Annotated in this window: 40 protein-coding genes and 1 pseudogene; 24 read left to right on the top strand and 17 right to left on the bottom strand. The window is 73.1% G+C overall.

The features are described 5' to 3' along the window. Positions 1 to 2,067 (bottom strand): annotated as a pseudogene (locus E1211_RS08405) (permease); the annotation flags it as partial. Between the two features lie 162 nt (positions 2,068 to 2,229). Then, the gene (locus E1211_RS08400) at positions 2,230 to 3,657 is read right to left on the bottom strand and encodes a UDP-glucose/GDP-mannose dehydrogenase family protein (RefSeq protein ID WP_132347134.1); all 1,428 of its coding nucleotides are present in this window, start codon (positions 3,655 to 3,657) and stop codon (positions 2,230 to 2,232) included. A 245-nt stretch (positions 3,658 to 3,902) separates the two neighbouring features. Here E1211_RS08400 and E1211_RS08395 point away from each other — a divergent pair, with 245 nt between their 5' ends. Next, positions 3,903 to 5,066: an acyl-CoA dehydrogenase family protein gene (locus tag E1211_RS08395; protein ID WP_132347132.1), complete on the top strand. Its 1,164-nt coding sequence runs from the start codon at positions 3,903 to 3,905 to the stop codon at positions 5,064 to 5,066. Positions 5,067 to 5,146: 80 nt separating this feature from the next. On the opposite strand, the gene E1211_RS08390 is transcribed toward E1211_RS08395, so the two are convergent. Next, positions 5,147 to 5,797, bottom strand: a complete 651-nt coding sequence (locus E1211_RS08390; RefSeq protein WP_132347130.1) for a hypothetical protein — start codon at positions 5,795 to 5,797, stop codon at positions 5,147 to 5,149. 23 nt (positions 5,798 to 5,820) lie between these two features. Between E1211_RS08390 and E1211_RS08385 the strand changes: the two genes are divergently transcribed. Next, positions 5,821 to 6,339: an acyl-CoA thioesterase gene (locus tag E1211_RS08385; protein WP_132347128.1), complete on the top strand. Its 519-nt coding sequence runs from the start codon at positions 5,821 to 5,823 to the stop codon at positions 6,337 to 6,339. Between the two features lie 241 nt (positions 6,340 to 6,580). Beyond that, a complete protein-coding gene (locus tag E1211_RS08380; RefSeq protein ID WP_132347125.1) occupies positions 6,581 to 8,566 on the top strand; it encodes an acetoacetate--CoA ligase in 1,986 nt (661 codons plus the stop codon). Between the two features lie 44 nt (positions 8,567 to 8,610). Here E1211_RS08380 and E1211_RS08375 read toward each other — a convergent pair whose 3' ends face one another. Beyond that, the gene (locus E1211_RS08375) at positions 8,611 to 9,300 is read right to left on the bottom strand and encodes a TIGR03089 family protein (protein ID WP_132347123.1); all 690 of its coding nucleotides are present in this window, start codon (positions 9,298 to 9,300) and stop codon (positions 8,611 to 8,613) included. Between the two features lie 151 nt (positions 9,301 to 9,451). On the opposite strand from E1211_RS08375, the gene E1211_RS08370 reads away from it, so the two are divergent. Then, positions 9,452 to 10,597: a glycosyltransferase family 1 protein gene (locus tag E1211_RS08370; protein ID WP_132347120.1), complete on the top strand. Its 1,146-nt coding sequence runs from the start codon at positions 9,452 to 9,454 to the stop codon at positions 10,595 to 10,597. 52 nt (positions 10,598 to 10,649) lie between these two features. After that, positions 10,650 to 11,738 carry a mannose-1-phosphate guanylyltransferase gene (locus E1211_RS08365; RefSeq protein WP_132347118.1) on the top strand — a complete coding sequence of 363 codons (1,089 nt, stop codon included), beginning with the start codon at positions 10,650 to 10,652 and terminating at the stop codon, positions 11,736 to 11,738. On the opposite strand, the gene E1211_RS08360 is transcribed toward E1211_RS08365, so the two are convergent. Further along, positions 11,707 to 12,345, bottom strand: a complete 639-nt coding sequence (locus E1211_RS08360) for an NUDIX hydrolase (protein WP_132347116.1) — start codon at positions 12,343 to 12,345, stop codon at positions 11,707 to 11,709. The two genes, E1211_RS08365 and E1211_RS08360, sit on opposite strands and share 32 nt — an antisense overlap. Before the next feature lie 326 nt (positions 12,346 to 12,671). Between E1211_RS08360 and E1211_RS08355 the strand changes: the two genes are divergently transcribed. Beyond that, complete coding sequence (locus E1211_RS08355) at positions 12,672 to 13,664, top strand: helix-turn-helix transcriptional regulator (RefSeq protein WP_132347114.1); 993 nt, start codon at positions 12,672 to 12,674, stop codon at positions 13,662 to 13,664. A 54-nt stretch (positions 13,665 to 13,718) separates the two neighbouring features. On the opposite strand, the gene E1211_RS08350 is transcribed toward E1211_RS08355, so the two are convergent. Together E1211_RS08350 and cofD are read right to left on the bottom strand one after the other, a co-directional pair. Next, the gene (locus E1211_RS08350) at positions 13,719 to 14,804 is read right to left on the bottom strand and encodes a coenzyme F420-0:L-glutamate ligase (protein WP_132347112.1); all 1,086 of its coding nucleotides are present in this window, start codon (positions 14,802 to 14,804) and stop codon (positions 13,719 to 13,721) included. Next, positions 14,801 to 15,748, bottom strand: coding sequence for a 2-phospho-L-lactate transferase (gene cofD, locus E1211_RS08345; protein ID WP_132347110.1), 948 nt, complete (start codon positions 15,746 to 15,748; stop codon positions 14,801 to 14,803). The genes E1211_RS08350 and cofD overlap by 4 nt, the downstream gene beginning before the upstream one ends. A 98-nt stretch (positions 15,749 to 15,846) precedes the next feature. On the opposite strand from cofD, the gene E1211_RS08340 reads away from it, so the two are divergent. From E1211_RS08340 to E1211_RS08330, 3 genes are all read left to right on the top strand, one after another. Further along, entirely contained in the window at positions 15,847 to 16,761 is a 915-nt protein-coding gene (locus E1211_RS08340) for a hypothetical protein (RefSeq protein ID WP_132347108.1), read from the top strand. A gap of 177 nt (positions 16,762 to 16,938) precedes the next feature. After that, on the top strand, positions 16,939 to 19,452 hold the full coding sequence (locus tag E1211_RS08335; protein ID WP_132347106.1) for a bifunctional FO biosynthesis protein CofGH: 2,514 nt from the start codon (positions 16,939 to 16,941) through the stop codon (positions 19,450 to 19,452). Between the two features lie 1,080 nt (positions 19,453 to 20,532). Then, positions 20,533 to 20,790, top strand: a complete 258-nt coding sequence (locus tag E1211_RS08330) for a WhiB family transcriptional regulator (RefSeq protein WP_007455784.1) — start codon at positions 20,533 to 20,535, stop codon at positions 20,788 to 20,790. A gap of 98 nt (positions 20,791 to 20,888) precedes the next feature. Here E1211_RS08330 and E1211_RS08325 read toward each other — a convergent pair whose 3' ends face one another. Next, entirely contained in the window at positions 20,889 to 21,338 is a 450-nt protein-coding gene (locus tag E1211_RS08325) for a metallopeptidase family protein (protein WP_076471216.1), read from the bottom strand. Between the two features lie 165 nt (positions 21,339 to 21,503). On the opposite strand from E1211_RS08325, the gene E1211_RS08320 reads away from it, so the two are divergent. Further along, the gene (locus tag E1211_RS08320; RefSeq protein WP_132347104.1) at positions 21,504 to 21,866 is read left to right on the top strand and encodes a DUF3499 domain-containing protein; all 363 of its coding nucleotides are present in this window, start codon (positions 21,504 to 21,506) and stop codon (positions 21,864 to 21,866) included. Positions 21,867 to 21,915: 49 nt separating this feature from the next. Here E1211_RS08320 and E1211_RS08315 read toward each other — a convergent pair whose 3' ends face one another. Next, positions 21,916 to 22,269, bottom strand: coding sequence for a nitroreductase/quinone reductase family protein (locus E1211_RS08315; protein WP_132347102.1), 354 nt, complete (start codon positions 22,267 to 22,269; stop codon positions 21,916 to 21,918). A 261-nt stretch (positions 22,270 to 22,530) separates the two neighbouring features. On the opposite strand from E1211_RS08315, the gene E1211_RS08310 reads away from it, so the two are divergent. Both E1211_RS08310 and E1211_RS08305 read left to right on the top strand, forming a co-directional pair. Further along, positions 22,531 to 25,014, top strand: coding sequence for a hypothetical protein (locus tag E1211_RS08310; protein ID WP_132347100.1), 2,484 nt, complete (start codon positions 22,531 to 22,533; stop codon positions 25,012 to 25,014). Continuing rightward, positions 25,011 to 25,715 carry a GNAT family N-acetyltransferase gene (locus tag E1211_RS08305; protein WP_132347098.1) on the top strand — a complete coding sequence of 235 codons (705 nt, stop codon included), beginning with the start codon at positions 25,011 to 25,013 and terminating at the stop codon, positions 25,713 to 25,715. The genes E1211_RS08310 and E1211_RS08305 overlap by 4 nt, the downstream gene beginning before the upstream one ends. A gap of 20 nt (positions 25,716 to 25,735) precedes the next feature. Here the strand turns inward: E1211_RS08305 and E1211_RS08300 are convergent, their stop codons facing one another. The 3 genes from E1211_RS08300 to E1211_RS08290 all read right to left on the bottom strand — a co-directional run bounded on the left by E1211_RS08300 (position 25,736) and on the right by E1211_RS08290 (position 29,028). Then, on the bottom strand, positions 25,736 to 26,101 hold the full coding sequence (locus E1211_RS08300) for a DUF779 domain-containing protein (RefSeq protein ID WP_132347142.1): 366 nt from the start codon (positions 26,099 to 26,101) through the stop codon (positions 25,736 to 25,738). Between the two features lie 98 nt (positions 26,102 to 26,199). Beyond that, positions 26,200 to 27,705 (bottom strand): aldehyde dehydrogenase, encoded by a 1,506-nt coding sequence (adh, locus tag E1211_RS08295; protein ID WP_132347096.1) that lies wholly within the window; start codon positions 27,703 to 27,705, stop codon positions 26,200 to 26,202. A 39-nt stretch (positions 27,706 to 27,744) separates the two neighbouring features. Further along, the gene (locus tag E1211_RS08290) at positions 27,745 to 29,028 is read right to left on the bottom strand and encodes a GAF domain-containing protein (RefSeq protein WP_132347094.1); all 1,284 of its coding nucleotides are present in this window, start codon (positions 29,026 to 29,028) and stop codon (positions 27,745 to 27,747) included. A 298-nt stretch (positions 29,029 to 29,326) separates the two neighbouring features. On the opposite strand from E1211_RS08290, the gene E1211_RS08285 reads away from it, so the two are divergent. The 6 genes from E1211_RS08285 (at position 29,327) to E1211_RS08260 (ending at position 35,937) form a co-directional block, all read left to right on the top strand. Further along, positions 29,327 to 29,992, top strand: a complete 666-nt coding sequence (locus E1211_RS08285; RefSeq protein ID WP_132347092.1) for a response regulator transcription factor — start codon at positions 29,327 to 29,329, stop codon at positions 29,990 to 29,992. Next, a complete protein-coding gene (locus E1211_RS08280) occupies positions 29,989 to 31,047 on the top strand; it encodes a HAMP domain-containing sensor histidine kinase (protein WP_132347090.1) in 1,059 nt (352 codons plus the stop codon). The genes E1211_RS08285 and E1211_RS08280 overlap by 4 nt, the downstream gene beginning before the upstream one ends. Before the next feature lie 141 nt (positions 31,048 to 31,188). After that, the gene (locus E1211_RS08275; protein ID WP_243709428.1) at positions 31,189 to 33,402 is read left to right on the top strand and encodes a pyridoxal-phosphate dependent enzyme; all 2,214 of its coding nucleotides are present in this window, start codon (positions 31,189 to 31,191) and stop codon (positions 33,400 to 33,402) included. After that, positions 33,399 to 34,532, top strand: a complete 1,134-nt coding sequence (locus tag E1211_RS08270) for a D-alanine--D-alanine ligase family protein (RefSeq protein ID WP_132347088.1) — start codon at positions 33,399 to 33,401, stop codon at positions 34,530 to 34,532. The genes E1211_RS08275 and E1211_RS08270 overlap by 4 nt, the downstream gene beginning before the upstream one ends. Continuing rightward, complete coding sequence (locus E1211_RS08265; protein ID WP_132347086.1) at positions 34,529 to 35,164, top strand: M15 family metallopeptidase; 636 nt, start codon at positions 34,529 to 34,531, stop codon at positions 35,162 to 35,164. Before E1211_RS08270 ends, E1211_RS08265 begins: the two co-directional genes overlap by 4 nt. A gap of 80 nt (positions 35,165 to 35,244) precedes the next feature. Continuing rightward, on the top strand, positions 35,245 to 35,937 hold the full coding sequence (locus E1211_RS08260; RefSeq protein ID WP_132347084.1) for a hypothetical protein: 693 nt from the start codon (positions 35,245 to 35,247) through the stop codon (positions 35,935 to 35,937). 137 nt (positions 35,938 to 36,074) lie between these two features. Here the strand turns inward: E1211_RS08260 and E1211_RS08255 are convergent, their stop codons facing one another. The 3 genes from E1211_RS08255 to E1211_RS08245 are packed head-to-tail and all read right to left on the bottom strand — an operon-like array spanning position 36,075 to position 38,394. Then, positions 36,075 to 37,064, bottom strand: a complete 990-nt coding sequence (locus E1211_RS08255; protein ID WP_132347082.1) for a transporter — start codon at positions 37,062 to 37,064, stop codon at positions 36,075 to 36,077. After that, complete coding sequence (locus tag E1211_RS08250; RefSeq protein WP_132347080.1) at positions 37,061 to 37,948, bottom strand: ABC transporter ATP-binding protein; 888 nt, start codon at positions 37,946 to 37,948, stop codon at positions 37,061 to 37,063. The genes E1211_RS08255 and E1211_RS08250 overlap by 4 nt, the downstream gene beginning before the upstream one ends. An 11-nt stretch (positions 37,949 to 37,959) precedes the next feature. Continuing rightward, entirely contained in the window at positions 37,960 to 38,394 is a 435-nt protein-coding gene (locus E1211_RS08245) for a GntR family transcriptional regulator (RefSeq protein WP_132347078.1), read from the bottom strand. Between the two features lie 117 nt (positions 38,395 to 38,511). Between E1211_RS08245 and E1211_RS08240 the strand changes: the two genes are divergently transcribed. Continuing rightward, entirely contained in the window at positions 38,512 to 39,939 is a 1,428-nt protein-coding gene (locus E1211_RS08240; protein WP_132347076.1) for an aldehyde dehydrogenase family protein, read from the top strand. 36 nt (positions 39,940 to 39,975) lie between these two features. Here E1211_RS08240 and E1211_RS08235 read toward each other — a convergent pair whose 3' ends face one another. Beyond that, a complete protein-coding gene (locus E1211_RS08235) occupies positions 39,976 to 41,208 on the bottom strand; it encodes an SUKH-3 domain-containing protein (protein WP_132347074.1) in 1,233 nt (410 codons plus the stop codon). A gap of 78 nt (positions 41,209 to 41,286) precedes the next feature. Here E1211_RS08235 and E1211_RS08230 point away from each other — a divergent pair, with 78 nt between their 5' ends. Then, complete coding sequence (locus tag E1211_RS08230; protein WP_132347072.1) at positions 41,287 to 41,700, top strand: YbaB/EbfC family nucleoid-associated protein; 414 nt, start codon at positions 41,287 to 41,289, stop codon at positions 41,698 to 41,700. Beyond that, positions 41,697 to 42,035 (top strand): hypothetical protein, encoded by a 339-nt coding sequence (locus E1211_RS08225; RefSeq protein ID WP_243709427.1) that lies wholly within the window; start codon positions 41,697 to 41,699, stop codon positions 42,033 to 42,035. Before E1211_RS08230 ends, E1211_RS08225 begins: the two co-directional genes overlap by 4 nt. Before the next feature lie 236 nt (positions 42,036 to 42,271). Here the strand turns inward: E1211_RS08225 and E1211_RS33315 are convergent, their stop codons facing one another. Next, positions 42,272 to 42,568 (bottom strand): hypothetical protein, encoded by a 297-nt coding sequence (locus E1211_RS33315; RefSeq protein ID WP_243709426.1) that lies wholly within the window; start codon positions 42,566 to 42,568, stop codon positions 42,272 to 42,274. Positions 42,569 to 44,052: 1,484 nt separating this feature from the next. Between E1211_RS33315 and E1211_RS33310 the strand changes: the two genes are divergently transcribed. Genes E1211_RS33310 through E1211_RS08210 form a run of 3 tightly spaced genes read left to right on the top strand, consistent with a single transcriptional unit; the run spans position 44,053 to position 47,547 of the window. Further along, entirely contained in the window at positions 44,053 to 46,479 is a 2,427-nt protein-coding gene (locus E1211_RS33310; protein WP_243709425.1) for a toxin glutamine deamidase domain-containing protein, read from the top strand. After that, entirely contained in the window at positions 46,476 to 46,916 is a 441-nt protein-coding gene (locus E1211_RS08215; protein ID WP_132347070.1) for a hypothetical protein, read from the top strand. Before E1211_RS33310 ends, E1211_RS08215 begins: the two co-directional genes overlap by 4 nt. A gap of 40 nt (positions 46,917 to 46,956) precedes the next feature. Then, the gene (locus E1211_RS08210; RefSeq protein ID WP_207915305.1) at positions 46,957 to 47,547 is read left to right on the top strand and encodes a DinB family protein; all 591 of its coding nucleotides are present in this window, start codon (positions 46,957 to 46,959) and stop codon (positions 47,545 to 47,547) included. The last annotated feature ends 149 nt before the right edge of the window (positions 47,548 to 47,696 follow it).

Raw genomic sequence — 47,696 nt, 5'->3', positions numbered from 1 at the left:
GGCCGGGGTGGTGGCGGCGACGAACGCGGCCACCGCGCCCGGCAGGGCGAACGCCGCGCCGCCCGCCGCCCAGGCGGAGACGATGTCGGCCGGTGCCGGGGCGATCCGGATCCGGGGCGCCACCGCGACCAGGACCCCCGCCAGGAAGAGCACCACCAGCACGGCCGCCGTCAGCGTCGGCCGGGCCAGGGCGGCGCCCGCCCCGAACAGGCCGACCACCGCCGCGCCGAGCCCGTGCGCCAGCGCGGCCCGTGGGGTGCGGGCGGAGAGGCCAGCCACGCCGATGCCGACCGCCGCCAGCACCATCGGCCAGGGCGCGACCGTCCAGCTCAGACCGAACGACGCCGGTACGGCCAGCGCCGTCAGCGCCGTGCCGGCCACCGCGAACTCACGGCGGATCTCCGGCGGCAGGGCCAGCACGGCGGCGACGGTGAGCAGGAAGGCGCTCGCGGCCAGCTGCCAGGCGGCCGGGCCGACCGCCGCGGCGAGCTCGGCGGGGTAGCGGTCGAGGTCGGCGGCCCACGCGGGGAGCGCGGCGCGCACCGGGGCGACCCCGGCGCGCAGCGCGTTCCCGGCCACCAGCAGCCCGCTCACCGTGAGCGCCACCGCCGAGGCGAGCTGGGGCCCGCGCCGGGCCGCCTCCGGCAGGGCCCGGACGGCCACGCCGGTGATCGCGATGACCGCCGCGATCAGCAGGAGTGCCCGACCCGGCAGGGCCACCGAGGCGACCCGACTCAGCGCGCCGATGACCGCGAGGGTGAGGATGCCCGCGCCGAGGTCGGGCAGGGGTGGGCGGCGCAGCGCGAGCGCACCGGCCAGCCCGGCGACCGCGGCGAGTAGCAACACCAGCCCGGCGCCGGTGGCCGCCGGCACGGTGCCCGCGCGGAGCAGGGCGGTCACCGCGTACGCCAGGGCGATCGCGACGGCGACCCCGTGCAGCACCCAGGTCAGCCCGCGTAGCCCGGGCACCGGACGGGGCCGGGTGTCGGTGTCCGTCGGGTCCGGCGTCGAGACGACCTCGCCTGCCTCCTCCGGCGCGCCCTCCGGCCGGGCCTCGGCGGGGCGCTGCCGGGGCGTGGGCGGTGGTGCCGGGGACGTGGGCGGCGGTTCCGGCAGGTCGCGCCGGACCGGGCGTTCCACGGCCACGCCGGAGCGGGCCAACCAGAGGTCGAGCAGCGCGACCACGGTCAGTACGAGGGCCCAACCGGCCGGCCCGGTGATCCGGTCGTACGCCAGCAACGGCACGACCGGCTGGGCGGCGAGCACGGTGGCGAACCGGGGCGCGCGCAGCCCCGTCCACGCGGCGTAGCCGACCGAGACGGCGGCGGTCACCAGGAAGATCAGCCCGGCGAAGACCGTGCCGGAGGCGCCGCCGTCGCCGATCCGGTCCACCGCCCAGAGGGCGTACCCGGCGAGCGGCACCAGCAGCAGCCCGACGGTGGCGATCGTCTCGGCGGTGGAGGTGAGCCCACGCCGGGCCAGCACCGGTGGCGCGAGCAGCAGCAGCACGGTGGCGACGAGCAGGATGCCGAGCCGTACGAGCGCGTCCATCGAGCTGGTGGCGACCGCGGCGAAGACCACGGCGGCCACGCCGAGCAGCAGTGCCCCGAGGCCGAGCGGGATGTTCTGCACCTCCCGCGAGGACGCCTCCGGCGGGTGCTCGGGATCGTCGACGTCGAGCCAGGTCACCGGGGGTGGGGGCGGTGGCGGCTCGGCGGAGCCGGGCGCGGCGCCCTGTCGGGGGACGCGGGTCGGCGCACCGGTGGCGGCGGTCGGCGGACGCCGGCCGGGACGGCGGCGCAGCACCCGGTGCGGCCGGGTCGCCTGCTTGGTCCGCTCCTCGCCGGCGTGGGCGAGGATGTCCCGCTGGAAGAGGGCGGCCTGCATCTTCGCGGCGATCTGCCGCTGCTCACGGGCGATGGCGGCCTCCCGCGCCTTCATCTCCGCGATGGAGCGTTCGATCTCCGCCAGGTGCTCGACCCACTGGGGTTGTTCGGCGCCGCAGTGCGGGCACCGGTCGGCCGGCTTGATCTCCCGACCGCACGCCGAGCACTGAAAGGTCGCCACGACACCCCTCCACCCGCACTGTGGACCCTCACTGTCGCAGCATGCCCAAAGCCGGCGCGATTTTCGACAGTTGTCGGCGGGTTCAGGACAAACGAGCCCGGCGGGGAAAGACAACGGCCGGCCGCGGAGCTGCTCCGCGGCCGGCCGTCGTGGTGATCCGGATCAGGGGCGACCCATGCCCCGGTACTCCCAGCCGGCCTGCGTCCACAGTGCCGGGTCGAGGCAGTTGCGCCCGTCGACGACCTTCCGACCGGCGACCAGCTCGCCCAGGGCGACCGGGTCGGCGTTGCGGAAGTCGGCCCACTCGGTGAGCACGCAGACCAGGTCCGCGCCGGTCACCGCGTCGGTCATGCTGGTCTCGTAGGTCAGCTCGGGCATCGCCCGGCGGGCGTTCTCCATGCCCTGTGGGTCGAAGACGTGCACCTCCGCGCCGGCCTTGCGCAGCAGCCCGGCGACGGCGAGCGCCGGAGCGTCGCGGACGTCGTCGGTGTTGGGCTTGAAGGTGGCGCCGAGCACGGCGATCCGGGTGCCGGAGAGGTCGGGGCCGGCGGGGCCGGTGCGGCGGCTGAGGAGCTCCGCGGCGAGCTGGAGCACGCGGGTACGGCGGCGGAGGTTGATCAGGTCGACCTCGTGCAGGAAGCGCAGCGCCTCACCCGCGCCCAACTCCTGGGCCCGGGCCTGGAAGGCCCGGATGTCCTTGGGCAGGCAGGCGCCACCGAAGCCGAGACCGGCCTGGAGGAACCGGTTGCCGATCCGCGGGTCGAAGCCGATCGCGCGGGCGAGCTGGGTGACGTCACCGCCGGCGACCTCGCAGACCTCGGCCATCGCGTTGATGAACGAGATCTTGGTGGCGAGGAAGGCGTTCGCGGCGACCTTGACCAGCTCGGCGGTGGCGAAGTCGGTCACCACCAGCGGCACCTCGCGGTCCTCGGTGGCGGCCAGGTCGAAGACGCCCTTGTGCGCGGCGTAGAGCATGCCGTTGGCCCACTCGCTCTTCACGCCGACGACGATCCGGTTCGGGCGGAGCACGTCGTCGACGGCGAAGCCCTCCTGGAGGAACTCCGGGCTCCACGCGACCTCGACGCCGAGGTCGGCCGGGGCGTGCTTGCCGACGAGCTGCTCCACCCACTCGGCGGTGCCGACCGGAACTGTCGACTTGCCGACGATCAGCGCCTTGCGGGTGAGGTGCTGGGCGAGGCCGGTCACCGACGCCTCGACGTACGACAGGTCGGCGCCCATGCCGTCGGCGCGCTGCGGAGTGCCGACGCAGATGAAGTGGACGTCACCGAAGTCGGCCGTCTCGGCGATGTCGGTGCTGAACCGCAGCCGGCCCGCCGCGAGGTTGCGCCGGAGCAGCTCGTCGAGGCCCGGCTCGTGGATCGGCACCCGGCCCGCGTTGAGCATCGCGATCTTGTCGGCGTCGACGTCGAAGCCGAGCACCTCGTAGCCCAGCTCCGCGTAGCAGATGGCGTAGGTCGCACCGAGGTAGCCGGTACCGAGGAAGGTCACCCGGGGCCGGGACGCGCCCGACGGCGGCGTCACCGCGGCGATGGGATGCACCGGCTGGCTGTTGGGGTACGGAATCGTCACGCCTGTCTTCTCCGCTCGCACTGGGCGGCGCTCCGTCGCGTCGCTACTGCTGCGGCGCCTGGCCGGGCACCGGAGGGAACTGCTCGTCTTTCAATGGTCGCCGGGCGGCGGCGTTACCCGTCGAGAACGAGCCTACGCCGCGGTAACTTGTACCTGAACCTTGGTCGCTATCCTTCAGTCTGCGCGGTCCGCGGTCAGGAGACGGTACAGACTGCGCATGATAGCGGTGAAGGGGAGGGGCCGGCATGGCCGCAGAGGAGTCGTTCGACGTCTACCGATTGCCCGAGGAACACGAGGCGATCCGGGAGGCGGTCCGGGAGGTCTGCGCGGCGAAGGTGGCGCCGAACGCCGCCGAGGCGGACGAGACCGGCGAGTTCCCCAAGGCGTCCTACGACGCGCTGCGTGCGGCGGACTTCCACGCCCCGCACATCCCGGTCGAGTACGGCGGCGCCGGCGCGGACGCGCTGGCCACGGCCATCGTCATCGAGGAGGTGGCCCGGGCCTGCGCCGCCTCCTCGCTGATCCCTGCGGTGAACAAGCTCGGCACCATGCCGCTGCTGCTGGCCGGTTCGGAGGAGCTCAAGCGCCGCTACCTGACCCCGGTCGCGAGCGGCGACGCGATGTTCTCGTACTGCCTCTCGGAGCCCGAGGCGGGCAGCGACGCGGCGTCGATGACCACCCGGGCGGTCCGTGACGGGGATCACTGGGTGCTCAACGGCGTGAAGCGGTGGATCACGAACGCCGGGGTCTCCGAGTACTACACCGTCTTCGCGGTCACCGACCCCTCGGCGCGGTCCAGGGGCATCTCCGCCTTCGTGGTGGAGAAGTCGGACCCGGGCGTGAGCTTCGGCGCGCCGGAGAAGAAGCTCGGCATCAAGGGCTCCCCGACGCGCGAGGTCTACCTGGACAACGTGCGGATTCCGGCGGACCGGATGATCGGTGCCGAGGGGACCGGTTTCGCCACCGCGATGCGCACCCTGGATCACACCCGGGTCACCATCGCCGCCCAGGCGCTCGGCATCGCGCAGGGCGCGCTCGACTACGCCAAGGGCTACGTGCAGGAGCGCAAGCAGTTCGGCAAGGCGGTAGCCGAGTTCCAGGGTGTCCAGTTCATGCTCGCCGACATGGGCATGAAGCTGGAGGCGGCCCGGCAGTTGACGTACGCGGCGGCGGGCAAGTCCGAGCGGGGCGACGCCGACCTCACGTACTTCGGGGCGGCGGCCAAGTGCTTCGCCTCGGACGCCGCCATGGAGATCACCACCGACGCGGTGCAGCTGCTCGGCGGCTACGGCTACACCAAGGACTACCCGGTCGAGCGGATGATGCGGGACGCCAAGATCACTCAGATCTACGAAGGCACCAACCAGGTGCAGCGCATCGTGATGGCCCGCCAGCTGCTGCGCGGCTGACCCGGCGCACGCCGTCGAACCGGCCCGCCGCCGAGCGGCGGGTCGGGGGCGGGCCGGGTCCGCCGGCCCGCCCACGCTCGTCAGCGGATGCCGGGGCTGTCCTCCGGCTTACGGGGCGGGGCCGACCACGGCGACTCCCCACCGGTGCGCCGGGGGAGCGGTTCGGTCGGCGTGGAGTCCGGGTAGGCCAGGGTGATCGGGGCGGCGGTGTCCCGCTCCGGCGAGGCGACCGGCGGCCAGTCGGTCAACGTGACGTCGTTGTCGGTGCTCTTCTCCGGCTCGGCGGGCGCCGGCGCGCTCGCCGGCGCCGGCCAGCGCCGCCACCGTTGCAGGCTGAACGTCGCCATGATCAGCATCATGCCGACCAGGAAGAGCGTGCCGTTCTCCACCGGTAGCCGCAGCGGCAGCGGGTCGCCCAGCACCTTCCACCCGTCCGGAATGAGGTCGCGTACCTCGAAGGGCGCGACGAACATCCCGACGTACGGCACGACCAGTAGCAGCCCGGCCACCAGCGGGCCGACCGGCGAGAAGCGCAGCGTGCCGAGCAGGCCCAGCACGATGCCGCCGGCGGCGAGGTAGACGGCCGGCTCGATCAGGTTGGCCGTGTTGAACTTTCCTATCTCCACCCAGCGGCCGATCGTGCCGCTCGACCCGTCCTGCCCGAGCGTGACCAGCACCCAGGTGACGGGCGCCACCACCAACCCTGCGAGGAAGCTCCAGAGATGTCGCATCCGCGCACCGTACCGTTTTCGTCATGACCGAGCACCCCTCCACCTCGCCGGCCGGCAAGCCGACGTCGTACTCCCGGGTCACGTTGAGCCGGATCATGACCGCTGTGGACGTCAACCTGTATGGGACCGTGCACGGCGGCGTGCTGATGAAGTTCGTGGACGACGTGGCCGGTGCCGCCGCCGCCCGGCACAGCGGCGGTACGGCGGTCACCGCCGCCATCGACGAGATCGTCTTCTCCGAGCCCGTGCGGGTCGGCGACCTGTTGCACGCGCACGCCCAGGTGAACTGGACCGGCCACAGCTCGATGGAGGTCGGTGTCCGGGTGGTGGCCGAGCGGTGGGACTCGGCCGAGGACGAGCCGATCCGGGTGGCCACCGCGTACCTGGTCTTCGTCAGTGTCGACGTGGGCGGTGCCCCGCGCCCGGTCCGGCCGGTGCTGCCGGAGACGGCCGAGGACGAGCGGCGTTTCCGGGAGGCGGAGATCCGGCGGGCCCATCGGCTGGCCCGCCGCCGTGCGATCCAGGCCCACCGCGCCGGCTGACCTGCCGGCCGGGGCTCCGCTCGACTTTCCCGCCGGTGCGCGGGGCCGCTGCCGCCGCTCGTCCGTCAGTGGTGGCGGCAGCGGCCGTCCTCCGCCGGCCACATCGGCGACCGGCCCGGCATGTGGATCGGCCACGCCCCTTCCGCGGCGGCGGGTGCGGACAATGGCGCTTCGACGTAGGGCAAGATGGCGCCACGGCCCACCGCACAGAGTCGTGTCCGGGCCAGGGGAGGGCAGAGCAGTGGGTGACGTGCTGTGGACGCCGCCGGCGGACGTACGTGAGCGGTCCCGGATCGGGGCGTACCTGCGCTGGCTGCGGGAGCACCGCGGCCTGGACTTCGCCGACTACGACGCGCTGTGGCGCTGGTCGGTCACCGATCTGGACGTGTTCTGGCGTTCGATCTGGGACCACTTCGAGGTGGTGGCGCACACCCCGCCGACCGCCACGCTGACCGGCCGGAGCATGCCCGGCACGCGGTGGTTCCCCGGGGCGACGCTGAACTACGCCGAGAACGTGCTGCGCATGCCCGGCCGCCTCGACGACGACCCGGTGGTGATCGCGCACGGCCAGACCCGCGCGCCGGTCACCCTGACCGCCGCCGAGCTGCGCGAGCAGGTCCGCCGGGTCGCCGCGGGGCTGCGCCGGCTCGGCGTCACCGCCGGCGACCGGGTGGCGGCGTACGCGCCGAACATCCCGGAGACGTACGTGCTCCTGCTCGCCACGGCCAGCCTCGGCGCGGTCTTCACGTCCTGCGCGCCCGAGTTCGGGACGCGGAGCGTCACCGACCGCTGGCAGCAGATCGAGCCGACGGTGCTGGTCGCCGTGGACGGCTACCGGTACGGCGGGAAGGCGGTGGACCGGCGGGCCGAGGTGGCCGCGATCCGGTCCGCCCTGCCGTCGCTGCGGCACACCGTCGGCATCGGCTACCTCGACCCGGCGGCCGTGCCCGAGGGGGCGATCCCCTGGACGGAGCTGGCCGCGCCGACCGACGAGCCGCTCACCTTCACCCCGGTCGCCTTCGACCACCCGCTCTACGTGCTCTACTCCTCCGGCACCACCGGCCTGCCCAAGCCGATCGTGCACGGGCACGGGGGCATCCTGCTGGAGCACCTGAAGATGCTCGCCCTGCACCACGACCTGGGCCCGGCCGACCGGTTCCTCTGGTTCACCACCACCGGCTGGATGATGTGGAACTTCCTGGTCTCTGGGCCGGCGGTGGGCGCGGCGATCGTGCTGTTCGACGGCAACCCGGGCCACCCGGATCTGGGCACGCTGTGGCGGCTGGCCGAGGAGACCGGCACCACCTACTTCGGCACCTCCGCGCCGTTCCTGCTGGCCAGCCGCAAGGCCGGCCTGGTCCCGAAGGAGATCGCCGACCTCTCCGCGCTGCGCGGGCTCGGCTCCACCGGCGCGCCGCTGCCCGCCGAGGGCTTCACCTGGGTGTACGAGACGGTCGGCGACCGCCTCCAGCTCCAGTCCCTCTCCGGCGGCACGGACGTCTGCACCGGCTTCGTGGGCGGGGTGCCGCTGCTGCCGGTGCACGCCGGCGAGATCACCTGCCGGGCGCTCGGGGCGAAGGTCGAGGCGCGGGCGGCGGACGGCAGCGCGGTCGTCGACGAGCTGGGCGAACTGGTGATCACCGAGCCGATGCCGAGCATGCCGGTGGGCTTCTGGAACGACGCGGACGGTTCCCGTTACCGGGAGGCGTACTTCGACGTCTATCCGGGGGTCTGGCGGCACGGCGACTGGATCACGATCAACTCCCGGGGCGGCTGCGTGATCACCGGGCGCTCCGACGCCACGCTCAACCGGGGCGGCGTACGGCTCGGCACCGCCGAGTTCTACTCCGTGGTGGAGGGGCTGGACGAGGTCGTCGACTCGGTGGTCGTGCACCTGGAGGACGACGAGGGCGGCGCCGGCGAGCTGCTGCTCTTCGTGGTGCTCGCCGACGGGCTGGAGCTCGACGACGAGCTGCGCACCAGGATCAGCCGGGAACTGCGTACCGCGTTGTCACCGCGGCACGTGCCCGACGAGATCCACCAGGTACGCGCCGTGCCGCGCACGCTCTCGGCGAAGAAGCTCGAGGTGCCGGTCAAGAAGATCCTCACCGGAACTCCGGTCGACCGTGCGGCGGCCACGGGCGCCCTCGCCAACCCGGAGTCGCTCACCGCCTTCGCGCAGCTCGCCCAGCGGCGCGCTCCGCAGGCGGACCGCACCCCCGCCTGAGTTCACCCCCGGCCCCGGCGCGCGGCGGGGGCGGGGACACCGCGTCAGGTGAGGGTTCGGGTGACCTTCTCCGCGACCAGACGGTCGGGGAGGCGGGCCGGGTCCAGGTTGCCGCAGAGGACGAGGCTGGCGCCGACGCTCAGGGGTGTGAGCAGCCACTCCACCGGCTCGGGGTGACGAGCCACGTCGACCAGCACCCGGTCGCCGCCGGCCAGGCCGAACTCCGTCGCGCGCTCCCGCGCCCGGGCGAGCAGACCCGAGTCGGCCGCACCGCCCGACGGGTACGGGGTGAAGTGGTCGCCGTGGCCGCGTACCTGCAGCACGTAGTCGGTGAAGCCGGCGGGCACCTCGCGCAGCGGCAGGGCGAACGGGTCGAGCGCGAGCGCGTACCGCTCACCCGCCGGCCAGGCGTTCGCCTCGGTCACCCGGCTCACGGCGGCGAAGAGCACGTCGACGGGGCCCGGCGCCTCGGCTACGGTCAGCCCGGCGGACCAGCAGCCGAGCAGCACCGCGGCGGTCTGCCAGTGCGGCGGAAGGAGCACCCCGGCGCTGTCGTCGGGCCCCACGGCCACCTCGTCGACCAGCAGGTTGGCCGTCTTGGCCACCCAGTTGGCCAGCGTCGCGCCGGAGAGTTCGGTGCGCTCGCCGGAGGCGTCGTCGTACCAGGTGAGCAACGGTCGGGTCGGGTCGGGTGCGATCGCGTCGGCGAAGACCCGGGCAATGTTCTCGGCCATCGGCGCGAACGATACGCCGCCGCGGTCCGTACCTGATGACGATGACAAGTACGCGTACCGTCGGGTCGCAGTCAGCGTCGGAGGTGGGCCGCGGCGTAGGCTTGCCACCGGAGTGTTGTTCCCCACAGACCCGCCAGCAAGGAGTCGCCCCGTGACCGCCGGTCGCCCGCCCCGCGTGCTCATCGACGCCACGAGTGTCCCCGCCGACCGTGGCGGCGTCGGTAGATACGTCGACGGCCTGCTCGGCGCGCTGGGCAAGGTCTGTGGGTCGGGTGTGGATCTGGCTGTCGTGAGCCTCCGCACCGACCTCGAGCGCTACTCGCGGATGCTGCCCGACGCCGAGATCGTGCCGGCTCCCGCGGCGGTCGCGCACCGGCCGGCCCGGCTCGCCTGGGAGCAGACCGGGCTGCCGATGCTGGCCCAGCAACTCGGCGTGCAGGTGCTGCACTCGCCCTTCTACACGTGTCCGCTGCGTGCGGGGTGTCCGGTGACGGTGACCGTGCACGACGCGACCTTCTTCACCGAGCCCGAGCACTACGACAAGTCGCGCCGCACCTTCTTCCGCAGCGCCATCAAGACGTCGCTGCGCCGGGCCGACCGGGTGATCGTGCCGAGCAAGGCCACCCGGGACGAGCTGATCCGCCTGTTGGACGCCGATCCGACCCGGATCGACGTGGCCTACCACGGGGTCGACCACGCCGCGTTCCACGCGCCGAGCGAGGAGGAGAAGGCCCGCGTACGGGCCCGGCTCGGGCTCGGCAGCAGCAGCTACATCGCGTTCCTCGGCGCCAAGGAGCCGCGCAAGAACGTGCCCAACCTGATCCGGGGCTGGGCGCGAGCGGTCGCCGAGCGTCCCAACCCGCCCGCGCTGGTGATCGCCGGTGGTCAGGGGCACGACGACGACATCGACCGGGCGGTCGCCGAGGTGCCCGCGCACCTGCGGCTGCTGCGCCCGGGCTACCTGCGCTACGCGGACCTGCCCGGTTTCCTCGGCGGGGCGTTGGTCGCCGCCTACCCGTCCTACGGGGAGGGGTTCGGGTTGCCGATCCTGGAGGCGATGGCGTGCGCCGCCCCGGTGCTCACCACGCCCCGGCTCTCGCTGCCCGAGGTGGGCGGTGACGCCGTGGCGTACACGAGCGAGAGCCCGGAGCAGGTGGCGGCGGATCTGGCCGCCCTGCTGGACGACGAACCGCGCCGGTTGACGCTGGCCAAGGCGGGCTTCGATCGGGCCAAGGAGTTCACCTGGGAGTCCAGCGCTGAGGTGCACATCGCGGCCTGGACGCGGGCCCGGTCCTGACGTCCGTCGAAACCGCCGGTTGGCGCGTGCACCGGTCGGGCATGATGTGCTGATGCTCTATGCCGTCATCCCGGCGGGAGGCAGTGGCACGAGGTTGTGGCCGCTGTCCCGCGCCGGGCATCCCAAGTTCCTGCACCCGCTCACCGGAACGTCCGCCTCCTTGCTGCAGGCGACGGTGGAGCGGCTGGCGCCACTGACGACACCCGAGCGGACGCTGGTGGTCACGGGAGCTGCGCACGTGACGGCGGTGGCGCGGCAGCTCGCGGGCCTGCCGGAGGAGAACATCCTCGTCGAGCCGTCGCCCCGGGACTCCTGCGCGGCCATCGCGCTCGCCGCGGCCGTGATCGCGTTGCGAGACCCGGAGGCGGTGATGGGCTCCTTCGCCGCCGACCATCTCATCGGCGACCCGCACCGCTGGGCGGAGACGGTGCGGGAGGCGATGCGCGGCGCCGAGCAGGGGCTGCTGATGACTGTCGGGATCACCCCGACCCGGGCGGAGACCGGCTACGGCTACCTGGAGTGCGGCGACCTGGTCGGCGACGGGCCGATGCGCATGGTCGCCGAATTCAAGGAGAAGCCCGCCAGCGAGGTGGCCGAGGCGTACTTCCGCTCCGGTCGGCACCTCTGGAACGCCAGCATGTTCGTCTGGCGGGTGGACGTCTTCCTCGCCGAACTGGCCCGGCAGCAGCCGGCCCTGCACGCCGGCGTCACCGCGATCTCGGCGGCGTGGGACACCGCCGAGCAGGACGAGGTGCTGGGCGCGGTCTGGCCGACGCTGCCGAAGATCTCCGTCGACTACGCGGTGATGGAGGGTGCCGCCACGGCCGGGCGGGTGGCGACGGTCCCCGGTGACTTCGGCTGGAACGACGTCGGCGACTTCCACACGCTGGGTGACGTGCTGCCGGCCGACCACACGGGCAACGTGGTGCTCGGCGCGGCCAAGCCGGGCGTCATGCTGCGGGACAGCACCGGCCTCGTGGTGGTGCCGCATTCGGGACGCCTGGTGGCCGCCGTCGGCGTGCACGACCTCATCGTGGTGGACACTCCCGACGCGGTGCTGGTCTGCCCGCGTGACCGGGCGCAGGACGTCAAGGCACTGGTCGACGAGCTCAAGGAGCGAGGCGAAGAGGACTACGTCTGAGCGAGGCGAGGGCGGGCCGGACGAGTTGGAGGGTCCCGTCGGCCAGCGGCTCGGGCAGCCGCTCCGGCGGGAACCAGCCGAGCGCCGTGGACTCGTCGCTGACGTGCTCCACCGCGCCGGCCGGGGCCACCACGGTGAACCGGACGTCGTAGTGCAGCGAGCCGCCCTGGCAGGAGACCGGGTGGAGGTCGACGTCGATCGGCACGGGGTCGATCCGGAGCCCGCCGATTCCGGACTCCTCGGTCGCTTCGCGCAGCGCGGCGCCGGCGAGCGTCCGGTCGCTGGTCTCGCAGTGCCCACCGAGCTGCACCCAGCGGTGGAACTTGCGGTGCAGGCAGAGCAGCACCCGGCTGCCGGTGGCGTCCAGCACCAGCGCGCTCGCGGTGACGTGCCCGGCGCGGTGCGCCCGACTCATCGCGACCGGCCCGGCCGTGAGCAGGGCCAGCGTACGGTCGCGCGCGGCAGCGGCGGCGGGGCTGGTGGGACGCCAGTCGGTCAGCAGCGTGGTCGCGTCGGCGTGCAACGCGGCGTAGCTGTCATCGGCGTGGACCGTGGTCGTCGCCGGGCTGCTCTGCGGGTCGTTCGGTGCGGGCGGGGCGTCGGGCATTCCGACACTCTACGAGTCGGTGGGGCATCGACCTGACAGGCGGCGGATCCCGTGACCATGTCGGGCGGGACGGCCGGGTGGCACCCCTGCGGTGCAAGGGCCGCAGACCCTCGTGGCGCCGCCCGGCCGTCGGTCCTCCCCGGCCCCGGTGCCCGGCCGTGCTGTGCAACGAACACGCCGGCACCGGCGGGCACTGGAAGCATGCCCAACTCGCCCGGCGTACGTCGAGGTTTTTCAGCTCACGCTTAAAGATGGAGATAAGTGCCGGGCGGTAGAGTGCAAACGGTCGCCCGGCACCCCTCCGGTCGGGCGAGCTGGAGCGCGCCATGTTGAAGATTCACTTTTCTGGCGAGGACGTCCTGCGGACCAGGGTCGCCCCGGCCGCCGACCCGGTCTGGGAGCTGGTCCTCAGCCTGCACCTCCTGCGGGGTCGCAGCCGGGACCCGCTGATGGCGACGTGGCGGCGGACGGTGGCGAGCGGGCTGCGCCAGGAGAGTGCCTTCGAGCAGTTGCGCCTGCTGTTCGCGTTGAACCCGCCGAGGGGATACTTCCCCGACTTCCTCACCCCGTACGCCAGCGTCGACGGCTTCGAGGCGGGGCTGGAGGCGGTGCGCAGCACACCCGTATCGCTGCTCCGTCGTGACCTGGCTGTGCTCGCCGGCGAGAATCCGCTGCCGCCGTCGGCGTCCGCGCTGGCCAGAGGCGAGCCGGAGGTGCTGCGGGCGCTGACCGACTCGATGGAGCGTTACCGGTCGGTGGCGATCAGCCCGTACTGGGGGCGGATCCAGGCGGCGGTGGAGGCCGACCGGACCCGACGGGCCCGGGCCCTGCTGGACGGCGGCGTGGAGGGGCTGTTCACGAGTCTGCGGCCGGGCATGCGCTGGGACTCGGGTGTGCTGGAGGTGCACGACTACCCGGACAGCCGTGAGTTGCATCTGGACGGTCGGGGACTGCTGCTCGTGCCGTCGTTCTTCTGCGCGCGTACCCCGGTGGCGTTGCTCGACCCGGCGTTGCCACCGGTCCTGGCCTATCCGGTGGACCGGCTGGGTGGGCTGGGGTCGTCCGGCGCCGAGGCGGGATTCGCGCCCGGCCGGGAGGCGCTGGCCGCGCTGCTCGGCCGGACGCGGGCCGCGGTGCTGGAGGCCAGCCACGACGGCTGCACCACCGGTGAGGTGGCCCGGCGACTGAACATCTCGCCGGCGGCGGCCAGCCAGCACACGGCGGTGCTGCGCAACGCCGGGCTGCTGGTCAGCCGCCGGGACCGCAACACGGTGCTGCACACCTTGACCCCGCTGGGCCGCGCGGTCCTCGACGCCTGACCCGGCCCCTACCGACGGATTCATCCGGGCCGGGGTGAGCCGGCCCGGGATCGGTCAGACGGCCAGGGTGGCGCTCGCGGTGCTCGCCGCCGGGGGCGGCAGCGGCAGGGAGGGGATGCCCTCGACGGCCAGGGCGATCCGCAGCCGGTGCAGGTCGGCGCCGAAACGGACCAGGTCCAGAGCGTTCACCGGGGTCGGCGGCGAGCCGAGGATGAGCCGGGTCGCGCGCGACGGCCATCCGGTGACGGTGGCCGCCAGCCCCGGCTGCGCCTCCTCGTCGACGAGGGTGAAGACCGTGCCGGGCGCGACGGCGTGCGCGACCGTGTCGATCGCCCGCCGGACGGCGTTCGGGTCGACCGGCGCCGCACCCAGGCCATCCGCGAGGGTGGCTCCGGCGGCGAGGCCGGCGGCCCTGGCCTCGGCGGTACCGAGGGAGAAGAGGTCCTGCGCGGCGTCGCGGACCAGCACCGTCGCGCCGTCGCCGTCGTCGTCCCGGGTGGCGCTGAGGTAGCCGCGGATCACGGCGACCGGCACCTGGTCGATCTTGCCCTTGATCAGCTCACCGGCGCCGGCCAGCTCGTCCACCACCGCCATCTCGGTCAGGGTGAGTTCGTTGCCGTACGGGTCGGTCTCGCCGCGGTGGTCGCGGATCGCGTCCATCCCCGCGACGCCGAGCGCCACGTCGGTGAGCCCGTTGCGCCACGGTCGACCCATGGTGTCGCTGACGATCACGGCGACGTCCCGGTCGTAGCGCTCGCGCAGCGCGGCGCGCAGGGCCCGCGCCGAGGCGTCGGGGTCCTTCGGCAGGAGGACGAGCCGGGTCTTGTCGACGTTCGAGGCGTCGATGCCGGCGGCGGCCATCACGAAACCGTGGTGGGTCTGCACGATCCGGGTGGGGCCCCGGCGGGCCACCACCCGGGCGGTCTCCGCGGCCAGCACCTCGTCACGGGCGGCCTGCCGCTCGGGGCCGTCGGCAGGGATGTCCACCAACCTGCCCTCCGCCTTGGAGACGATCTTGCTGGTGACCACCAGCACGTCGCCGTCGCGCAGCCAGGGCGCGGCGGTGGCGATCATTGCCGCCAGGTCGTCGCCCTCCGACACGTGGCCGATGCCCAGCACCGGCAGGATCTCCAGCTTCACCGCAGCTCCACCGCGGCGCGGACCATCGCCGCCGTCGCCGCCTCGTCGGTCATCCGCAGCGGTACCGCGCGGACGCTCACCTCCGGCACCAGGGTGCCCTCGTCCTCCTCCGCGACCAGCCAACCGTCCAGCAGGCCGCCGGTCGCCCGGCTGCCGTAGAGCCCGCCGACCCCGGCCGCGCTGCACTCGACCCCGAGCACGGCCAGGCACTTGTCGGCCATTCCGCGTACCGGTGCGCCGCCGATGATCGGCGAGACCCCCACCACCGGGGCCGGCCCCCCGGTGACGGCCTCCCGCAGTCCGGGTACGGCCAGGATCGGCGCGATGCTCACCACCGGGTTGCTCGGCGCGACCAGCACGACGTCGGCCGAGCCGAGGGCGTCCACCACGCCGGGCGCCGGTTTCGCCGACTCCGCGCCGACGAAGACGAACCGGTGGGTCGGCACGTCGGCCCGGTGGCGTACCCACCACTCCTGGAAGTGGATCGCCCGCTGGGCGCCGTCGAGGTCGACCACCGCGTGCGTCTCCAGCCGGTCGTCCGTCGCCGGCAGCAGGCGTACGCCCGGCTGCCAGCGGGTCGCGAGCGCCTCCGTCACGGCGGAGAGCGGGTAGCCGCCGCCGAGCATCGTGGTGCGCACCAGATGCGTGGCGATGTCCTTGTCGCCCAGGCCGAACCAGGTCGGCTCCGCCCCGTACGCGGCGAGCTCCGACTTGACCGTCCAGGTCTCGCCGACCCGCCCCCAGCCACGTTCCGGGTCCGCGCCGCCACCGAGGGTGTACATGACGCTGTCCAGGTCGGGGCAGATCTTCAGCCCGTGCATGTAGAGGTCGTCACCGACGTTGACCACCGCGGTCACCTCGGCGCCCACCTGGCGGGCGTACTCCCGTACGCCGACCAGGAACCGGGCGCCTCCGATGCCGCCCGCCAGAACCACGATGCGCATGCCGACCATCCTCCCGCACGCCACGCCTGCGGTCCTCCGGTGGCCCGGGAGACTAGGCTCACGTCCGGCAACTGTCCGCCTCGCCCCTGGGAGAGCTAGTGACCAGCCCCGCCGAGCCCGCGTCCGCCGACGCGACACGGGCCCGCCAGCTGACCAAGCCGCTACGTGAGCTGGCGGCGTTCGCGCTGCTCGGCGCGAACGCCGTGTTCCTGTTCGTCGGCCTGATCCGGCTGTTGACACCTACCGGCTACGGCAGCTTCGGCGACCGGGCGGGCAGCACCTTCTTCGCGTTCGTCGGCTTCGAGGCGACGGCGTTGCCGCTGCTGGCCGTGCTGCTCGCCACCCACATCCACCCGGTCCTGCCGAAGGCGAAGACGATCACCCAACTGGCGCTCGGCGAGTACGCCGTCGGTGCCCTGTTCGGCGCGCTGACCTTCCTGATCTGGATGGTGGGGCGGCTGGCCGAGGGTGAGGCGCTCGACGCCCTGCTGGGCCTGCTCAGCCGGCTGGCCTGGCTGGCGATCTTCGCGGTCGCCGTGTTCGTCGTCTACACGATCTGGCGGGCGTTCTACTACGTGCCGAAGCCCAAGCCGCAGCCCGGCGTCTACGGCGCGCCGCAGCCCGGCTGGCCTCAGCAGCCCGGCGGTTGGCCCGGCGCGGGCCAGCCCGGCGGCTACCCGGTGCCCGGTCAGCCCGGTGCGTACCCCGCGCCCGGCCAGGCGAGTGGCTACCCGTACGCCGGTCAGCCCGGCGCGTACGGCCAGCCGGCTCCGCCGTTCACGCCGGCGCCCCAGTCGGCTCCGCCGGCCAACGTCGCGCCGCAGTCCGCCCCACCGGCGAACCCGGTTCCGCCGTCGGTCCCGCCCTTCGGGCAGCCGCCGTCGTCCGAGCCGACGCAGGCGATCCCGCGCCAGCCCGCCGAACCCACCCAGGCCATCCCGCGCCCGGGTGACGGCGAGAGTGACCGGACCCAGGCGATCAACCCGGGCGACGAGCCGAACAACCCTCGCTGACCCGAGCAGGTCGTCGCGCCGGAGCGGTCTTCACCCGTTCCGCGCGAAAGAGTGGCCCCCGACGTCGGGGGCCACTCTTTCGTTTCCCTGAGCCGGGTCGGTGTGACGTGCGTCGGGGGAGGTGTGGTTGCCCACGAGGGCGGCGGGGCGGAGCGGATCACCGCTTAGGCTGGGCGGATGGTTGATCGCACCGACTCCGCGCCGACCGAGGCGAGTGTGCGCCGCGCCTTGCGCCGCGCCACCACCGGCCGGGCGCTGGACGTCGACGAGGCGACCGCGCTGCTCGGCGCGCGCGGCGAGGCCCTCGACGAACTGCTCGGCGTCGCCGCCGGGATCCGTGACGCCGGACTCCGTGACGCGGGCCGGCCCGGCGTCATCACCTTCTCCAAGAAGGTCTTCATCCCGCTCACCCGATTGTGTCGTGACCGCTGCCACTACTGCACCTTCGCCACCGTGCCGCACCGTCTCCCGGCGCCGTTCCTGGACCGCGACGAGGTGTTGGCGATCGCCCGGGAGGGTGCGGCGCAGGGCTGCAAGGAGGCGCTCTTCACCCTCGGTGACCGGCCGGAGGAGCGCTGGCCGGCGGCCCGGCGCTGGCTGGACGAGCGCGGCTACGACTCCACACTGGACTATGTGCGGGCCTGCGCGGTCGCGGTGCTGGAGGAGACCGGCCTGCTGCCGCACCTGAACCCCGGTGTGCTCTCCTGGTCCGATCTGCAACGGCTCAAGCCGGTCGCGCCCAGCATGGGCATGATGCTGGAGACCACGGCGACCCGGCTCTGGTCCGAGCCGGGCGGCCCGCACTTCGGCTCGCCGGACAAGGAACCCGCCGTACGGCTGCGGGTGCTCGACGACGCCGGTCGGGTCGGCGTCCCGTTCACCACCGGGATCCTCATCGGCATCGGCGAGACGCACGCCGAACGGGTCGACGCGCTCTTCGCGATCCGCCGCGCCCACCGCGAGTACGGCCACCTCCAGGAGGTGATCGTGCAGAACTTCCGCGCCAAGCCGGACACCGCGATGCGCGGTATGCCGGACGCGGAACTGCACGATCTGGCGGCCACGGTGGCGGTGGCCCGGCTGCTGCTCGGGCCGGGGATGCGGATCCAGGCGCCGCCGAACCTGATCGAGGGCGAGTACGACCTGCTGCTGCGGGCCGGTATCGACGACTGGGGTGGGGTCTCCCCGGTCACCCCCGACCACGTGAACCCGGAACGTCCCTGGCCGCAGCTGGACGAGCTGGCCCGACGTACGGCCGACGGCGGGTTCACCCTGCGCGAGCGGCTGACCGTCTACCCGGAGTACGTCCGGGCCGGCGATCCGTGGCTCGACCCGCGCCTGTTGGCGCACGTGAGCGCGTTGGCCGACGGGGAGACCGGGTTGGCCGTCGAGGACGCCCGCCCGGTGGGCCGGCCGTGGCAGGAGCCGGAGGAGGTCTTCGGCGGGCGGACCGACTTGCACATGACGATCGACACGGCGGGGCGTACCGACGATCGGCGGGGCGACTTCGACAGCGTCTACGGCGACTGGGCCGAGGTCGCCACGAAGGTGACAGCCGCGCCGGTGACGCCCGGTGCGGGCGACCACGACCTGCGGGCCGGCCTGCGGCTGGCCGCCGACGACCCGGCCGCCCTGCTGGAGCCCCGGCACACCGATGCCGCGCTCGCGCTCTTCGGCGCCGACGGCCCGGCCCTGGACGAGCTGTGCCGGATCGCGGACGACGCACGCCGCTCGGCGGTCGGCGACGACGTGACGTACGTGGTCAACCGCAACATCAATTTCACAAATGTCTGCTACGTGGGCTGCCGGTTCTGCGCCTTCGCCCAGCGGGAGCGGGACGCGGACGCGTACCGGCTCTCGGTGGACCAGGTCGCCGACCGGGCCGAGGAGGCGTGGGCGGCCGGCGCGACGGAGGTCTGCCTGCAGGGCGGTATCGACCCGAAGATGCCGGTGACCGGGTACGCGGACATCGTCCGGGCGATCAAGGCGCGGGTGCCGGAGATGCACGTGCACGCGTTCTCGCCCATGGAGATCGTCACCGCCGCCGCGAAGGCCGGCGTTCCGGTGCGGGAGTGGCTGACGCAGCTGCGCGAGGCCGGGCTGGACACCATCCCGGGCACGGCCGCCGAGATCCTCGACGACGAGGTGCGCTGGGTGCTCACCAAGGGCAAGCTGCCGGCCGCCGCCTGGGTCGAGGTGGTCAGCACCGCGCACGAGCTGGGCATCCGGTCCAGTTCGACGATGATGTACGGACACGTCGACCACCCCGGGCAGTGGCTCGCCCATTTCCGGGTGCTCGCCGGTGTGCAGGACCGTACGGGCGGCTTCACCGAGTTCGTGGCGCTGCCGTTCGTGCACACCAACGCCCCGATCTACCTGGCCGGCATCGCCCGTCCGGGGCCGACGTGGCGGGAGAACCGCGTGGTGCACGCGATGGCACGGTTGCTGCTGCACGGCCGGATCGACAACATCCAGTGCTCCTGGGTGAAGCTCGGCGACGCCGGCACGGTCGCCATGCTCCAGGGCGGCTGCAACGACCTGGGCGGCACCCTCATGGAGGAGACCATCTCCCGGATGGCCGGCTCGGCCAACGGGTCGGCGCGCACGGAGGAGCAGCTGCGGGCGATCGCGGTGGCGGCCGGACGTCCGCCGCGGCGACGGACCACCGCGTACGGAACCGTGCGGTCCTGAGTTCGGGCCTGTTGTCCGGCCCTCCCCGGGGCGCCGGTGGTGGCGAGCGCCGTCGCCGGCGCCCCCGAACGGACGGGCGACGGCTCGGAGGCTCGCTGCCCGTTTCCGAGCACGCCGGTGGGCAGCGACGAGCGCCGATCGACGGGCCGAGGCGTACGGCCTGACGAATCGCACAATCCGCGCCGCCGCCGGGGTTGCCGGGGTCGTAAAAGGAAGGCGGGAGAGCGGCGAGTGGAATTCGGTTCCCGATCATCGGGTGGCGGCTTTCCCCCGGCTCTCCGTCCGGTGTGGTCGGCCATCCGGCGGTCGATCATGATCGGGCAACCAGTTGTTCAAGATGCCGACCGCAAATCGCAGCCGGGAGGCGTCAGGAGCGGCGGCACCCCTGCGCTCCGGGTGGGCGGCGAGGAGAGGGCGGGTGCGCTCCGCCGGCCGGCCGGGCGGGCACCAGCCGCGCGGGCGCCGCAGCGGTGCGCGGCGCGCTCCGACAGGTCGGGCCCGAGCTGTGCGGCACGGCCACGTACCGTCTGATGGGAAGTGCGGGCAGTGGGCCGCCGTCGGTCTGGCGGAACCGAGTGATCGGGTCGACCAGCCCGTTCCCGGCACACCCGAACTCCGTCCACTCTCGTCGGCGACTCGCCTTCCACAATGTGGACGTCGAGAGGTCGGCGGTGGTCGCTCGACGGGCAGTCCGTCGCGAGTCGCGTTAACCTGTGCCCCACCAAGATCAGCAGTGCTGTCCGGGTGCGCCCGTGTGGCGTTTCGCGACCGCTCCGACGCGGCCGGTGCCGGTGCGCCACGGGGAAAATCTCCGGCAACTCGCCGGAGAGGGCGTTACTCGGCCGGGGTCTGAATCGATAGGGCAGGTTGCGAGGCCGGGTGGTCGGATGGCCGTCCGGGTCATGTCGGGAGGGCGACTCCATTATCAAGTTTGGCTTGACGGCGCACGTATTACACACGTGTAATTTGAATGGGGTTGTTCGCACGGAACGCATCAAAACCGGACCGGACGGACACGCACGCCTTTCGCGTGGGGGGTTGCAGCGGCGATGACGCCGGTGCGCGACAAGGAGGCATTTGATGGACGGCCAGCTTGAGGTGGCCGACCTGCTCGGAAACGCGCCGGAGTGGCAGGAGCGGGCGCTCTGCTCGCAGACCGACCCGGAGGCGTTCTTTCCCGAGAAGGGCGGCTCGACCCGTGAGGCGAAGCGGATCTGCTCGCGCTGCGAGGTCAAGACGGAATGCCTCGAATACGCTCTCGGCCACGACGAGCGGTTCGGGATCTGGGGTGGGCTCTCCGAGCGGGAGCGGCGCAAGTTGAAGCGGCGGGCCGCCTGATCGACGCGCAGCCCGGGCGGTGGGGGCCGCCCGGGTCCGGCGTGTGACGGCGTCCGGCGGGTTGAGTCGTGACCGGGTCCCGGTGGGGGTCGGACCGGTCAGGCCAGCTCGTCCGGGTCGACTCCGAGCAGGTTCGCCACCTGCTCGATGATCACGTCGTGGACCAGGTCGGCGAGGTCTTCGCGGTCCATCGCCCGGAACTCCAGCGGGCGACGGTAGAGCACGATCCGGGGCGGCACCTCCTGCCGGCCCGGCCGTCCGGGCAGCAGGCGGGCCAGCGGCACCTCGCCGTCTTCGAGCACGTCGGAGTCGTAGACGTTCAGCTCGGGCGGGACGTCCTCCACCGCGAACTCGACCCCGGCCAGCTCCTTCGCGAACCGCCGCTCCAGCGTCTCGACGGTGTCCAGGACCAGGTCGTCGAAGACCTCCGCCTTCGTCCGGGCCAGCGGCACGGTGGCCGGTACCAGCCGCCCGCGCAGACCGCGGCCGTGCCGGTCGCGATGTGCGCGCCGGCCGGAGCCGGGGCGGCGGTGTTCCGGGCTCGTCATGAGGCAAAGGGTAGCCCCCGGGCGACCCCGGCCTGCGGCAGCGCCACCGTTCGGGCGTGCCGGGACCGGAGCGGCGCGCCGGCGCCGCGAATTGTGATCACCGTGACGGGCGTGTCGCAACGCGAACCGGTGCGCCGGACCCGGTAATGGAGATACCCTGCCGCCGTGAGGTCACCACGGCGCTGCTCCCGAAACGGCTGCCCCCGGCAAGCGGTCGCCACATTGACCTATGTCTACAACGAGTCGACCGCGGTGGTGGGTCCCCTGGCGGCCTTCGCCGAGCCGCACACGTACGACCTCTGCGAGCCGCACGCCCGCAGCCTGACCGCTCCGCGGGGGTGGGACGTCGTCCGTCACGAGGGCGAGTTCGAGCCGCCGCCGCCCACCACCGACGACCTGGTCGCGCTGGCCGAGGCGGTCCGCGAGGCGGCTCGTCCGACTCCGCGTCCACCCGAGGACGATCAGGACAAGCAGCCACATTCCACCGGGCGCCGGGGTCACCTGCGGGTCATTCCGCCGAACCTCTGAGCGCCCGCCGGGCCCAGCGTCGCGCCGCCCTACCCGTTCGCCGGCCGGGTCAGCCGAGCGGCACCTGCACCGCGACGTCGTGCCTCGGGTAGTAGTTCTCCACCTCGTCCGCGCCGTACTTCTCGCGGAACAGCGACACCACGTGGTCGACCCGATCCGGGTCGTCGATGGTGGTCGCGGTCGAGTTCACCGCCGTACCGTTCGCGGCCACCCGGATCACCGGCGTCTGCCGGACGTTCTTGTACCAGTCGCTGTCGAGGCCGGAGACCGGCACCAGGAACATGCTCTGTTCCTCCTGCACGAACCAGACCGGGTGGGAGATCTGCCGCCCCGTCCGCCGGCCGGTCACGGTGATCTCGACTTCGCGCTCGCGGGCGAACGCGTCCATGGCCTCGGTGCTCATGCTGGCCTCCGTCGCTGAGCTGCTCCTGCCTGTCAGGCTAGGTATCCGGACGCCCGCCCGGAGCCGGTTTCCGGCAGACCGGCCGGTCGGCGTCGCGGCAGCGGCCCGCGGCCCGGCCGCCGTCGCGGCGCAGGCCGATTGTCGGGGCCGGGCCGGTGCGGTCGGGTGCCCGCGCCACCACGTCCCGACGGGGTCGAGATTTCTTGCGACTGCTTGGCATAGTGCCCTGAGCGACGCCGACTCGTAGCGGAGGGCTGCTCAGTGGATATCGCGACCGAGATCGATGCGGAGCACCTCGAAGCGCTCGGTGACGGCGACCTGAGGCCACTGCGTCGCTGGCTGTCCGGGCGGTTGTGCCGGCCCGGCGGTCTCGCGGTCGATGAGTTCGACCTGCTGGCCACGCTCTCCACCTGGGATTCGACAAGGGTGGAGCAGCCGCAGCTGCGATCGGCGATCGCGCAGGCGCTGGCGGTGGCCGCACCCCTGCCGGGAGCGGCACCGGCCCTGCTGCTCTACCTCGAGGCACTCTTCGAGGAGTACTGGGAAGAGGCCTGGGACATCGAACCGGCGCTGGAGCACATGCGGTTCGTGGGCGAGCGGTGGTCGCGGCTCACCGCACAGGGGCAGGTCGCCGACGCGGCGATGACCGGGCTGGTGCTCCAGATGATCGAGCTGCTGGCCGTCGAGATGGTCTGCTACGACGCCGGCTACGCCGGCTCCCTCGCCACCTGGTCGGAGCTGGCCGGACGGGTGGCCGACCGGGCCGAGCGGATGCTGGTCGACGCCGACTCCTGCCCGCGCTCCCCGTTGCTGGACTTCGTGACCGAGCAGGCCGGTGGCGACGTCCGCTACTACCGCGCGCTCTCCCTGGCGGCGCGGGCGGTCTTCGACCACTTCAGCGCGGGCGAGCCCGAGGTGGGGGGCGCGCTCCGGGCCCTGCGCGAAGCGGAGGAGAGCCTGCCGGACGGCATCGACCGGAGCGAGATGCGCGCCCACCGCTTCGCGCTGGAGGCGCTCGCCGCCTCGGTCGAGCGGCCCTGGCTCCGGGTCGAGCACGGTCAGGTGGTCTACCTGTACCCGTTCGGCCTATACGAGGACGTGGCCGGGGACGGGACGTCGGCCGGCACGCCACCGAGCGCGGTCAGCCTGCCCCAGGATCTGATCAACACGGCGCGCTGGGCCGCGTTGGACTGGACCATCGCGGGCTGTTCCGTCAGCGAGCACCCGCAGGCGTACGTCTCGGACGATCTCTCGCTGAGCGACATCTGGAAGGGCGACGACCCGCTCGACCGGCAGTTCCGCGGCATGACGATCACCCTGCCCGACCTGGAGGTCAGGGACGTCGACCGGCCCGACGCCGAGCCGGAGACCTTCACGGTCGAGCTGCGGCTGTCCGAGCTGGGCAATCACTTCCTGCGCATCGCGGGGCAGCTCTCCGGCGCCACCCCGCCGCAGGTGTACGCGGCGATGGTCCGGGTCGCCCCAGAGGCCGGGAACCTCGCCCAGCTCGGCACCCCGCTGCGGATGGTCGAGTCGGGTCCCTCGGCCCCGCAGTGGCAACGGCTGTCCGACTTCGCCAACCAGGTGACCTCCGACCTGGCCGGGCAGCTCGCCCGGACCACGGCCCGGCAGATCCGGTGCAGCGGCCGCCCGGGCATGTACCACGTGCTGCTCTCCGTCGACCGGGCGAGCCTCGTCTCCCCCTCGACCGGCGTGGCCGAACCCATCCGTACGGCCGCCGAGCTGCTCTCGGCGTTCGGCGCGCAACCGCTCTTCAACCCGGTACGGGACGGGATGAGCGCGGTGGCGGAGTGGCTGCGCTACCCGGTCGACCCGGCGCGGCTCCCCGTCGTGGACGTGCCCGGCTTCACCGGTGATCTGTTGATGCGCAGCTGCAACACGACGTTGATGATGACGCCGGGCACCCCGAGCTACATGATGCGCTCGCTCGCCGAGACGGCCGAGTTCGTGGCCTCCCTCGAAGGCATGTTCGCCGGTTGGCAGGACCAGCTCGGCGGCTACCACCAGGCCGTGCTCGAGCAGTTGGCGGAGATGACCGTACGGCTGGACCAGGGGCCTCCCGATCTGGACGCCGCCGAGATCTCCTCGGCCGCGCACCGGCGTCAGGTCGAGGAGCTGACCGATCTGCAGGGGCGGCTGGAGGCCCAGCAGCTCCGGATGCACGGCTTCGTGATGTCGAGCCGTACCGTCCTGATGTTCCTCACCGCGCCGTCGCTGGTCACCTCCCCGGCGATCCGGGTCACCATCGACCGGCTGCTGGTGGCCGCGCGCTTCGGGGAGCTGCGCGCCGAGTTCGAGGACATGGTCGACAAGGTCCTCGCCGACCGGGTGGGCGCGCTGGTGGAGGCGTCGATGCGTCGTCAGCAGGAGTGGGCGCTCGCGGCGGCCCGGGCCGCGCGGGAGCGCGAGGAGCGGGAGTTGCGGGAGCGGCTGTCCCGCGAGGAGGCGGCCGCGCGGCGGCGCGCCGAGCGCGAGCGGGTGAACCGCCGCCGGATCGACATCCTGCTGGGCGTGGCCGCCGCTGTCGGTCTCTCCGGGGTGATGCAGCTGATCCAGGCCGGTTACGACCTGCACGACCTCTGGGCGCTGTCGCTCGCCGTCGGGGTGCTGCTCCTCGCGGCGGCGTTCGGCTTCACGCTGCACTTCATGTCCCGCGACCGGCGGGGCCCGGCGGCGGGTTCAGCGGCCGGATCGGTGGACGACGCCGGTAGCGTGGCCGGATGAGGATTGTCCGGGTGACCGACGACGCCACCACCGACCTGCTCTACCGGCAGGTGTTGCTGCCCTCGTTCCCCGAGGACCAGTTGGTGACGGGGGAGAGCCTCCTCGCCGACCTGCACGACGGGGTCGGTGAGGTCTTCGTCGCCCGCGACGACGCCGGCGCGCTGCTCGGTGGGGCTGTCGGCTCCTGGTACGAGGGCCCCCGGGTGATGCTGCTGAGCTACCTCGCCGTGGCCGAAGAGGGCCGGGGCACCGGGGTGGGCAGCCTCCTGCTCGGTCACCTCGTCCCCGAATGGGCCGAGCGGTACGACCCCTGCCTGATCGTGGCCGAGGTGGAGCGTCCGGATCAGCACCCCGGCAACCGGGCGCACGGCGACTCCGAGGCGCGGCTGCGGTTCTACGCCCGGCTGGGGGCGCGGGCCCTGGACCTGCCGTACTTCCAGCCGGCGCTGGACCGGCAGAAGGCCCGGGTCCACGGCATGTTGTTGCTGCTGCTGCACGCGGCGCCCGAGTTCGCCGGTGAGCACCCGGAGAGCGTGGCGGCGGGTCCGCTGCGCGGCTTCCTCACCGAGTACCTGGTCGAGACGGAGGGTGAGGTCGCGCGGCAGGACCCGGCCACCAGCGCCCTCTGGCAGGGGCTGGACCGTGCCGGCGGCGTCGCCGTGCGGCCCGTCGAGCGGTACGCGCAGATCGCCGCCGGCTGACCGGGTCAACCCCGGACGTCCTACGCCCCGTTCCCGGCCAGGTGGGAGCGGATCAGGAAGCGCACCCCCTCGGGGGCCTCCAGGGAGAAGCCGCTGCCCCGGCCGGGCACCACGTCGACCGTGAGCCGGGTGTGTTTCCACAACTCCCACTGCGCCCGTGACATCCAGAACTCGACGGGCTCGGGAACGCCGTCGACGTCGAGCGACGCCAGCAGGACGTCCGAGCCGCCGGTGCGGAACTCGCCGGCCGGGTAGCACATCGGCGCGCTGCCGTCACAGCAGCCGCCGGACTGGTGGAACATCAGCGGCCCGTGCTGCTCCCGCAACGACCGGAGCAGCGCCGCTGCGGCCGGCGTCACGGAGACGGGTTCCGTCGGGTGGGGCAGGGCGATCGGCGACGCCGCCCGAGGGAGTGGAACGTGGCCGGGTGGCGCCGCGGCGCCCGGCGGACCGGGCACCGCGTCGGCCGACGGGTGGTCGCCCATCAGAAGAAGCCGAGCTTCTTCGGGGAGTAGCTGACCAGCAGGTTCTTGGTCTGCTGGTAGTGCTCCAGCATCATCTTGTGGTTCTCCCGGCCGATGCCGGACTGCTTGTACCCGCCGAACGCGGCGTGCGCCGGGTACGCGTGGTAGCAGTTCGTCCACACCCGGCCGGCCTGGATCGACCGCCCGGCCCGGTACGCGGTGTTGATGTCCCGGGTCCAGACGCCGGCGCCCAACCCGTACAGCGTGTCGTTGGCGATCTTCACGGCCTCGTCGAGGTCGGCGAAGGAGGTCACGGAGACCACCGGGCCGAAGATCTCCTCCTGGAAGATCCGCATCGAGTTGTCGCCCTCGAAGATGGTCGGCTCCACGTAGTACCCGCCGGAGAGTTCGCCGCCCAGGTCGGCCCGGGCGCCACCGGTCAGCACCTTGGCGCCCTCCTGCCGGCCGATGTCCAGGTAGGACAGGATCTTCTCCAGCTGGTCGTTGGAGGCCTGCGCCCCGATCATCGTGTCGGTGTCGAGCGGGTGCCCCTGCTTCACCGCCCGGGTCCGCTCCACTGCCGCGGCGAGGAAGTCCGAGTAGTGGCCCTGCTGGATCAGCGCCCGCGACGGGCAGGTGCAGACCTCACCCTGGTTGAGGGCGAACATCGTGAACCCTTCGAGCGCCTTGTCGTGGAAGTCGTCGTGGGAGGCGCTCACGTCGTCGAAGAAGATGTTCGGGCTCTTGCCGCCCAGCTCCAACGTGACCGGCTTGATGTTCTCGCTGGCGTACTGCATGATCAGCCGCCCGGTGGTGGTCTCGCCGGTGAACGCCACCTTCGCCACCCGCGCGGACGAGGCGAGCGGCTTGCCCGCCTCGACACCGAAGCCGTTGACCACGTTCACCACGCCGGGCGGCAGCAGGTCGGCCACCAGGGAGAGCCAGTGGTGGATCGACGCCGGGGTCTGCTCGGCCGGTTTGAGCACCACGGCGTTGCCCGCGGCGAGAGCCGGAGCGAGCTTCCAGGTCGCCATCAGTAGCGGGAAGTTCCACGGGATGATCTGCCCGACGACACCGAGCGGCTCGTGGAAGTGGTAAGCGACGGTGTCGTCGTCCAGCTCGCCGACACTTCCCTCCTGCGCTCGGATCGCGCCGGCGAAGTAACGGAAGTGGTCGATGGCGAGCGGGATGTCCGCAGCCAGCGTCTCGCGTACCGGCTTGCCGTTCTCCCAGGTCTCGGCGATCGCCAGGGATTCGAGGTGCTCCTCCATCCGATCGGCGATCCGGTTGAGGATGCGGGCCCGCTCGGCCACGGACGTGCGGCCCCACGAGTCGGCGGCGCCGTGCGCGGCGTCGAGGGCCTTCTCGACGTCCTCGGCGGTGCCCCGGGCCACCTCGCAGAAGGTTTCCCCGGTCACGGGAGTGGGGTTCTCGAAGTACCGTCCGCCGTGCGGCGTGACGTACTCGCCGCCGATGAAGTGGTCGTAGCGGGACTGCCAGTGGGTGGGCGCGTCGTAGCGCGTCATGGTTACCTCCGCCGTCGAGGTGCGGTGACGGCGGCGACGCTAGCCACCGGGAGGTTGCATCCACGTTGCGCGCGGCAGGCCGTACTCCCGGGCGAGCTGGTGGATGCGGGCGACGGCGAGCGGGCGGCGGGGCGCGCCCGGTGGCAGCGCCCGCGCCAGCGCCTGCCACGCGGCCAGGTCGTCGGCCCCGGCAGGGGTCGCGGTCCAGGCCGCGAGCAGCGCCGGGTCCGCGGTGGCGAGCACGGCCGCCCGAAGCTGGCCGTCGATGAGCCGGCGCAGCCGGGTCACTCCCGGCGCGTCGGAGGCGGGCAGCAACGGACCCGCGTACGTGTCGAGCGCCCCCGCCGCATCGCCCCGGTCGAGCCGCGCGGTGACGGCGCGGAAGTCCGCGTGTACGGTCCCGCGCAGCCGGTACGGTCGGGAGTCCAGCAGCTCCGGGCCGAGCACCCGGCGCAGCCGGGACAGCTCGGCGCGCACGGTCACCGGGTGCAGCCGCTCGTCGCCGTACAGGTCGAGGCCGAGTTGCTCGCCGGACCGCCCCTCCGGGTGTTCGAGGAGCAGCACCAGCAGCTCGCTGTGTCGGCGGCCGAGCCGGACCCGCCGCCCGTCCACCCGGAGCTCCGCCTCGTCGCGGCCGAGCGCCAGGACGTTGAGCACGCCCGGCTCGGGCGGCCGCCCCGCGGCGAGTTCCGCCTCGGCGGCGCGGGCGGTGGCCCGCACCAGCGCCAGGCTCTGCGGGTTGGCCAGCTGGTCACCGCCGGTGATGTCGATCGCGCCGAGCAGCCGTCCGGTGAGCGGGTCGTGGATCGGGGCGGCGGCGCAGGTCCAGCGCTGCACCCGGCGGCTGAAGTGCTCGGTCGCGAAGATCTGCACGCTGTGGTCGACGGCCAGCGCGGTGCCGGGGGCGTTCGTGCCCGCGTGCGCCTCGTCCCAGCGGGCGCCGGGCACGAAGTTCATCGCCTCGGCGCGCCGGCGCACCCCGGGATGGCCCTCGACCCAGAGCAGCCGTCCGTGCGCGTCGCAGACCGCCATGAGGTGCGCGCCGTCGAAGGCGACGCCGCCCAGCAGGTCCCGGAAGAGCGGCAGCACCCGGGCCAGGGGGTGGGCGGCGCGGTAGTCGATCAGCGCGTCGTCGGTCAGGTCGACCGGCGCGGTGGCCTCCGGGTCGAGCAGGGCGGACCGTTCCCAGGACCGCCGGACCACCTCACGGATCCGGCCGGGTGCCGTGCCGGCGGCGAGGAACGCCTCGTGCGCGGCGGCGACCTGCGCGATCCGCTCCGCGGGATCGGCGCCGAGTTCCAGGGCGAGCCACGGGTCAGCCACCGGCGACCTCCTCGCGCCCATCGTGACCCACGTCACCCCCGCCCGCCAAGGGTGCGGGCGGAGCGGGCCCGATCGGCGGCCGGAGTGATCCGGCTCACTCCCCGCCGTCGGCGGGCTGGAGGTGACGGGGCAGATCGCCTCATTCCGCGCATCCGAGACGTTCGCCCGACCGGACGATTCGCCAGCATTTGTTCCTGCCCGCCGGGCGTGGACGATGGCTCAGGCGGGTGCTTACAGAACGCTTATCTCCCGCTTGAGACCGTATGCCGGACAACGAAGGATCACGGGAGCGGCGAGCGTGCGGGTGCTGGTGGCGGACGACGAGCGGTTGTTGGCGGACATGATCGCCGAGGGGCTGCGTCGGGTCTCCATGGCGGTCGACGTCTGCTACGACGGCGACGCGGCGCTGGAGCGGATCGCCGTGAACCGGTACGACGTCGCCGTGCTCGACCGGGACATGCCCGGGCAGACCGGCGACGAGGTGTGCCGCGAGCTCACCGGATCGGACGCGGGCACCCGGGTGCTGATGCTCACCGCGGCCGCCGGCATCCGGGACCGGGTCGAGGGCCTCGGCCTCGGCGCCGACGACTACCTGACGAAGCCGTTCGCCTTCGCCGAGCTCGTCGCGCGGGTGCAGGCGCTCGGTCGCCGCTCCGCGCCCGCCGTGCCGCCGGTGCTCGAACAGCACGGCGTGGCGCTCGACGTCGCCCGGCACACGGTCAGCCGCGACGGGCGTGCGGTCAACCTGAGCCCGAAGGAGTTCGCCGTGCTGCACGTGCTGATGCGTGCCGACGGCCGGGTGGTCAGCGCCGAGGACCTGCTGGAGCAGGCCTGGGACGAGTTCGCCGACCCGTTCACCAACGCGGTGCGGGTCACCGTCATGACCCTGCGGAAGAAGCTCGGGCAGCCGGCGATCATCCACACGGTGCCCCGGGCCGGTTACCGGATCGGCGGGCCAGAGTGATCCCCCGCCGCCGTATCGTGCTCGTGGGCGTGCTCGCCCTGCTGGCCGGGCTCTTCCTGCCCGGCCTGGGGCGGTGGCTGCTCGGCATGGTGTGGCTGCCCGCGCAGGAGGTCTGCGGCCTGCCGGCCCCCGGGCTGGGGCTGGTCTGCGAGCCGGCGCGTCAGCTCGACGCGGTCATCCCTCAGATGGTCGAACTCGCCCTCGCCCTGATCGCGATGGTCGCGGTGTGGGGCGCCGCGGTGTGGTGCCTGCGCCCGGTACGCGACCTCGCCGAGCCGATCGCGCACGTCGGCCCGCAGAACCTCGGCTACCGGATCCGGCGGCACGGACGCGACGAACTCGCCCAGCTCTCCCGCGCGATCGACCAGATGATGGAGCGCATCGCCGCCGGGTACGACGGCCAGCGGCGGTTCGCCGCGAACGCCTCGCACGAGCTGCGGACCCCGCTGGCCGTCCAGCGGACGCTGATCGAGGTCGGCATGGCCCAGGCGCTCACCGGCGAGCAGCTCGAGCTCCTGACCGCCCAGCTCCTGCAGACCAACGAACGCAACGAGCGGCTCATCGAGGGGCTGCTCGCGCTCAGCGAGAGTGACCAGGGTCTGCGCTCCTCGACCCCGCAGCCGCTCGACGAGATCGCCCGCAGGGTGCTGGCCGCGTACCAGGACCGGGCGACGGCGGCCGGGGTGACGGTGGAGAGCCAGCTCGACCGCCGGATCGTGATGGGCGAGCGGGTGCTGCTGGAGCGCCTGGTCACCAACCTCGTGGAGAACGCGATCAAGTACAACCGGCCCGGCGGCCGGCTCGCCGTGACGGTCGGCCGGACGCCCGCCCTGAGCGTGGCCAACACCGGACAGATCGTGCCGGCGGAGGCGGTCGCCGGACTCTTCGAGCCCTTCCGGCGCCTGGCCCGCGACCGGACGAACCAGAGCGGTGGCGCGGGACTGGGCCTCGCCATCGCCCGCTCGATCACCCAGGCGCACGACGGCCTCATCGTCGCCCGCCCCCTCGACGGCGGTGGGCTGCGCGTGGACGTGCAGCTGCCCGTTCCCCACTAGTTCGGCAACGCCGCCGACCAGACCGAACCGATCAGCCCTGGAATCCGTGTGTACGCGGATCCCGACTCCGGCCTGCCCGGACAACTCAGCGGTACGCGCTCGCGGACCGCCGGCGCCCGGAGCCGGGGAGGAAAGGACGTTGTGACACACGGAACCGAACCGTCGACCGCGCGGGCGGTGCAGACGAGCGCGGGGCGCGAGGGCTGGGCCGACGTGGCCAAAGGCGCCTGCATCATCCTCGTGGTGCTCTGGCACGTGGTGGTGAAGGACTACCTCCAGATCGACTGGCGGATCGGCCTGCCGGTGCCGGGCGCGTGGGGGCTGCTCGGCGAGCAGCTGCTGCCGCTGCGGATGCCACTCTTCTTCACCATCTCCGGGATCTTCGCGGCGAACGCCGTGAACCGGTCGTGGCGCGCCTCGGCCCGCCCCCGGGTCGCCGGCAACCTCTACCTGTACGCGATGTGGCTGCTGATCCACACCGCCCTGCTGGCCCTCGCCCCGGGCTTCCCGACCGACCGGGCCACCAGCCCCGGCGGGCTTCTCGCCCAGCTCACCATCACCCCGTCCAACCTCTGGTACCTGTACGCGCTGGCGCTCTACTTCGTGGTGGCGAAGGCGCTGCGCCGGGTCCACCCGGCGGCGCTGCTCGGCGTCTCGGGCCTGCTGTCGGCCGTCGCCGCCGCGGGGCTGCTGGACACACCCGGCAACCGGGGCGGTGTCTACCAGAACCTCGTCTTCTTCCTCGCCGGCGTGCACCTGCGGCCGCACCTGACGCGCTGGGCGGCGACCGCGACCCGCCGGCGCCTGCTCTGGACCGGCGCGGTCTACGTGGCGGCCCTGGCCGTCATGGGCCTCGCCGCCGCCGAGCAGTGGTTCGGCGTGTGGCCGGTGGTCTCGGTCACCGCGGTGGCGTTCGGTATGACGGCGGCGGCTATTGTCGCCCAGCGGACGCGGGCAGCCGGCACGATGCTCGCCACCCTGGGGCGTCAGACGCTGCCGGTCTACGTGATCCACATGCCGGTGCTCGCCCTGCTGCACCGGCTCCTCTCCGGCCCGGTCACCGAGCTGAACGGGCCGGGACGGGAGCTGCTGGTGGCCGGATATCCGGTCCTGGTAACCGCGGTGGTGTTGGCGCTCAGCCTGGCCGCTCACCGCGGACTGCTGGCGGTCGGCGCGTGGTGGATGTTCAAGCTTCCACCGCGTACCGCGCCGAAGCACAACCGTGAAGGAGAGATCATGTCGCGCACAGAACGGCCGGCCGAGGTCCCACCTGCGGCTTCGGCGCCGGAGACAGTTCCGATCCAGGCGGTACCGGACCGGGCCCGGGTGCAGGAGGCGGCCTGGTGGCTCTCCGGCCGGGTGGTGCGTACCCCGGTGCTCAACTCCCCGACCATCGACCGGCTGGCCGGCGTCCGGATCCTGATGAAGGCGGAGAACCTCCAGACCGGCGGCTCGTACAAGATGCGGGGCGCGATGCTGGCGGTGGGCCGGCTCGCCGCGGCCGGGTACACCGGGGTGGTGGCCCAGAGCACCGGCAACCACGCGGTGGCGGTGGCGCTGGCGGCCGCGCGGCACGGCCTGACCGCGACGGTCGTGCTTCCGGTGGACGCGGCGTCGACCAAGGTGGCCAGGGCGCGGGCGGCCGGCGCGGAGGTCGTCTTCGCCGGCAGCACCCTCGACGAGCGGATCGCGACCGCCCGGCAGATCAGTACGGCCCACGGACACCCGCTGATCGACGCCTACGACCACCCGGACGTGATCGCCGGGCAGGGCAGCGCGAGCCTGGAGCTGATCGAGGAGGCGGAGCGCGCCGGCACCCCGCTGGACGCGCTCGTGGTCCCGGTCGGCGGCGGCGGGGGCGTCGCGGGCGCCTGCCTGGCCGCGGCGGGGACGCCGATCGAGGTGTACGGGGTGGAGCCGGTGGGCTGCGACTCCCTTGCCCACAGCCTCACCGCCGGCCGGCCGACGGCCGTCTCACCGGCGCCCACGATCGCCGACGGGCTTCGCCCCACCTGCGTGGGTGAGCTACCGTTCGCCGTCGCGCGCGACACCATCCGCGGTGTCGTGCGGGTCAACGACGACCAGATCGCCGAGGCGTTCCAGATGCTCCTGCTGGAGCTGAAGGTGCTCACCGAGCCGTCCGGCGCGGCCGGGCTCGCCGGTGCGCTGCGGCTTGCGGCGGACCTCGGCGAGGCGGTCAACCGGCCCGGTGTCGTGCAGAGCGGCCAGGGACGGGAGCGGTACCGCACGGTCGGCGTGGTGCTGACCGGCGGAAATGTCGAAGCGGAGCTGGTCGCCCGGTTGGCGACGCGGCACTTCGCCGACCTGGCGACTATGGAAGGGGTGGCGGCATGAGCACGCCTGTCCGGATCGGAATCCTGTTCGGTGGCCCGTCTGCGGAACACGAGGTGTCCTGCGCCTCCGCGCTCGGGGTCGCCCGGGCCCTGGCCGACGCCGGCCACCAGGTGGTCGCCATCGGCGTGACCCGTACCGGCGGGTTCCGGCTCGTCCCGGAGGCCACGTTCGCGCAGCTGCGTGCCGCCGTCGGCACCGGCCTGGCCATCGAGGACCGGCTCACGGTGACCGGGTCGGCGGTCGAGCTGCGTGCCGGCGACCGCGCGGGCACCCTCGCCGTCACCGCCTCCGACGCCCCCGGCACGGTCCACGCCGAGCTGGATGTGGTCTTCCCGGTCCTGCACGGCCCGTACGGCGAGGACGGCGTGGTGCAGGGGCTGCTCGAGTCCCTCGGTGTGCCGTACGTCGGGTGCGGCATCCTCGCCTCCGCGATCGGCATGGACAAGGTCGCGATGAAGCGTGCGCTGCGCGCCGAGGGTGTGCCGGTCACCCCGCAGGTGTCGTTCGACGCGCAGACCTACCGGACCGTGGACGACCCGGAGAAGCTGGTGCTGGGGCTGCGCCGGCCGCTCTTCGTGAAGCCGGCCCGGATGGGCTCCTCCATCGGCATCTCACGGGTGGCCGAGGGCGACGACCTGGCGGCCGCCATCGAGGAGGCGCTGACCTACGACAACGTCGTCGTGGTCGAGCAGGGCGTGACCGGCCGGGAGCTGGAGGCCGGTGTGCTCGGCGGCTGGCGGCCGGAGGCGTCGGCGGTCGGCGAGGTCCAGGTGAAGGGCGGCTGGTTCGACTACCAGCAGAAGTACTTCGGTGACAGCGACCCGATGATCGTTCCGGCGGTGCTGCCGGACGAGGTGACCGAGCGGATCCGGGAGCTTTCCGTACGGGCGTTCGCGGCGATCGGCGGTTGGGGGCTGGCCCGCGTCGACTTCCTCTACGACGAGGCGAACGGCGACCTGTACGTCAACGAGCTGAACACCCTGCCCGGCTTCACCGCGCACTCGATGTACCCGAAGGTGTGGGCGGAGTCCGGCGTCAGCTACCAGGACCTCGTGAACCGTCTCGTCGACCTCGCCTTCGCCCGGCACGCGGAGCGTCCGGCGAGCGCGCGGCTGGAGGAGTCGCAGTGATCCTGCTCTCCGACCCGCGGGTGGCCGCGGTGCGGAGCGAGGACGACGGCGACGAGCTGGTCGACCTGCGTGAGGTGTCGGAGCTGCGGCTGGACACCCGCGCCGCCGACCCCACCGGTTCGTACGCCCGGGTGCGGCGCGCGGTCGCGCAACGGCTGCTTGACGCGCAGCGTGCCCTGCCGGCGGGTCTGCGCCTGCTGGTCATCGAGGGCTACCGGCCGTACCAGGCGCAGCTGAAGATCTTCACCGGCTACCGGGACGAGCTGCGCCGCCGGTACCCGCAGTGGTCACCGGAGCGGGTGCACGTGGAGACCACCAAGTTCGTCTCGCCGGTCGAGGTGGCCCCGCACAGCACGGGCGGGGCGGTCGACCTGACCCTCTGCGACGCGGACGGGGTCGAGCTGGACATGGGTACGGCCGTCGACGCCACCCCCGAGGCGAGCGCGAACGCCTGCTTCACCGGGGCGGAGAACATCCCGGCCGCGGCCCGACGCAACCGGGAGGTCCTGGTCGCCGCGCTCGGTGGGGCGGGGATGGTGAACTACCCGACGGAGTGGTGGCACTGGTCGTACGGGGACCGGTACTGGGCCCTGATGACCGGAGCGCCACACACCCGTTACGGCCCGTTGTGATCCCGATGCCGCGCTGAACGGTCTCGCCCCGCCGTCCGTACCAGGCGTCGTAGGACGTCACGGGACGAACGGGAGAGACAGTGAGGGTGCAGCGAAGGCATGTGCTGGCGGCGACCGTCGCGGTGGCCGCCGCGGCGGTCGTCGCGGTCGGCACGGGGCTCGGGTTCGCGGACACGACTCCGGCGCGGAGCTCCGCCTGCTCCGGGTCGGTGACCTTCTTCGCCGAGGGGGGCGCTCCGGCGGCGACCAGTGACCGGTTCCCGGTGGGTACCCGGTTGCGGGTGACCAATCTGGACAACGGGCGGTCGGTGTCGGTGACGGTGACCGGGCCGTCGGGTAGCTGCGTGCTGCTGAACACGGCGGCGATGGACGCCGTTCGTGAGCCGGGGAAGAACGTGGTCCGCCGCAACGTGGTCGAACGCCTCGACGCGCCGCCGCCCCCGCCCGGCGGGCCGGGCGGGGGCGAGACCCGGCCGGGCAGCGCCCAACCGGGCGCCGCCCGGCCCGGTGCGACCGAGCCGGATGTCCCGCCGAGCGCCTGCTCCGGGTCGGTGACCTTCTCCGCGGAGGGGGGCGCTCCGGCGGCGACCAGTGACCGGTTCCCGGTGGGTACCCGGTTGCGGGTGACCAATCTGGACAACGGGCGGTCGGTGTCGGTGTCGGTGACCGGGCCGTCGGGTAGCTGCGTGCTGCTGAACACGGCGGCGATGGACGCCGTTCGTGAGCCGGGGAAGAACGTGGTCCGCCGCAACGTGGTCGAACTGCTCGACTGACCGGCCTGGCGGGAACGCCGTGGCGGCCCCCCGGATGAGGAGCCGTCACGACGTTTCCACCGCCGCCGCGCACGCGACGGTTCGCGCCACCGACCGTGCTCGTCAGGCGACGAAGTTCTCGCCGCCGGCCGTGCTCGTCAGGCGACGCGGCGGATCCGGCGTACGGCGAGGTAGAGCAACGCCGCCGCCAGCGCGACGAAGATGCCGGACTCGATGCCCTGGAACAGCCAGAACTGGTCGGCCGGCTGGTAGAGCTGCCAGTTGTAGGCGCCCTCACCGAACTCCACGATGGGCGGACACTTCCCACCCACCGATCCCGTGCTGTCCGGGCACGCGGCCTGGGCGTCGGGAAGCACCAACGTGCCGCCGGCGTCCCGGATGCCCTTGGCGATGACCCAGTCGCCCAGTGCGCCGTCCGGATCGCCGATCGTGCCCTCGATCGGGATGGTCCGGGTCTCCAGCGGCAGGTAGTGCGGCCTGGCCAGGACGGTCAGCAGGACCCGTACGCCGAGGAACCCGCCGAGCGTCACCGCCATCGCGGGCATCATCCTCGGCCAGAAGACGCCGGCGCAGACGCCGAGGGCGACCGCGAAGAGGGTGTACCCGATCGGCGCGACCCCCTGCATGTCGAAGAAGAAGACGTCGAAGCGGCTCTGCTGGGCGGCCCCGGTCAGCGGGGTGGCCCACCAGGACATGCCGAGCCCGTAGACCACGGCGACCAGCGTGGCGACGACCGCGGCGAACCCGAACTTCACCAGCGCCCACTGCCGGCGGCCGACGCCCTGCGTCCAGGCGAACCGGTGGGTGCCCTGCTCGACCTCGCGGGCGACGAGCGGGGCGCCCCAGAAGAGCCCGACGATCAGCGGCAGGACGAGGAAGAGCACGCCGAGCAGGGACATCGAGTCGAACCGGTCGGCGAACTGGTTCAGGGCCCGGTTGCACGGCCCGGTGCGGCCCGGGTCGGGCTGGAGGCCGTTCAACACCCGGAGGCACTCGGCCAGCCCCTTGTCGGCGTACGCGGCGCGCATCATCAGGCCGGTGGGGATCATGAGGGCGGCGAGCACGACCAGGCCCACCAGGGTGAAGAGCGCCTGCCGGCGGTGCTGGCGCCAGGTCAGCCAGATCACGCGGGCACCTCCCAGTCGGTGCGGCCGACGGTCGCCTCACCGTCGGCCAGGTAGCCGAGGATCACGTCCTCCAGCGTCACGTCGTGCACCGTCCACTCCGGATCCACGACGCCGTCGACCCGGGCCAGCAGCGTGGACTGGCGGTCCGTGTGCCGTGCCCGGACCACCGTGCCGACGCCGGCGATCGGCGCACCGACGTGCCGCGGTCCCACCAGCTGCCGGTGGGCGTCGACCAGCTCGTCGACCGCGCCGGCGAGCCGCACCCGGGAGGAGTGCAGGACGACCAGGTGGTCACAGGTGCGCTCCAGGTCGGCGAGGAGGTGGGAGGAGAGCAGCACTGTCGTCCCGGAGTCCGTGACGCTGCCCATCAGCGACTGGAGGAACTCGCGGCGGGCCAGCGGGTCGAGGCTGGCGACCGGCTCGTCGAGCAGCAGTAGCCGGGGTCGCTTGGCCAGGGCGAGGGCGAGCGCGACCTGCGCGCGCTGGCCGCCGGAGAGCCGGCCGACCGGAAGCTTCGGCGGGATGCCGAGCTGAGCCAGCCGCTCCCGGGCCAGCGCGGCGTCCCAGCGCCTGTTCATCCGGCCGCCGAGTCGTACCAGCTCCGCGGCCGTGAAGTCGCGGTAGAGCGGGGTGTCCTGCGCGACGAAGCCGATCTCGGGCAGGACTGCCGGGTTGTCGTACGGCGAGCGACCGAAGATCCGGACCTCGCCCGCGTCGGGTCGGAGCAGGCCGACGGCGAGGTGCAGGAGGGTGCTCTTGCCGGCGCCGTTGGGGCCGACGAGGCCCACGATCCGGCCGGCCGGCAGGCGGAGGGAGCAGTCCTGCAACGCCCACCGCCTCCCGTACCGCTTGCCGAGCCGCTCCGTCTCCAGCGCGACGTCCATGTCTTCTCCTCTCATCCGGCCGAGGCGGGTCGTCCGGCCGAGGCGGGTTGCGTGCGGACCGCCTCGGCGGCGAGCGTGGCCCGCAGGGTGGTCTCGACCAGGGCGATGACGTCCTCGGGGGAGAGGCCGGCCGCGCGGGCGCGGCCGAGCCAGGCGACCAGGTCGCCGCGCAGCTCGGCCTGGTCGGCGAGGGGTGGGCCGCCGAGGGTGCGGCGGACGAAGGTGCCGACGCCGGGACGTCCCTCGACGAGGCCCTCGATCTCCAGTTCGCGGTACGCCTTGAGCACCGTGTTGGGGTTGATTGCCAGTGACTGCGCCACGTCGCGCACCTTGGGCAGCTGGTCGCCGGGGACCAGCAGCCCCACCCGCAGGGCCTGCTTCACCTGCTGGATCAGCTGTACGTACGTGTTCACCTTGGACCGGGCGTCCAGTACGAACTCGATCACCTGAGCCCTCTCTGTTGTCCTACGACAGTAGGACTATAGGACAGGAGGGGGTGTCGTGGTGCCCCGATGCCGCTGAGCGAGTCTCCGTGCTCGGCCGGGGTCGCCTAGGCTTCGACCGTGGAGTCGAGGGCTTTCTACGTCGCCGGCCGTCCCGTCCACGGCGAGGGTGAGCTGACCGTCCACCACCCGTACGACGGGCGGGTCGTGGGACGTACCACCATGGCCACCCCGGACCAGGTCGAAGCGGCGGTCGCGGCCGCGGCGGAGGCCGCGGCACTGCCCGCGCACGTCCGCGCCGACGCCCTCGACCACGTGTCCCGTCGGCTCGCCGAGCGCGCCGACGAGATCGCCCGGCTCGTCACGGCCGAGAACGGCAAACCGCTGAAGTGGGCGCGGGCCGAGGTGCGGCGGGCCGTCGGCACGTTCCGCTGGGCCGCCGAGGAGGCCCGGCGCTTCTCCGGCGACCTGCAACGCCTCGACACCGACCCGACCGCCACCGGCCGGATCGCGCTCGTCCGCCGGGTGCCCCGCGGCCCCGTGCTGGGCATCACGCCGTTCAACTTCCCGCTCAACCTGGTCGCGCACAAGGTGGCTCCGGCCGTCGCGGTCGGCGCGCCGATCGTGGTCAAGCCGGCGCCGGCCACCCCGCTCACCGCGCTGCTCCTCGGCGACCTGCTCGCCGAGACCGAGCTGCCGGCGGGGATGTTCTCGGTGCTGCCGCTGCCCAACGAGCGCGCCGCCGAGCTGGCCGCCGACCCGCGGCTGCCGGTCGTCTCGTTCACCGGCTCCGGCCCGGTCGGCGCCGCGATCCGGCGAGCGGTGCCCGAGAAGCACGTGACGTTGGAGCTGGGCGGCAACGCGGCGGCCGTCATCTGCGCGGACTGGGCGGCCGACGAGGACCTGACCTTCGCCGCACAACGCATCGCCACCTTCTCGAACTACCAGGCCGGGCAGTCCTGCATCGCCGTCCAGCGGGTCTACGTGCACGAATGGCTCTACGACGGGTTCCTGCCCCGGTTGCTGGCCGCCGTGCAGGAGCTGCGCACCGGCGACCCCGCCGACGAGCGGACCGACGTCGGACCGCTGATCTCCGCCGACGCGGCCCGCCGGGTCGAGGCGTGGGTCGACGAGGCGGTCGTGGCCGGCGCCACCATCGAGGTCGGCGGCCGGCGTGAGGACACCGCCTACCCGCCGACCGTGCTCACCGGGGTGCCCGCCGACGCCAGGGTCAACGCCGAGGAGGTCTTCGGGCCGGTGCTGGTGGTCACCCGCGTGCCGGACGACGAGGCCGCGTTCGCCGCCGTCAACGACTCGGCGTACGGGTTGCAGGCGGGCGTCTTCACCCACGACGTACGCACCGCGTTCCTCGCCGCCCGGGTGCTCGAGGTCGGCGGGGTGATCGTCGGGGACGTGCCGTCGTACCGCGCCGACCAGATGCCGTACGGCGGGGTCAAGGGCAGCGGCGTCGGGCGGGAAGGCGTGCGCAGCGCCATGGAGGACTACACCGAACCCCGCGTGCTCGTGCTCACCGGGCTCCGGCTCTAGCCTCGCGCGGCGCCCGGAGGTGACCGTTCCGGTCGCTCACCAGGTGCCGTCGTCGCGGACGCGGGCCGGCTCCCGTCCGAGCAGCAACGTGGTCAGTGCCGCGTCGACGTCGGCGCCGAGGAACCACTCGCCCGCCTGGTCCAGCGCGAAGACGCGGCCCTGTTCGTCCACGGCGAGGATGCTCTCGCCGTGCTCCGAGCCGAACGGGAAGAGCCGGCTGCCGAGCACGGCCGCGAAGTCGGCGAGGGTGTCGGCGCTGTGCGCGCCGCGCAACGGGTTGGTGGTGAAGCGGCTGATCCACACCTGCTCGCCCGGGCCGCGACGTCGGCTGAGCAGCGCCGGGAAGGCGGTCAGCGCGCGTACGGCCGCCGGGAACGGCTCATGCCGGTGCCGCGCTCCCCGTACCTCGCAGGTCTCCCGGATCGCTCCGGCGCAGAGCACCTCGTTGAGCCCGCCCTCCTCCCAGCCAGCGTCCATCAGGGCATCCGCCACCTCCGCCGGGAATCGCCCGGGCCGGTGCGGTGAGTGGTGCTCGGGCAGCCACTCCTGCGTGTAGGCCAGCTCCGACCAGCGGAGCACGTTGAAGTGCACCAGGAAGTTCAGGCACGAGTCGCAGGGGCGCTCGGCGTGCCCACCCGCCGGGTCACCCGGCTCACGTACCCGGAACAGCTCGATGCGGGCCGCGGCGAGCAGCGACTCCGCGTCGCCCATGTCCATCGGGGCGATTCCCTCGGCGACCCGGCGGTGGTCGTACTCGTGCAGCACGTCGGAGACGACGACCAGCTCGGCGTGCCGGTCCCCACCGCGGCCGAGGTGCCCGGCGGGCAGTTCGTCGAGGTAGCGGCGGACCAGCGGGTGGTGCCGCAGCTCCACGTCGCCCTTGACGCCCTGCGCCCGGAACATCCGGCCGTCGAGGGAGAGGTGGGCGATCGCGCCGGGCGTGGGCAGCCGGCCGATCTCCCGCAGGAGTTGGCCCGCCGGATCGACCGTCCGGGGCGCCCGCGGCCCGGACGGCCGGTTGCGCCGGTAGAGCTCCTCGACCACATTCGGCGGGACCCGGGGCCAGGTCGTCACCTCGCCGGTCTCCCGGTCGACGACAGTCGTCGGCAGGTCGCCCGGGAGCGTCCGCGCCTGGGTGGACACAGTGGACGAGATGACGAACCCCAGATCGAACTCGTCGACTGTCGGGACGCACTCGTAGCCGAGGCGTTGCGAGTCACGATGCGCCCACACGGCGGCGAGTTGCTCAGCCTGATGACGGTCGATCACCCGGCAGAAACTACCGGACCCCACGGGATTCGTCGCGCCCGGTATGGTGCGGCCTACACACGGTGACGGGGAGGCGGCGTGGCGGAGGAGACGGACCGGTCGGCGAATCACCCGCTACGGGTCAGGTTCGACGAGATCCACGGTCAATACCAGCGGCTCAGGTCCGGTTTGGACGAACTGCGGGAGCGGCTCGCCGAGTTGCGGGTGACCGAGCGCTCCAGGGACGGCAGGGTGACCGCCACGGTCGGCGCTCGCGGCGAGCTGATCACCGTCGAACTGAGCTCCACCATCTACGGCGAACGGGACGCCGCCGCGCTGAGCCGGACGATCACCGAGACGGTGCGACGGGCGACCGCCCGCGCGGGCGCGGCCACCCGGGAACTGGTCGCGGGCTACCTCCCGGCCGGCGCCGGGTCGACGGAGTTCCTGCGCACGGGTGACTTCGCCGCGCTGCTCGACCGGGCCGACGCGGTCCTGGGCGGCGGCAGGTGAGCGTCGTGGGCGGCGGGCAGCTCTGGCTCGACGCCACCCGGGCCCGGCTCGGCGGCGCGGACCTGAGCGCCGCCGGGGAAGCGCTGACCGCCGGGCGCGCCGAGGTCGGCGGTGCGATCGCCTCGGCCAGCGCGCAGCAGCCCTGGGGCCGCGACGACATCGGGGCGGCCTTCGAGCGCGGCTACCGGGGCTGCGAGGAGGTCGTGCTGCGGGCCTGGGAAGGGCTCGGCCGCCAGCTCAGCGCGCTCGGCGTCGACGTGGTGCGTTCGGTCGACGCCAACGTGCGCACCGACGCGGCCGCCGCCGGCCGGCTCGCCCGCGTCGACCCGAACTGACCACGGATCACTCCGATGAGTCTGCTGCCGAGCCCGGTGCCGCACCCGCTCGACTACGCGCCGTGGGACCTGCCCGGATGGATCCGCGAGGCCCTCGACTGGGTGGTGGGTGTCGAGTGGCCGGAGGGGAACGAGCGCGCCGTCTGGGACCTCGCCGACCAGTGGTACGCCGTGGCCACCGCACTCGCCGCTCCCCGCGCCGATGCGATCGAGGCGGCCGCAGACGTGCGGGGCGGCTACGGCGCGGTCGGCGCGGTCCCCGAAACCTTCGAGGCGGCCTGGCGGCGGTTGGCCGACGGCGACGACGCTCCGCTGCCCGTGTTGCTCGCCGTCAGCACCGACCTGGGCCGGATGGTCGAGGAGTGCGGGTGCGACATCGAGGCCGCGAAGCTCGAGGTCTGGATCGAGCTCGGCATCCTGGTCGTCGAGCTGCTGTCGCTGGCGGTAGCCGCCGTGCTCACCGCCGGCGCCGCCTCGCCCGCGGCGGGCGCGGCGATCGCCGCGAGCCGGATGATCGTGCAGCAGATCTTCAAGCGCCTGACCGTGCAGCTCGCCCGCAAGTCGCTGCGCCACGGGTTGAAGGAGGCCGGCGAGCGGGCCGCGCGGCAGGTCGCCGAGGGGCGGCGTACGCGGCCTGGCCCGGCGCTCGGCGCTCGGCGGGCTCTCCGAGGCGGGCGAGGAGGCGGGGATCAGCCTCGCCACGCAGGCGTACCAGAACTCCACCGGCCGGCGCGACGGGCTGGACCTCACCGACGTCGGCACGTCGGCCCTCGGCGGGCTGGCCGGGGGCGCGGCCGCACCGCTGGCCGGGCTGGGCCGGCACGCGACCGGGCGCGGGGCCCGAATCGGCGAGCACGTGGCCCGGGAGATGGCCGGCGAGGTGATCGCGGAGAACGCCGCCGGCCTCGCCACCGGGACGGGTCTGACCTCCGTGGAGGACGCCGCCCGGGCCGCGGTCTCGGGCGGCACAGGGTCGGCCACCACGCAGGTGGACGCCGCGCTCCGGGCCCGGCTCGACGACCGACTCGCCACGCTGGCCTCGACAGAGCTGGGGGTGCCGCCCGCTCCGGGCGGACCCGAGCCGCCCGCACCCCGAACAGGCTCCGCCGGCACGGCCGCGCCCGGCGTGCCGCACCCATCCGCCGCGCCGATCGAGGCACCGCCGCCATCCGCGCCCGCTCCGCCCGCGACCGTGCCGCCATCATCCGGGCCTGCTCCATCCGTGACTGCGTTGACCGAGACCGTGCCGGTGTCCGCCGCGCCTGGTCCGTTCGAGGCGGTGCCGGGTTCGTCCGCGCCTGGTCCGTTCGAGGCGGTGCCGGGTTCGTCCGCGCCGGCTCCGCCCGCGAGCGTGCCGGTGTTGTCCGGGTCGACGGAGCCGGTCCCGCCGGCCTCCACCGGGGCGGTCCCGACGCCGACCTCGGCGGCGAACGCCGACAGCCCCACGTTGAGTGCGCTCGGGGCGGCCGCCCCGCCGGTCACCGGCGCCCTCTCCCCGACCTCGCCGGTCGTCGACCCGGGAACGGCCGGATCGAGCCCGACAAGCACGACCGCCGCGCCGCAGCCGGGAACCACCTCGGCCGCCCCGCTCGCCGCCGCCACGGCCGCGGTTCCGACCGCCTCGACTTCGACCGTCTGGCCGCCCGGGACCGCGACGCCCACCCCCGTCGGGCCGACACCGTCCGATCCCGCGACACCAGCCGCCGCGGCCTCCGGCACCCCGCCGACGCCGGGACCCTCCAGCGGCGGTGGGTGGCGCGTTCGGGCAGCTCACGCACCCGCGTCCGATGCGTCGCCGGGGACCACCTCCACCATCCCGCCGGGCGGCGCAGGCCCGGACCGGCCAGGGGTGGGCGGATCGGGTGCCACGCCGGATCGGCCGGTGCCGCCCCGGCCGCCGTCCGACGGTTCGCTTGGGCCGGACCGGCCGGGGGTGGGCGGATCGGGTGCCACGCCGGGTCGGCCGGTGCCGCCCCGGCCGCCGTCCGCGCCGCCGTCCGACGGTTCGCCGGGGCTGGTGGGCACCGAAGGGCCGCGACCGAGAACACCCGAGTGGTACGCCGCCGTCTGGGCGGCCGACCGGAACGCCTCCGAGCGGCGCCGGTACCGGGGCCACTTCGATCACCAGCGGCACACTCACGAGGAGAACCGCCGCCGTGACCGGGCCGCGCAGCTGCGCCGAGACGCCGACCGGACGGCCGACGAGATCCGCTGGCTGCTCGGCGAGGGGCGTGACCTGGCCCGGGCCGGCCGGCACGCCGCAGCCGAGCGCTACCTCGTCGAGGCCCGTGACCGGGAACGGTGGTACCACCAGCAGTGGGACCTCGCCGAGGAGATCCTTGCCGGCACTGTGGCATCGTCGAGGATCAACGTCGACGAGGAGCACTTCCCGCGCATCAACGACGACGTCGGCGAGCTCGCGGCCAGCGGGGTCGAGACGGCGGATCGCTCGGCGCTGACCGGCGACGACCATCCGCCACCGATCGACCGGTCACGCCGTTACGGCCAGCCGGGCGGTCTGCGTCCGCCACTGGCGTTGCACCAGACCGACGTCGAGCGTCGGGTCCCCCGGGAACCCGACGGGCGGGTCGCGCGTACCGCGGATCCACGCCAGGGCAACTGGTTCCGGCTGCTGAACGACGGTGGACCGGCGGCCGACCCGACCCGGGGCATCAACTGCGTCGACTGCACACTGTCGCTCTTCGAGACGTGGGCGCACGGCCGTCCCCGGGTGTCCGCGCCGCGCACCTTCGATGCGTACGCGGCGGGAGACGTCAACCGGCCGCTCGACGGTGAGCGGGACGGGCCGCAGCGGGTCGAGCAGGTCACCGGTGGGCGGTTCCAGCGGCTCTGCGAGCCGAGCGACGACCTCGCGCCCGCGCAGCGGCGACAGGCCATCGATCGCGGATACCAGAACCTGCACGACCAACTGCTGCTCGGCGGCCACGGCAGCTACGCGTTCGTGATCAACACCTGGGAGGGCGGCGGCAGCCACATCTCCGTCGCCCTCAACCAGAACGGCACCGTGCTCTACCTCGACCCGCAGACCGGCCAGATCGCGGCCCAGCCGCTCTACCGGCACAGCGGGACGCGCTACCGGTACAACGCGATCGACATCGAGGTCCTGGTGCTCGGGGCGGACGCCCGGCCGATGCCGATGGCCGGACTGCGGCGAGGATGGAACAGCGCCCTTCCCGACCTGCCCGAATACCCGCCCGCCGAGCGCGACGAGGGGTACGGCCAGCCGTACCTCAACCGGCTGCATCTCCTCGCCGCCGGCCCCGGGTCGGCCGCGCCGGAACGTTCGCCCGCGGACCAGGCGCTCGCCGGCGCGGTGGACCTCGCCGGCGCCCTCCGGGCGGGAGTGCCGCCGCCCGAGCTGGCCCAGGCGCTGGACGCGCCGGCGCTGCGTCGTCTCGTACCGCAGCTGGACGACGGCGCGGCCCGCGACCTGGCAACCTTCTTCGCGGACCCACGGGCACGCGGAATGCTGGACGAGGCCTGGCGGGAGCCGCCGCAGGACGACCCGCTGCTCGCCGAGACCCTGATCCGGCAGCTGGCCGAGCGGCCCGAGCTGGTGCGCCTGGTCCTGGCGACGCCGGAGCTGTTCGACTCGCTGACCTCCCGCCCCTTGACCCTGCACCACCTGGCGAGCCACCAGCAGGCGATCGGCGTCCTCGGCGAGGTGCTGGCCGAGATATCGGAGCGGGGAGCGGCGGCAGTCGCGGCCGAGGGCGTCGCAGCTCCGACACCAACGCCGCTGACCGTGGAGCAGCGGCGACTCAGTTCGAGCGTCGTCTGTGAGGACGAGGTGGTGGTCCAACCGGGTTTCGACCAGCGCAGACGAGGCGATGCTGCCTACCGCAAGCAGTACCTCGATGTGCTGTACGCCCAATCTGCCGTGGCGCAGGAGGAGCTGAACCAGCTCGCTGTCAAGGTCGCATACTCAGGCGGCGAACGGGTGGGCGACCCCGGCTGGCGCACGCAGCCCAAGGATCGACGACGTGCCGAGGACAAGGTGACCAAGTACGGCGGGGACGCGAGCCAATTGATCGACCTGGCCGCGGCGAAGGTGGAGTTTCACTCGCTCGACGATCTCTACGCGGGTCTGGCCCGCCTTGTGGATGATCCCGACGTCGAGATTGTTAGGTTCGAGGACAGGTTCGTCGCGCCTCAGGCCAGCGGTTATCGAGATGTCCAGCTCGTCCTGCGGATGCGGAACGGGCACCTCGCCGAGTTCCGGCTGCACCTGGCGCGTCTCGACGAGGTCGCCGAGTGGGAGCATGTGCTGTTCGAAGTGCGCCGTGACCTGGGGTCCATCGCACGCGAAGAGGGACGACCGCCGACGCTTGCGGAGCGAGCCCTGGTGGGGGGCCTTCTGCGCCGAGGGCAGGAGCTGTTCTGGACGGCGTTGATGGCGACATACGAAAGAGATCCGCAATGACGGGCTTCCCGGGTTTGGTCCTGCCCTCTTACCACCTCTACTACGAAGCGCCGGTGAAGATCGTCGCTACACCTGAGGGCGGCGCCCGGGTCTGGAGGGTCTCGATAGACACGGGCGGTTGGGTGGAGCAGAACCAGCTTTTCGAAGAGATCCTCTTCGCGGTCGGCGGTGAGATCTTCACTCGAAGCGCCGACGAATTCGTCCAGGAGGTGGAGGCGTACCGGGGGCACTACCTCCGTGGCGAAGGCCCGATCTTCGCCCTCTACGAGACCATCTCGGCGATTCGAAGCACCGCCGAGCAACAAGGACGCCGTCTGAAGATCGAGGAGATCGCCTTGATCAAGGGGATCCGCCGTAGGACGTTCGTCATGTTCGAGGAGGAGTTGCAGCGGGCGGGGGATCCGGGCGCCGACCCGTCCCTGGGGCAGCCGGGCTAAACCGCTTGCGGAGGCGGTGGCGGTGCAAGAGTGTCGCGGTATGCCTGACTCGCTCGCCGGCGACAAGCCCGAAGACAGCCCTGCGCCGGGCTTCGCCTGGTCGAACATGTTCGTCCACCCCGACGCCGACCCCCGCTCTGAGGGCGGCTTCGCCGACGAGCGGACGGTCCTCGTCGAGTATCTGCGTGATCAGCGGCTCACCTTGCAGCTCAAGTGCGCTGACCTCGACGCCGAGCAGTTGGCCCGGCGGGCCGTGCCGCCGTCGACGTTGTCGCTGCTCGGCTTGGTCCGGCACATGGCCGAGGTGGAGCGGGGGTGGTTCCGCCGGGTGATGGCCGGCGAGGACGTGCCGCCTGTCTACCGTACGGAGAACGACCGGGACGCCGACTTCAACGGCGCGGTCGCGGAGCCCGACGTGGTCGAGGAGGCGTGGCGGGACTGGCGTGCCGAGGTCGAGTTCGCCGAGCGGCTGGTGGAGCGCTCGCCCGACCTGGGTGTGATGGGTCGCCTGCGCGACGGCGAGTTCATCTCCCTGCGGGAGTTGCTGGTGCACATGATCGAGGAGTATGCCCGGCACAACGGGCATGCCGATCTTCTCCGCGAGCTGATCGACGGGCGGATCGGGCAGTGAACGCGGCCGGGGACGCGCCGAGGGTGAGCAGTCCGGGTGATCCACTCGGGATCCATGAAGTCGGGCTGTCGTAGGCGGATGATCGCCCGATTCCCTTGACGTCGAGTTGATCAAGCGTCATCGGAGCTGCGGGGCGGGGGCGTGAGGGG

Source organism: Micromonospora sp. 15K316 (genome assembly GCF_004348525.1).
In the GTDB taxonomy this organism is placed as follows: Bacteria; Actinomycetota; Actinomycetes; order Mycobacteriales; family Micromonosporaceae; genus Micromonospora.
Note: the sequence above shows the minus strand (reverse complement) of the source record. Positions and strands in the feature narration are given on the sequence as shown.

Coding starts and splice junctions, on each gene's coding strand:
- E1211_RS08210 (WP_207915305.1), top strand. CDS start 46,957: ATGCCTGACTCGCTCGCCGGCGACAAGCCCGAAGACAGCCCTGCGCCG.
- E1211_RS08330 (WP_007455784.1), top strand. CDS start 20,533: ATGGACGGCCAGCTTGAGGTGGCCGACCTGCTCGGAAACGCGCCGGAG.
- E1211_RS08385 (WP_132347128.1), top strand. CDS start 5,821: ATGACCGAGCACCCCTCCACCTCGCCGGCCGGCAAGCCGACGTCGTAC.
- E1211_RS08305 (WP_132347098.1), top strand. CDS start 25,011: ATGAGGATTGTCCGGGTGACCGACGACGCCACCACCGACCTGCTCTAC.
- E1211_RS08250 (WP_132347080.1), bottom strand. CDS start 37,948: ATGGACGTCGCGCTGGAGACGGAGCGGCTCGGCAAGCGGTACGGGAGG.
- E1211_RS08375 (WP_132347123.1), bottom strand. CDS start 9,300: ATGGCCGAGAACATTGCCCGGGTCTTCGCCGACGCGATCGCACCCGAC.
- cofD (WP_132347110.1), bottom strand. CDS start 15,748: ATGCGCATCGTGGTTCTGGCGGGCGGCATCGGAGGCGCCCGGTTCCTG.
- E1211_RS08395 (WP_132347132.1), top strand. CDS start 3,903: ATGGCCGCAGAGGAGTCGTTCGACGTCTACCGATTGCCCGAGGAACAC.
- E1211_RS08360 (WP_132347116.1), bottom strand. CDS start 12,345: ATGCCCGACGCCCCGCCCGCACCGAACGACCCGCAGAGCAGCCCGGCG.
- adh (WP_132347096.1), bottom strand. CDS start 27,705: ATGACGCGCTACGACGCGCCCACCCACTGGCAGTCCCGCTACGACCAC.
- E1211_RS08390 (WP_132347130.1), bottom strand. CDS start 5,797: ATGCGACATCTCTGGAGCTTCCTCGCAGGGTTGGTGGTGGCGCCCGTC.
- E1211_RS08335 (WP_132347106.1), top strand. CDS start 16,939: ATGGTTGATCGCACCGACTCCGCGCCGACCGAGGCGAGTGTGCGCCGC.
- E1211_RS08365 (WP_132347118.1), top strand. CDS start 10,650: ATGCTCTATGCCGTCATCCCGGCGGGAGGCAGTGGCACGAGGTTGTGG.
- E1211_RS08355 (WP_132347114.1), top strand. CDS start 12,672: ATGTTGAAGATTCACTTTTCTGGCGAGGACGTCCTGCGGACCAGGGTC.
- E1211_RS08315 (WP_132347102.1), bottom strand. CDS start 22,269: ATGAGCACCGAGGCCATGGACGCGTTCGCCCGCGAGCGCGAAGTCGAG.
- E1211_RS08325 (WP_076471216.1), bottom strand. CDS start 21,338: ATGACGAGCCCGGAACACCGCCGCCCCGGCTCCGGCCGGCGCGCACAT.
- E1211_RS08215 (WP_132347070.1), top strand. CDS start 46,476: ATGACGGGCTTCCCGGGTTTGGTCCTGCCCTCTTACCACCTCTACTAC.
- E1211_RS08270 (WP_132347088.1), top strand. CDS start 33,399: ATGAGCACGCCTGTCCGGATCGGAATCCTGTTCGGTGGCCCGTCTGCG.